At 62.9% G+C, this 56,562-nt stretch carries 50 protein-coding genes and 1 tRNA gene (1 of these 51 only partly in view); 29 read left to right on the plus strand and 22 right to left on the minus strand.

Annotated features, from left to right (window positions below):
* Positions 1-161: 161 nt before the first annotated feature.
* The 4 genes from NKI38_RS24845 to NKI38_RS24860 all read right to left on the minus strand — a co-directional run bounded on the left by NKI38_RS24845 (position 162) and on the right by NKI38_RS24860 (position 4,572).
* A complete protein-coding gene (locus NKI38_RS24845) occupies positions 162-1,103 on the minus strand; it encodes an ABC transporter substrate-binding protein (protein WP_352661968.1) in 942 nt (313 codons plus the stop codon).
* Positions 1,104-1,244: 141 nt separating this feature from the next.
* The gene (locus NKI38_RS24850; protein WP_352626798.1) at positions 1,245-1,859 is read right to left on the minus strand and encodes a cupin domain-containing protein; all 615 of its coding nucleotides are present in this window, start codon (positions 1,857-1,859) and stop codon (positions 1,245-1,247) included.
* A gap of 164 nt (positions 1,860-2,023) precedes the next feature.
* Positions 2,024-2,956, minus strand: a complete 933-nt coding sequence (locus tag NKI38_RS24855) for a dimethylarginine dimethylaminohydrolase family protein (protein WP_027035801.1) — start codon at positions 2,954-2,956, stop codon at positions 2,024-2,026.
* Positions 2,953-4,572, minus strand: coding sequence for a zinc-binding metallopeptidase family protein (locus NKI38_RS24860; RefSeq protein WP_352661972.1), 1,620 nt, complete (start codon positions 4,570-4,572; stop codon positions 2,953-2,955). The genes NKI38_RS24855 and NKI38_RS24860 overlap by 4 nt, the downstream gene beginning before the upstream one ends.
* 84 nt (positions 4,573-4,656) lie before the next feature.
* On the opposite strand from NKI38_RS24860, the gene NKI38_RS24865 reads away from it, so the two are divergent.
* The 5 genes from NKI38_RS24865 (at position 4,657) to NKI38_RS24885 (ending at position 9,633) form a co-directional block, all read left to right on the plus strand.
* On the plus strand, positions 4,657-5,583 hold the full coding sequence (locus tag NKI38_RS24865) for a LysR substrate-binding domain-containing protein (RefSeq protein ID WP_352626803.1): 927 nt from the start codon (positions 4,657-4,659) through the stop codon (positions 5,581-5,583).
* 90 nt (positions 5,584-5,673) lie between these two features.
* The gene (locus NKI38_RS24870) at positions 5,674-6,768 is read left to right on the plus strand and encodes an ABC transporter ATP-binding protein (protein ID WP_352661975.1); all 1,095 of its coding nucleotides are present in this window, start codon (positions 5,674-5,676) and stop codon (positions 6,766-6,768) included.
* 69 nt (positions 6,769-6,837) lie between these two features.
* A complete protein-coding gene (locus tag NKI38_RS24875; RefSeq protein WP_352661977.1) occupies positions 6,838-7,968 on the plus strand; it encodes an ABC transporter substrate-binding protein in 1,131 nt (376 codons plus the stop codon).
* A gap of 25 nt (positions 7,969-7,993) precedes the next feature.
* Positions 7,994-8,827 carry an ABC transporter permease gene (locus NKI38_RS24880; RefSeq protein WP_352661980.1) on the plus strand — a complete coding sequence of 278 codons (834 nt, stop codon included), beginning with the start codon at positions 7,994-7,996 and terminating at the stop codon, positions 8,825-8,827.
* A complete protein-coding gene (locus NKI38_RS24885) occupies positions 8,827-9,633 on the plus strand; it encodes an ABC transporter permease (protein WP_352661983.1) in 807 nt (268 codons plus the stop codon). The genes NKI38_RS24880 and NKI38_RS24885 overlap by 1 nt, the downstream gene beginning before the upstream one ends.
* Positions 9,634-9,722: 89 nt before the next feature.
* Here NKI38_RS24885 and NKI38_RS24890 read toward each other — a convergent pair whose 3' ends face one another.
* Positions 9,723-10,790 carry a glycosyltransferase family 2 protein gene (locus NKI38_RS24890; RefSeq protein WP_352661986.1) on the minus strand — a complete coding sequence of 356 codons (1,068 nt, stop codon included), beginning with the start codon at positions 10,788-10,790 and terminating at the stop codon, positions 9,723-9,725.
* A 586-nt stretch (positions 10,791-11,376) separates the two neighbouring features.
* Between NKI38_RS24890 and NKI38_RS24895 the strand changes: the two genes are divergently transcribed.
* The 14 genes from NKI38_RS24895 (at position 11,377) to NKI38_RS24960 (ending at position 27,065) form a co-directional block, all read left to right on the plus strand.
* A complete protein-coding gene (locus NKI38_RS24895) occupies positions 11,377-11,784 on the plus strand; it encodes a DUF3168 domain-containing protein (protein WP_352661989.1) in 408 nt (135 codons plus the stop codon).
* A gap of 172 nt (positions 11,785-11,956) precedes the next feature.
* Positions 11,957-12,256, plus strand: coding sequence for a hypothetical protein (locus NKI38_RS24900; RefSeq protein ID WP_352626816.1), 300 nt, complete (start codon positions 11,957-11,959; stop codon positions 12,254-12,256).
* Between the two features lie 91 nt (positions 12,257-12,347).
* A complete protein-coding gene (locus NKI38_RS24905) occupies positions 12,348-13,013 on the plus strand; it encodes a response regulator transcription factor (protein ID WP_352661991.1) in 666 nt (221 codons plus the stop codon).
* Positions 12,997-14,430, plus strand: a complete 1,434-nt coding sequence (locus NKI38_RS24910) for an ATP-binding protein (RefSeq protein ID WP_352661994.1) — start codon at positions 12,997-12,999, stop codon at positions 14,428-14,430. The genes NKI38_RS24905 and NKI38_RS24910 overlap by 17 nt, the downstream gene beginning before the upstream one ends.
* A gap of 184 nt (positions 14,431-14,614) precedes the next feature.
* On the plus strand, positions 14,615-15,052 hold the full coding sequence (locus NKI38_RS24915; protein ID WP_352661997.1) for an RT0821/Lpp0805 family surface protein: 438 nt from the start codon (positions 14,615-14,617) through the stop codon (positions 15,050-15,052).
* Positions 15,053-15,148: 96 nt separating this feature from the next.
* Entirely contained in the window at positions 15,149-16,282 is a 1,134-nt protein-coding gene (gene ccmI / locus NKI38_RS24920; protein WP_352662000.1) for a c-type cytochrome biogenesis protein CcmI, read from the plus strand.
* A gap of 8 nt (positions 16,283-16,290) precedes the next feature.
* Positions 16,291-16,734: a cytochrome c maturation protein CcmE gene (gene ccmE, locus NKI38_RS24925; protein ID WP_352662003.1), complete on the plus strand. Its 444-nt coding sequence runs from the start codon at positions 16,291-16,293 to the stop codon at positions 16,732-16,734.
* A gap of 38 nt (positions 16,735-16,772) precedes the next feature.
* Positions 16,773-18,764, plus strand: coding sequence for a heme lyase CcmF/NrfE family subunit (locus NKI38_RS24930; RefSeq protein ID WP_352662006.1), 1,992 nt, complete (start codon positions 16,773-16,775; stop codon positions 18,762-18,764).
* Complete coding sequence (locus NKI38_RS24935) at positions 18,761-19,228, plus strand: cytochrome c-type biogenesis protein (protein ID WP_352662009.1); 468 nt, start codon at positions 18,761-18,763, stop codon at positions 19,226-19,228. The genes NKI38_RS24930 and NKI38_RS24935 overlap by 4 nt, the downstream gene beginning before the upstream one ends.
* A 133-nt stretch (positions 19,229-19,361) precedes the next feature.
* Complete coding sequence (locus tag NKI38_RS24940) at positions 19,362-20,912, plus strand: Do family serine endopeptidase (RefSeq protein WP_352662012.1); 1,551 nt, start codon at positions 19,362-19,364, stop codon at positions 20,910-20,912.
* A 348-nt stretch (positions 20,913-21,260) separates the two neighbouring features.
* Positions 21,261-21,935, plus strand: a complete 675-nt coding sequence (locus tag NKI38_RS24945) for a response regulator transcription factor (protein ID WP_352662015.1) — start codon at positions 21,261-21,263, stop codon at positions 21,933-21,935.
* Positions 21,936-21,942: 7 nt separating this feature from the next.
* The gene (locus NKI38_RS24950) at positions 21,943-23,418 is read left to right on the plus strand and encodes a sensor histidine kinase (RefSeq protein WP_352662018.1); all 1,476 of its coding nucleotides are present in this window, start codon (positions 21,943-21,945) and stop codon (positions 23,416-23,418) included.
* A complete protein-coding gene (locus NKI38_RS24955; RefSeq protein WP_352662020.1) occupies positions 23,418-26,438 on the plus strand; it encodes a bifunctional [glutamine synthetase] adenylyltransferase/[glutamine synthetase]-adenylyl-L-tyrosine phosphorylase in 3,021 nt (1,006 codons plus the stop codon). The genes NKI38_RS24950 and NKI38_RS24955 overlap by 1 nt, the downstream gene beginning before the upstream one ends.
* A gap of 153 nt (positions 26,439-26,591) precedes the next feature.
* Positions 26,592-27,065 carry an EF-hand domain-containing protein gene (locus tag NKI38_RS24960; RefSeq protein WP_352662023.1) on the plus strand — a complete coding sequence of 158 codons (474 nt, stop codon included), beginning with the start codon at positions 26,592-26,594 and terminating at the stop codon, positions 27,063-27,065.
* A gap of 45 nt (positions 27,066-27,110) precedes the next feature.
* Here NKI38_RS24960 and NKI38_RS24965 read toward each other — a convergent pair whose 3' ends face one another.
* Positions 27,111-29,432, minus strand: a complete 2,322-nt coding sequence (locus NKI38_RS24965) for a PAS domain-containing sensor histidine kinase (protein WP_352662026.1) — start codon at positions 29,430-29,432, stop codon at positions 27,111-27,113.
* A 223-nt stretch (positions 29,433-29,655) separates the two neighbouring features.
* Between NKI38_RS24965 and NKI38_RS24970 the strand changes: the two genes are divergently transcribed.
* Together NKI38_RS24970 and NKI38_RS24975 are read left to right on the plus strand one after the other, a co-directional pair.
* Complete coding sequence (locus tag NKI38_RS24970; protein ID WP_109662591.1) at positions 29,656-29,952, plus strand: type II toxin-antitoxin system RelE/ParE family toxin; 297 nt, start codon at positions 29,656-29,658, stop codon at positions 29,950-29,952.
* A gap of 1 nt (position 29,953) precedes the next feature.
* The gene (locus tag NKI38_RS24975) at positions 29,954-30,259 is read left to right on the plus strand and encodes an addiction module antidote protein (protein WP_352662029.1); all 306 of its coding nucleotides are present in this window, start codon (positions 29,954-29,956) and stop codon (positions 30,257-30,259) included.
* Positions 30,260-30,282: 23 nt separating this feature from the next.
* Here NKI38_RS24975 and pepN read toward each other — a convergent pair whose 3' ends face one another.
* Positions 30,283-32,928 carry an aminopeptidase N gene (pepN, locus tag NKI38_RS24980; protein WP_352662032.1) on the minus strand — a complete coding sequence of 882 codons (2,646 nt, stop codon included), beginning with the start codon at positions 32,926-32,928 and terminating at the stop codon, positions 30,283-30,285.
* A 156-nt stretch (positions 32,929-33,084) separates the two neighbouring features.
* Between pepN and NKI38_RS24985 the strand changes: the two genes are divergently transcribed.
* Both NKI38_RS24985 and NKI38_RS24990 read left to right on the plus strand, forming a co-directional pair.
* A complete protein-coding gene (locus NKI38_RS24985; protein WP_352662034.1) occupies positions 33,085-35,391 on the plus strand; it encodes a xanthine dehydrogenase family protein molybdopterin-binding subunit in 2,307 nt (768 codons plus the stop codon).
* A 71-nt stretch (positions 35,392-35,462) separates the two neighbouring features.
* Complete coding sequence (locus NKI38_RS24990) at positions 35,463-36,365, plus strand: DMT family transporter (RefSeq protein WP_352662079.1); 903 nt, start codon at positions 35,463-35,465, stop codon at positions 36,363-36,365.
* Here NKI38_RS24990 and NKI38_RS24995 read toward each other — a convergent pair whose 3' ends face one another.
* The 3 genes from NKI38_RS24995 to NKI38_RS25005 all read right to left on the minus strand — a co-directional run bounded on the left by NKI38_RS24995 (position 36,366) and on the right by NKI38_RS25005 (position 38,874).
* Entirely contained in the window at positions 36,366-37,178 is an 813-nt protein-coding gene (locus NKI38_RS24995; protein ID WP_352662037.1) for a helix-turn-helix domain-containing protein, read from the minus strand.
* A 135-nt stretch (positions 37,179-37,313) separates the two neighbouring features.
* The gene (locus NKI38_RS25000; RefSeq protein WP_352662038.1) at positions 37,314-38,180 is read right to left on the minus strand and encodes a uracil-DNA glycosylase; all 867 of its coding nucleotides are present in this window, start codon (positions 38,178-38,180) and stop codon (positions 37,314-37,316) included.
* 49 nt (positions 38,181-38,229) lie between these two features.
* Positions 38,230-38,874, minus strand: a complete 645-nt coding sequence (locus NKI38_RS25005; RefSeq protein ID WP_352662041.1) for a hypothetical protein — start codon at positions 38,872-38,874, stop codon at positions 38,230-38,232.
* 219 nt (positions 38,875-39,093) lie between these two features.
* On the opposite strand from NKI38_RS25005, the gene NKI38_RS25010 reads away from it, so the two are divergent.
* Together NKI38_RS25010 and NKI38_RS25015 are read left to right on the plus strand one after the other, a co-directional pair.
* Positions 39,094-40,773 (plus strand): electron transfer flavoprotein-ubiquinone oxidoreductase, encoded by a 1,680-nt coding sequence (locus NKI38_RS25010; RefSeq protein ID WP_352662043.1) that lies wholly within the window; start codon positions 39,094-39,096, stop codon positions 40,771-40,773.
* Between the two features lie 140 nt (positions 40,774-40,913).
* Positions 40,914-41,513 carry a DUF922 domain-containing Zn-dependent protease gene (locus tag NKI38_RS25015; RefSeq protein ID WP_352662046.1) on the plus strand — a complete coding sequence of 200 codons (600 nt, stop codon included), beginning with the start codon at positions 40,914-40,916 and terminating at the stop codon, positions 41,511-41,513.
* Between the two features lie 4 nt (positions 41,514-41,517).
* Here the strand turns inward: NKI38_RS25015 and NKI38_RS25020 are convergent, their stop codons facing one another.
* The 5 genes from NKI38_RS25020 to NKI38_RS25040 all read right to left on the minus strand — a co-directional run bounded on the left by NKI38_RS25020 (position 41,518) and on the right by NKI38_RS25040 (position 45,185).
* Positions 41,518-42,552: an endonuclease/exonuclease/phosphatase family protein gene (locus NKI38_RS25020; RefSeq protein ID WP_352662049.1), complete on the minus strand. Its 1,035-nt coding sequence runs from the start codon at positions 42,550-42,552 to the stop codon at positions 41,518-41,520.
* Positions 42,553-42,654: 102 nt separating this feature from the next.
* Positions 42,655-44,118, minus strand: coding sequence for an AMP nucleosidase (locus tag NKI38_RS25025; protein ID WP_502899385.1), 1,464 nt, complete (start codon positions 44,116-44,118; stop codon positions 42,655-42,657).
* Positions 44,119-44,234: 116 nt separating this feature from the next.
* The gene (locus NKI38_RS25030) at positions 44,235-44,429 is read right to left on the minus strand and encodes a hypothetical protein (RefSeq protein WP_352662052.1); all 195 of its coding nucleotides are present in this window, start codon (positions 44,427-44,429) and stop codon (positions 44,235-44,237) included.
* A 39-nt stretch (positions 44,430-44,468) separates the two neighbouring features.
* Complete coding sequence (locus NKI38_RS25035) at positions 44,469-44,627, minus strand: hypothetical protein (protein ID WP_023812838.1); 159 nt, start codon at positions 44,625-44,627, stop codon at positions 44,469-44,471.
* A 216-nt stretch (positions 44,628-44,843) separates the two neighbouring features.
* The gene (locus NKI38_RS25040; protein ID WP_352626862.1) at positions 44,844-45,185 is read right to left on the minus strand and encodes a DUF2147 domain-containing protein; all 342 of its coding nucleotides are present in this window, start codon (positions 45,183-45,185) and stop codon (positions 44,844-44,846) included.
* A gap of 449 nt (positions 45,186-45,634) precedes the next feature.
* Between NKI38_RS25040 and NKI38_RS25045 the strand changes: the two genes are divergently transcribed.
* Positions 45,635-45,901: an SEL1-like repeat protein gene (locus NKI38_RS25045; protein ID WP_123167916.1), complete on the plus strand. Its 267-nt coding sequence runs from the start codon at positions 45,635-45,637 to the stop codon at positions 45,899-45,901.
* Positions 45,902-46,286: 385 nt separating this feature from the next.
* Positions 46,287-47,408, plus strand: a complete 1,122-nt coding sequence (locus tag NKI38_RS25050) for an ABC transporter substrate-binding protein (RefSeq protein WP_352626863.1) — start codon at positions 46,287-46,289, stop codon at positions 47,406-47,408.
* Positions 47,409-47,496: 88 nt separating this feature from the next.
* Here NKI38_RS25050 and NKI38_RS25055 read toward each other — a convergent pair whose 3' ends face one another.
* The 6 genes from NKI38_RS25055 to NKI38_RS25080 all read right to left on the minus strand — a co-directional run bounded on the left by NKI38_RS25055 (position 47,497) and on the right by NKI38_RS25080 (position 53,933).
* The gene (locus NKI38_RS25055; protein ID WP_352662055.1) at positions 47,497-49,479 is read right to left on the minus strand and encodes an acetyl/propionyl/methylcrotonyl-CoA carboxylase subunit alpha; all 1,983 of its coding nucleotides are present in this window, start codon (positions 49,477-49,479) and stop codon (positions 47,497-47,499) included.
* A 181-nt stretch (positions 49,480-49,660) separates the two neighbouring features.
* Positions 49,661-50,191 carry an O-acetyl-ADP-ribose deacetylase gene (locus tag NKI38_RS25060; protein ID WP_352662057.1) on the minus strand — a complete coding sequence of 177 codons (531 nt, stop codon included), beginning with the start codon at positions 50,189-50,191 and terminating at the stop codon, positions 49,661-49,663.
* Position 50,192: 1 nt separating this feature from the next.
* The gene (locus NKI38_RS25065; RefSeq protein ID WP_352662059.1) at positions 50,193-51,800 is read right to left on the minus strand and encodes a carboxyl transferase domain-containing protein; all 1,608 of its coding nucleotides are present in this window, start codon (positions 51,798-51,800) and stop codon (positions 50,193-50,195) included.
* Between the two features lies 1 nt (position 51,801).
* Positions 51,802-52,965 carry an isovaleryl-CoA dehydrogenase gene (locus tag NKI38_RS25070; RefSeq protein WP_352662062.1) on the minus strand — a complete coding sequence of 388 codons (1,164 nt, stop codon included), beginning with the start codon at positions 52,963-52,965 and terminating at the stop codon, positions 51,802-51,804.
* A complete protein-coding gene (locus NKI38_RS25075) occupies positions 52,934-53,575 on the minus strand; it encodes a TetR/AcrR family transcriptional regulator (protein ID WP_352662064.1) in 642 nt (213 codons plus the stop codon). The genes NKI38_RS25070 and NKI38_RS25075 overlap by 32 nt, the downstream gene beginning before the upstream one ends.
* Before the next feature lie 73 nt (positions 53,576-53,648).
* Positions 53,649-53,933 (minus strand): acylphosphatase, encoded by a 285-nt coding sequence (locus tag NKI38_RS25080; RefSeq protein WP_352662067.1) that lies wholly within the window; start codon positions 53,931-53,933, stop codon positions 53,649-53,651.
* 166 nt (positions 53,934-54,099) lie between these two features.
* Between NKI38_RS25080 and NKI38_RS25085 the strand changes: the two genes are divergently transcribed.
* Positions 54,100-55,092, plus strand: coding sequence for a bifunctional helix-turn-helix transcriptional regulator/GNAT family N-acetyltransferase (locus tag NKI38_RS25085; RefSeq protein WP_352662070.1), 993 nt, complete (start codon positions 54,100-54,102; stop codon positions 55,090-55,092).
* Positions 55,093-55,129: 37 nt separating this feature from the next.
* Here the strand turns inward: NKI38_RS25085 and NKI38_RS25090 are convergent, their stop codons facing one another.
* Positions 55,130-56,242, minus strand: a complete 1,113-nt coding sequence (locus tag NKI38_RS25090; RefSeq protein WP_352662073.1) for a pyridoxal phosphate-dependent aminotransferase — start codon at positions 56,240-56,242, stop codon at positions 55,130-55,132.
* 318 nt (positions 56,243-56,560) lie between these two features.
* Here NKI38_RS25090 and NKI38_RS25095 point away from each other — a divergent pair.
* Positions 56,561-56,562, plus strand: a tRNA-Ser gene (locus NKI38_RS25095); it runs 89 nt beyond the window's last position.

The following is a 56,562-nucleotide window of genomic DNA, read 5'->3' on the forward strand; positions in this document are numbered from 1 at the left end:
GCGCTCGAGGCGGGGGGTGGGGGTGACGGTCGGGGCGACGCCGCCGCCGGCAGGCCGCGCGGGCGGGTGGCAGGGGTCGGCGGTGGGGGGGGGGGGGGGGGGGGGGGCGGGCCGCCCCCCCCGCCCGGCCCCCCCCCCCCCCCCCCGGTCCGGGGAGGATACTACTTGAACATGCCCTTGAACTGGCCGACATTTTCCTTGGTCACGATGGTGATCGGAACATTGATGATCGGATCGATCTTCTCGCCCTTCTTGAGCTTGCCGAAGGCTTCAACCGCTGCCTTGCCTTCACCAGCCGGATCCTGCTGGACGACGGCGACCACCCAGCCCTCTTCGAGACCTTGCACCGCCGACTTGGTCAGGTCCCAGCCGAACACCTTGACATCGCCGGTACGGCCCTGGCTGGTGACGGCGGAAACCGCACCGAGCAGAGCCGGCTCGCCGGTTGCGTAAAGCGTCGTCATGTCGGGATTGGCGGTCATAAGGTTCTCGGCGGCGGACAGGGCTACGTCCTGCACGTTCTGGCCGTCGACCGTGTCGAGGAAGGTTACCTTCTGGCCGCTGTCGGTGACGGCCTTCTTGAAGCCGTCGAGCCGCTGGTTCTGGATGAACGAATTGAGCGCGCCGACAACGCCGATCTTGGCGGTTCCGTTCAGCTTGGTCTTGACGTATTCGGCGTAGAACTTGCCGATATCCTCGCCGGCCTTGGTGTTGTCGACGCCGACAAAGGCGACGTTGTCGCCATTCGGGATCTGCGCGTCGATGGCAATGACCGGAATGCCTGCAGCCTTGGCCGCGGTGATGGCCGGCTTTACACCGTTGACATCGATGGCGACGAGAATGATGCCGTCGACCTTCTGGGTGATGTAATTCTCGATCGCGTCGTTCTGCGCGCTTGGTACATTGTTGGCGTTGAAGATGACGAGGTCGACGCCGGCGGCCTTGGCAGCAGCCGTTGCACCGTCATTGATCTGGTTGAAGAACAAGGCCTGCTGGTTGATGGTCACCAGCGCATAGGTCTCGGCCATGGCGGAAGCAGAGCCGAGGGCGAGGGTCATGGCGATGGCTGCGGCGCAGCTTGAAAGGATCTTGGTAAGACGCATTCCGGTTCCCCTTGGTTTTACGAAAAGGCCCTTGATCGGGCTCACCTGGCGACTGAGCGCAAGGGCATAATTCAAGATACTTGATTTCTTGTCAAGTCACTTGAATTAGCGTCAACGAAAGGAATAAGGGGATGCGCCGGATCAGAACGTCGCTGGTGTGTTCACCCAGAAAATGCTGGCGCGTTCATCTCCGACATTGCGGTACCAATGCGGCAGTTCGGAGTTGAAGACGAAGGAATCGCCGGCGGACAGGCGAAACGTTTTTTCGCCGACCATCAATTCGATCGCACCTTCCAGGAGATAGCCGACTTCCTCGCCGGCATGCTGGATCGGGCCAGCGCTCTCACCGCCCGCTTCGATATGATGAATGTTGCACTGCAGGAGATGGCCGGGCGAATACGGAATGACACGCTCGAGCGAAATACCTTCGCCGCGCCGAAGCGGATCGAGCGCGATCAACGGCCGCGATCCAGCCCGAAAGACAATGCCTTCCTCGCCATCGGATTCCTCGAACATCCAGCCAATGTTCGTGCCGAGCACCTCGACGAGCCGGTGAAGCATGGGAAGCGAGGGCGAGACCTTGCCGTTCTCGACCTTGGAAAGCAGGCTTTCCGAGCAGTTCGCGGCGGCAGCGAGCGCCTTCAAGGTCAGTCCTCGCGTCTGCCGGGACAGCTTCAACCGCGTGCCGAGCCGCAAGAGGCTGGTGGCGGTCGAGCGCTCGTCGCGCTTGCTGTTCTGGGTATCGATCTTGTTCATCGGGGGGCGCGAACATCTCCACTGGTCGAGCCGACTCGTAAAACTGATCCTGTGCGATGTCCATCCTATGAAAAATGGAGGAATGCGCTGGATCGCAATCAGCGACCCGTCCATGGCAAGCGCCGCACCCGCCGTTTCAATGCTCGCGAATGGGCTCCGCCGCCTCAGGCCGGCTCGCGCTTCAGCGCCTGCGCCATGCAGTGGATGCCGCCGCCGGTCTTGGAGATCTCGCTCATGTCGACGGCCGCGACCTCGAAACCGCGGGCCTTGAGCTGGCCGATCAGCGCCTGGCTGGAGGTCGGTGCGATCACCCGGTCCTTGCCCAGCGACATGAAGTTGCAGCCGAGCGCCATCGTGTCCTGGAACGGCACGTCGATGATCTCATGGCCCTTGCCCTTCAGCCAGTCGACGATGCCGGGTTCGGTGCAGGCGAGGCAGACGGCGGTCAGTTTTTCGGCGATCGGCACCACCATCAGGTCGATATGGACATAGTACTCGTCGATGAAGGCGATGCGGGTCTCCCAGCCCTCCTTGTCGAACCAGGCCTGTACCTGGCGGGCACCTTCCTCCTGCGTGCGTGCGCCGCCGCAGCCGATCAGCACCACGCCATCCTCGATGACGTTGAAGTCGCCGCCTTCGAACGTGCCTGCCGTGACCATGTCGTAGATCGGGATGCCGAGTTTTTCGTAGGTTCGGATGGCGGCGTAGTTCTCGCCGCGCCGCCACCAGTTGGCCATCGCGGTGATGAAGGCCCCATAAGGCGTCATAACACTGGAATCACGGGAATAGACCTGCATCGGCAGCTCCGGCGTCGGCTCGTGCCAGTGTATGTTGACGCCGAAATGTTCGTAAGCGGCGACCAGGTCCTTGTGCTGCGCCTGCGCGATCTGGACATTGCAGGGCGCCTCGCGCAGATGCTTTCGCGACAGCGAACTGGTCGACAGATGACGCAGGAAATTGGGCGAGCCGAGCAAGACGTCGGTCAGGACGTCGGTCTCGTTGGCAAAACCCCAGGCGGTCAGCGGTTTGGTGCCGCCGGCCGGGTTGCGGCGCTGCAGCGAAAACGGCTCGGCGACAATGCGGTCATGAACGGTCATGGGGTGCTCCTCGTGACGTGGCTTGGGGTGTTTGATTTGCTCGGTATCCACCAGTCCCGTCCGCGCGGGGTGGTGACATATTCCGGCCAGCGAAATCCAATCGGCGGCTCGTAGTCGCAAAGCGGCGCGATCCAGTTCGAACCGCCGACGCCGCCGCCGGTTCGGGTGACGAACTCGTCCATCGCCGTATCGCGGGCGTTTTTGTCCTCCAGCAGGCGAAGGGCCGCCAGCGCAACCGTCTTCGCCGCACAGATGACCATCGGGTCGATTGTCGCCGCAATGCCGCCGAGCGCATTCATCACCCAGGCCGGATAGACGTGGCCATTTGCGGAGCGCAGCGCCGGACGGGCGACGTAGAAACGCGCCGTCGGCGTATGCCACGACATGTCGGTGTAGTCATCCGAGGTCGAATTGAGCTGCGACGGCGGCAGGTCGCGGCGCAGCAGCGCTTCGGCGTCTTGCGGCGCGATCAGTTGCTCCATCTCGGCAATGAACGGCTCCTCCGTCGCTACCCCGCCGGCATTGACCTGGATTTCGCGGGCGATTGCCTTGGCCGTTTCGTCCCAACGTGGCGGCCCGACGGTCGACAGCGCTTCATAGGCGATTTCGGCCATCGCGTGGTTGGCAAGCCCCGGCCGTGACTTCGACACCCAATGCCGTTCGTAGCGGCAGCCGCTCATGCTGGCAGCGGCGTGCGCATTGCGATCGAGCATGGCGGTGACCTGGTCGGCCATCGCCAGTGTCGGCACGCGGATCATGTACTGGATTTCAGCCAAGCCGGCCGGCAGATTGTCGGCGGTGGCCTGGCCGGCGGTGAGGATCGCCTCGCTGATCGACCAGCCGCCCTGATGCGGCAGCATGGAATCGCGCAACGCCTTGGACGTCATGTACATCATCATCAGTGCGTCGTTGGCGCCGGGTGCGCGCACCGCCGAGTGTGCTTGCGGGATCGGTGCGCTGTCGCCTGCGCGAACCCAATTTTCGGGTTCGTCGCACACAAAACGGTAGATCATCGCATAGGCCGCGCCGCAATGGGTGTCCCAGCGCGCCGTGTTGCAGAGCGGCAGCATATAGAAGGGATGGAAGGAGATCATGCCGGCAAGGCCGTCATAATAGCCCTTGGCGGCATGGATGGGCTTCGATCCACGCACCTTCTCGGCCGGCTCGCCGGTGAAGCGCAGCGTGCCTGATATGCCGTGGCGCTGCATCGCCGCCTTGGTCGCCAGCAGCCCGCCAAGGCTTGAGATACCGAGCCCGGAATGCGGGTCAGTATGGCCGCCGGCCTGCTCGCCTAGACCTGGGCGAGGGCGCTTGACCGTCGCCGCGTCCTGGCAATTGCCGGGCACGGCGTCATATTCGGCGTATAGGCCGATAGTCGGACCTGCGCCGTTCGTCCAGTGGGCGCAGAAGGCTGTGGGCATGCCGCCGGAACCTTCCTCGACGGAAAAGCCTTCGCGTTTCAGCAACTCCACATACCAGACTGCCGACTGATATTCGCGCCATGCAGTCTCGCCGAAGTCGAAAATGGTGCGCGTCCACGCCGACAGCAGCGGCTGGATGTCGTCAAGACAGGCAAGCGCGGTTGCTTGCGCGGGGGTGCTGACCGCTTTCTCCATGGCTTGAGAAGAAAGCAGTGAAGCGGCTTTGCAAAAAGTGATATGTTTTCCCGGCTCATACAAATTCGGTTCACCTGAGGCACCTTGCGAATACCATCGACACAAGCGCTGCGCGCTCTCGACAGCTTCGCCCGCCACGGCAGCGTCTGGCGCGCCGCCGACGAGTTGCACCTGACCCGCAGCGCCGTCAGCCACCAGCTTCGGCTGCTGGAGCGCGATCTCGGCTTCGATCTGCTCGAACGCATCGGCAAGGGCGTGGCGCTGACGCCGCGTGGCCAGCGCTACGCCAGCGACGTGCGCAAGGCGCTGACCGTGCTGGGCGACGCGGTGACGCGCCATGCCGGCACCGGCGTTGGCGGCTCGTTCAGTGTCAGCTGCACGCCGGGCTTTGCCTCGTTGTTTCTGTGCACCCATATCGGCGAATTCCGCCAGATGTACCCCGATGTCGCGCTGCGCATTCTGACGCCGCGACGGCTAGACGATGTCAGCAATGCCGAGGCCGATGCTTTCATAGCGTTTGGCGTCGGCAATTGGCCGAACCGGGCGGTCGAGCTTCTGTGCGAGATCTCCTTCACGCCGCTGTGCAGCCCGACGCTGCTCAACAAGGTTGGTGGATTTTCGAAGCCAGCCGACGTTTTGCGCGCCAATCTCCTACATCTCGGCGATACCGAGGACTGGGCGCGCTGGCTGGCCCTGTCCAAGGTGGAAAACCCGGACACAGAGGGCGGCATCTTCTTTTCCGACATGAATCTCGTCTTCTCGGCCGCGATTGCCGGCCAGGGCATGGCCATGGGCGACGAACTGACCAGCGGCAAGGCATTGGCCGAAGGCAGGCTCGTGCGTCCGTTCGACATCGCGATCAAATCGCCGCGCTCCTACTTCTTGGTCTCCGAACATGCCAAGGCGACGCATCCGGTGCTTGACGCATTTGCAGGATGGCTGCGATCGAAACTCGCGGAGAGCAATGCCAAGGGCATGGCCGACCACGGGCGTCATCGATTGGACAGATGAATGGAATTTGCCGGTCCGGCGAAAACTATTCGGTTGCGGTGAGGCCGCGCGCTGCCCTACGATTTCGACAAGCGTTAGGGAAAGGGCAGTATGCAGCAACCCGGCCGTGCCGCAGAGATCAAGGCAATCGGGATCGGCAAGAGCTTCGGCTCGTTCCGTGCGCTGGACAATCTGTCGCTCGATATCGGCCGTGGCGAGTTCCTGACCCTGCTCGGGCCGTCCGGTTCGGGTAAGACGACCTTCCTGATGATCCTCGCCGGCTTCGTGCAGCCGACCGAGGGCAAGCTGTTCAGCGACGGCGTCGACATCACCGACCGGCCGGCCGAGCAACGCGCCGCCGGCATGGTTTTCCAGGGCTACGCGCTGTTCCCGCATATGAGTGTCGAAGCCAACATCGCCTTCCCACTCAAGGTGCGCAAGAAAGCGGCGGCCGACATCAAGCGCCGTGTCGGCGAGATGATCGAACGCGTCGGCCTCAAGGGCCACGAGAAAAAACTGCCGGCGCAGCTTTCCGGCGGTCAGCAGCAGCGCGTGGCGCTGGCGCGCGCGCTGGTGTTCGAACCGGGCGTGCTGCTGCTCGATGAGCCTTTCTCGGCGCTCGACAAGGGCCTGCGCGGCCAGATGCAGGCCGAGATGAAGCGGCTACACCAGGAGACCGGCACCACCTTCGTCTTCGTCACCCACGACCAAAGCGAGGCCTTGGCGCTGTCGTCGCGCGTCGCCATCTTCAACCACGGCAAACTGCTGCAGGTCGGGGCGCCCGACGAAGTCTACGACCGTCCGGACAACCGCTTCGTCGCCGAGTTCCTCGGCGAAATCAACATGCTGCCGCTGAAGGGCGTGCGCCCCTCCGACAATGGCTCGACCGGCCTGTGCGAAGACCGCACGATCAATATGCGCTGCAAGGCCGAGGCGGTGCATGGCGATGCAATCCTGGCGATCCGGCCCGAATACATGTCGATATCAGGCGAGGCGGCAGCCGGCGAGAACGGCATTGCCGCGACAGCGACCAACTCCACCTATCTCGGTGCTGCAACGCGGCTTGACCTGACGACGCGGCAAGGCGCCAAGGTCACGGTCTCGGTGCCGAACGAGGTGGCCGCCGCCGCCCTCAGCAAGGGCAATTCCGTCTGGCTCACCTGGCCGGCGGAAAAGGGTTTCCTCCTTCCGCATGGAGGACAATGACGAACGGTGTGGCGAGATATCAGCACCACCGCTTTCCGGTACTATCAACGACAAAAAAGGGGAACTGACATGACAAGCAATTCAAAGACTGGCGACACCAAGAAGCAAGCCATCGAAAGTCTATCCGCCAGGGCAGGTCGCGGCGAAATCTCGCGCCGGCAATTCGCACAGCTGGCGGGACTCGTGCTGGCCGGCACGCCGATGCTGCTGCGCTCGACCGGCGCTTTCGCGCAAGCCAAGGAGCTGGTGCTGGTCAACTGGGGCGGTGACGCCATCACCGCCTATGACGCCGCCTATGGCCAGGCCTTTACCAAGGAAACCGGCATCACCGTCAAGATGGACGGCTCGGGTCCGACCGAAGGTGCCATCGCAGCGCAGTTCAAGAGCGGCGCACCGACCTGGGATCTCGTCGACGTCGACCCATTCTCGGCCATCACGCTCGGCGCCCAAGGGGCTCTCGAGCCGATCGATTACAACATCGTCGACAAGAAGAAGATGCGGCCCGGCTTTGGTTGGGAATACGCCGCCTCGACCTATTTCTTCTCCTATGTCATCGCCTATGATTCCGAGAAGTACGGCAAGGACGCGCCGACCGGCATGGCCGATTTCTTTGACGTGAAGAAATTCCCCGGCAAGCGCTCGCTCTACAAATGGGGCGTATCGAGTTGGGAAGCGGCGCTGCTGGCCGACGGCATCGCGCCGGCGTCGCTTTACCCGCTCGACCTCAAGCGCGCGCATGACAAGATCGCCGCCTTCAAGGAAAACGTCGTTGCCTATTGGGGCGGCGGTGCCGAAAGCCAGAGCGTGCTGCTCAATGGCGAGGCCTCCATGGCGATCGTCTGGTCGACGCGCGCGTCACTGATCGAGCAGGACTCGGGCGGCAAGATCAAGTTCATCTGGGACCAGGGCCTGATCTCGCCCGGTGCGCTCGCCGTGCTCAAGGGCAATCCTGGCGGCAAGGAAGCGGCCATGAAGTTCATCGCCAGCACCCAGGACCCGCAAAAGGAGCTGGTCATGTTCGACAAGCTCGGCCAGGGCCCTGCAAATCCGGCTGCCGACGCGCTGATCCCCGCCGACAAGAAGCGCATCAACCCGGTCGATCCCGAGAACATGAAGAAGCAGATCGCGCTCGACATGGATTGGTACGCCAAGAATTACGGGCCGGCGCTCGACGAATACACCAAGATCATCTCGGCCTGACCAGGGCCGGGGTAATCGGGTCGAAATGAGGTCCTATCTCTCCGACAGGATGGGCGCGGCGCTGTTGATGGCGCCGCTGCTCCTGTTTCTTGTCCTCGCCTATGCCTGGCCTTTCCTCGGCGTCGTCAAATGGAGCTTTACGCTGCCGACGCCCGGGCTTGGCCAGTATGACGCGCTGCTCACCGACGATCTGGTGCAGTCGGTGTTCATCCGCACGCTGCGCATCGCGGCGATCGTCACCGTGGTTTCGGTGGCCGCTGCCTACGCCATCACCGTCGTCTGGGTCCGCGGAACCCCGGCACAGCGGCTGATCGCCGAGTTCTGCATTCTCGTACCCTTCTGGATTTCCGTGCTGACCCGTGCCTTCGGCTGGGTGGCGCTGCTGTCCAATCGCGGCCTGATCAACACCTGGCTGCAGGCGATCGGCTTCATCTCCGAACCGCTGGCGCTGGTGCGCAACGAGTTCGGCGTCATCGTCGGCATGACGCACTTCCTCATTCCTTTCGCCGTTTTCCCCTTGGCATCTTCCATGCGCAGCCTCGACGACCGCGTGCTGCTGGCAGCGCGCGGGCTCGGCTCCAGCCGCATGCGCACCTTCTGGACGGTGTTCGTGCCGATGACGCGCTCCGGCATCATCGGCGCGGCGATGATCGTGTTCGTCTTCTCGCTCGGCTTCTTCGTCACGCCGGCGATCCTCGGCGGCGGCCGCAGCGTGATGATTGCCGAACTGATCTATCTCCGCATCTTCCAGAGCCCGGACTGGGGCCTGGGCGCGGCCATCAGCGTCGTGCTGGTGCTGTTCGTCGGCGCGCTGATGGCGCTGCTGTTCCGCTATGTCAGACCGAAGCAGCTGATCTGATGCCAACCTACCGCCCCGGTCCCGTCTCGCTGATCATCGCCGCCTTCGTCGCGCTGTTCCTGCTGATGCCGCTGCTCGCCGTCATCCCGGTGTCGCTGACGCCGAGCCGCATGCTGGCGATGCCGTCGGGCGAACTGTCGCTGCGCCACTACCGGTCGCTGGTCGAGGATCCGCGCTGGCTCCAATCGATCCTGCTCAGCATCCGCATCGGTGTCGTCAGCAGCGCCTTTTCCACCGTGTTGGCACTATGCTTCAGCCTCGGCGTGTGGATGTTCCAACCGCGCTTCACCGCGGCACTCGTCGGCTTCGTGCTGCTGCCGATGGTGGTGCCGCCCGTGGTCTCCGCCATCACGCTCTACTTCCTGCTGACCTCGATTTCGAGCTTCAGCTCGTTCTTCGGCTATGACACCTGGCTTGGTGTCGCCATGGCCCATTCGGTGATGACGGTGCCTTTCGCCACCGTGTTGATGCTGGTCTCGCTCAGCCAGCTCGACCGGCGCATCGACCTTGCCGCGCGGGGTCTCGGCGCCTCGGTGTGGGAACGCGCCACCCGCATCATCATGCCCAACATCAAATTCGGCATCGTCACCGCGGCGCTCTTGTCGTTAGTGCTGTCCTGGGAGGAGATCGGCGTCACGCTGTTCATCACCTCGGTCAACGCCATCACCCTGCCCAGGCTGATGTGGATGGGCCTGCGTGACAACATCGATCCTGCGATTGCTGCACTCTCGGTGATCCTCATCATCATCACCGTGCTGGTGCTGGCGGTGCGCAGTTTCGTGAACCGGACGAGCGCGGGGCAGTGAGAAGGCAAAGCGCGGGGCAGGCCGCTTAAGACCTTCGGGCAAAGCGCTCCTCCCATCCTGCCGGACATCTCGCCCACAAGGGCTTCGGGCTACCCCATCGCGCGGCGGATTGTCCTGGACAGGCGGGCAAGGAATGTTGGTCGGGATGATGCGTCGAGCTTCCACGACAGCACCGCCATGGCCATTTGCCGCGGCAGCATGCCGACCGACAGGAACCAGGCGGCAAGCACGGCGCGGCGGCGCAGGGACGCCGTCATTTCGAGGCTGGCGACAGCACCCGCCGCCGCGAGCGCCAGCCGGGAATCATCGGCCACGGGGTGCCGGTGCCTGTCCACGCAGAGCGACGCCAGCCGTTCTTCCAGGTGGACCGGATCATGGCGAACAATTTCTGCCGGCACGACCGTCAGGCCGGCCTGCGATGCCTGGTCCGACAGCGCCTCCATGCGGTGGAAATCGTGCTCTACCCGCCAGCGTGCCCGCTCGGCGAGCTTTTCACCGAAAACCGAATGGTTGGCGCCGTGGATTCGGTAAGCGCCGACACATTCATCGATGGACTGGACTTGGCCATAGAGCGGCGCCAGCGTCGCAAGATAGCCGTCGGCACCCTGGCGGAAATCCGGTTCCGGAATCGGCATGATCGATTCCAGGGTCGTCCGGTCAAAGGCCAGCCCGCTGGTCACGGTCGTCTGGTAGCGCCCCTTGCGCAGCAGTTTCGGCACGACATCGCCGCTGTCGAAGGGCAGTTCCGGCGGCGGAAAGACGTCCTTGATGCGTTGCCGGTCATCGACAATGTGCAGTCTGGATTGCACCTGGGCGGTTGCCTCGTCCCAGGTGTCGACGATCCTGGAGACGGCTTCCGGATAAAGATAATCGTCGGCGTCGAGGAAGAGGACGATTCTGCCCGAGCTTGCAGCAAAGCCGGTGTTGAAGGCGGCCGCATGCCCACCATTTTTTCGTCGCGGACAAGCGAGTATCCTGTCGCCGTAGGATTTCATGATGGTCGTGGAATTGTCCTGCGATGCATCGTCGACGACGATGACTTCGACGTCGTCGTGGTCCTGCTCCAGGGCGCTGTCGATGCTACGTTCAAGGAAACGTGCGTAATTGTAGTTCGGAATAATGATGGAAACCGGGGTTTTGTGGTGGGTAGACTGCATCGCATTCGACCTCGCATCTTGCTTTGGTTTCGGCAAACCCCGCTCGTGGGCTGCCTCCCAAGGAAAAGCCCCGCCTTTTTGTCTGGAGACTGGTCACGTCTCTCTTTCGCGACTTCATGCAAAGCCGCCATCGCCTTCGAGGATCGCGGTGGCTGACTGGGGTAAAGGGGTGTCGCCTGCCAGCAAAGCTCCGACGCTCCAGGCCATCGACCAGGCTCGACGGAATGGCGTCACGTTCGGTCACAGTGGGACCGCAGCGGACACCTTGAAGGCACGTCCGATACTGGCCTTCAAATGCGGCTGGAACAAGCCCGCTATCCGAAAACTCGCGTCCGGACGCGTGGTCAGATGGTGTCAGGCGAACTAGATAAACCTCACCGAGACGCGGCCAAACCTGCCTAGATCGCAACGCCGCGCTGCGCCCCCTGACGACGTTGTTGGCAAAGTCGTATCAGCATTCATCAGTCCGATGACGAATCGCCATCGCCTCTGCGCGGCGAATGACTATATCTGACAAAGTATGCAGAACACGGACAGGCTTCCGAGAGGTAACGGTCGGAAGCACAACGGTTAGGGGAAAAGGACGATGACCGCGCCCGGCGATTTGCAGCAGGCACTGTTTCTGAGGCTGAAAAGCGATGCCTCGCTGTCGAAATTGTTGGGCGGTGCCGGATTGCTCGAACGGGCAACCGACAATGCCGCTTTTCCATACGTGACCTGCGGCCAGACTTCCGCCTTTGACGGGGACACGGGCGCCGAGAACAACGATGATCAGTTGATCACGCTGCACGTTTGGTCGAAAGCCCAGGGGGAAGTCGAAACGCTTGCCATCATGGACGCCATCAAGGTGCGGCTCGCCAATGCGGTGCTGGAGATTGGCCCCCACGGCCAGACACGACTCTCGCTCGAATTCACCGAGGTCCGCCATGACGAGGACCTGCTCGTGTACCACGGGCTGCTGCGTTTTCGCGCGCTGACGCAGGAAAATGCCTGACGCGCTTTCAATCTGGTCGAAACGGAGTCTAGATTGGGCTTTCGCGGGATTTACCGGGTGGGGCGGTAAAATCCCAGTTGACTGTCTCGCATTGCAGGGGTGTGGCGAGGATGTTTTCAGCGGCGTTCACTGTTCATTTCACGTTCAGCACCGATGCGTTACAACGCCGACCATGAAAACGCTTCGCTCCCACTTCCGAACCGCGACACTGGCGCTCTGTGCAGCCGGGCTGTTTGCGTCGCAGGCGACAGCGATGCCGGCCATCGCGCCCGATCAGGCCAGCCCGATCGTACTGGCCGCGTCCGATTGCTATGCGATCGGCCAGCAGGTGGCCGAACAGAATGGCGGAACGCTGGCCAAGGCCTCGCAATCGACACGCGGCGGCCAGCCTGTCTGCGTCATCGTCGTGCTCGTTCCGGGCAAGGATGGGCAACGTCCGCGCCGTTCCGAAATCGTCGTTCCACTGAACTGACCCACTCTTCCATTTTACAGACCTTCGTTTCCCAGGCCGCCGGAATCGGCCTATATCTGACCCTAGCTCTTCAACAGGTATCGAACTCCGCATGCGCGTACTCGTCGTCGAAGATGACAAGGATCTCAACCGGCAGATATCGGATGCGCTGGTCGATGCCGGCTACGTCGTCGACCGCGCCTTCGACGGCGAGGAAGGCCATTTCCTCGGCGACACCGAGCCCTATGACGCCGTCGTGCTCGACATCGGCCTGCCGCAGATGGACGGTATCAGCGTGGTCGAGCGCTGGCGGCGGGGCGGCCGCAAGATGCCGGTGCTGATCCTGACCGCGCGCGATCGCTGGAGCGACAAGGTCTCCGGCATCGATGCCGGCGCCGACGACTATGTCACCAAGCCGTTCCACATCGAGGAGGTGCTGGCGAGGCTAAGGGCTCTGATCCGGCGGGCTGCCGGCCATGCCTCGTCCGAACTGACCTGCGGACCGCTGCGCCTCGACACCAAGGTGTCAAAGGCCGATGTCGACGGCGTGCCGCTGAAACTGACGTCGCACGAATTCCGCCTGCTTGCCTATCTGATGCACCATATGGGCGAGGTCGTCTCGCGCACCGAACTGGTCGAGCATCTCTATGACCAGGATTTCGACCGCGATTCCAACACTATCGAGGTGTTTGTCGGGCGGCTGCGCAAGAAGATGGGCATCGACATGATCGAAACCGTACGTGGCATGGGCTACCGCATGCGTGAGCCGGAGGCGTAACTCGGAACCGCTCAAACCAACCGCAAGGACGCCGCTTTCGCTGCGTTTGTGGCCGCGTTCGCTGACGTTCCGTGTCATCGCCTTTTCCACGGTCTGGGCGATCGTGACGCTCGTTGTCATCTTCACCCTGATCACCACGCTCTACCGCCAGGCCAGCGAGCGCGGCTTCGACAGCCTGCTTTCGGCGCATCTGTTCAACCTGATCGGCTCCATCGGTATTTCCGACAACGGTGCGCTGACCGGCGCGCCCGACCTCGGCGACCTCCGGTTCTCGGAACCGAATTCCGGCTGGTATTGGTCGGTCGAGCCCGCCTCGGAAGGGGTGCATGGCGATCTTCATTCGTCGTCGATGTTGAAAAACATCCCGTCGCCGAGCGTTGCCGATGTGCCGTTCAACGCCAGCTTCCAGCGCAGCTATCCGACCGAAGGCATCGATGGCGAGCAGCTCGAAGTGTTCGAGAGCGAATTCGTTCTCGATTCCAAGAACCGCGCCGCGCGTTTCCGCGTTATGGGCAACCAGAGCGAACTCGAACAGGAAATCGCCACTTTCCAGCGCCGGTTGCTGACCTATCTCAGCCTATTCGGCGTCGGCATGATCGCCATCAACGCGATCGCCATCTTGCTCGGCCTGCAGCCGCTGCGCCGGGTCAGGAATGCGCTTGCCATGGTGCGCGAGGGTACCGCGCAAAGGCTCGACGGCCAGTTCCCTGCCGAGATCGAACCACTTGCCAACGAAACCAATGCGTTGATCGAAAACAACAGGCGCATCGTCGAGCGGTCGCGAACCCAGGTCGGCAACCTCGCCCATTCGCTGAAGACGCCCCTCGCGGTGCTGCTCAACGAGGGCAGGGCGCTTGGCGGCGCCAAGGGACAGCTGATCGCCGAGCAGGCCGCTTCCATGCAGAAGCAGGTCGAGCACTATCTGCAGCGCGCCCGGGTCGCGGCGCAACGCGACAGCGTCGTCTACCGCACACCGGTGACGCCGCTGGTGCAGCGCATGGTGCGGGTTTTGCAGAAGCTCAATCCGCAGACAAAGCTGTCGCTGTCGGTGCCGGCGACCGAAATCGTCTTTGCCGGTGAGCGCGAGGATCTTGAGGAATTGCTCGGCAATCTGCTCGAAAACGCGATGAAATGGGCTAAGAGCGCGGTTCTGGTCTCGGTCGTGCCTTTGACCGGCAAGGACGATCCGGCCGGCCTGTTTGAGATCGGCATAGAGGATGATGGCCCAGGCATTCCCGAGGACAAGGCGCGCGAGGTGCTGAAGCGCGGACGGCGTCTGGACGAGACGAAGCCGGGAACAGGTCTGGGGCTGGCCATTGTCGCCGACCTCGTCAACGAGTATGGAGGCGTCCTGGCGCTCGAACGGTCCGGCATGGGTGGATTGAAGGCGGTGGTACGATTGCGGAGCCTTCAGTGATGTTCACTAGGGCCAATCGACATAGAGGGACGGGAGATGTTATTGGCGGCAGTCGATTGGTCCCGCAGCGACCAGCGGCCAAATTTCCGACAAATATCAATACTATGGGCACGCCGACTTCTCCGATGACGCGGCCCCCGGCTCATCCGTAACAGGCTCCAACTCAAGAAAACCGGTTGTTGGCATGAAGATTCGCGTCGCGCTTGTTTCCGCATTGCTGGCCGTTTCCGGCTGCACCACCTTGAGTGGCAAGGAGCCAACCATAGCAGTGACACCGGCCTCGACGCCTCCTTCCAGCGGCAAGGTGACCACGACGATCATTTCGGCGATGGGCGGCGGTCTCATCGGTGGGTCGATCGGCGCCGGCCTCAGCGAGGCTGAAAAGCGCAGTGCGCTCGAGGCTGAATACAAGGCGCTTGAATATACCGCCAGTGGCCAGAAGGTGGCATGGAAGGGCGCCCAGGCTTCGCGCTATGGCGAGGTGGTTCCGGCACAGCCCTATCGCGTCGGTTCGCAGGACTGCCGCCAGTACACGCAGACGGTGTTCACCGGCGGGGCCGGGGTCACGGCACGTGGAACCGCTTGCCGCAACACCGACGGCAGCTGGACGCCGCTGACCTGACCGTCTGCCGGCGGTCGGCGCCTGGTGCCGATTCCGTCAAAGCGTCGCAGGATGCATCTGTTGGCAGGGCAGGGCTCTGCCTTTATTGGAAGAACCATGCTGTTCTGGGTCATAGCCGCAATTCTCACGCTGGGTGCGAGCCTGGCGGTGCTGCTGCCGCTGGCCGCCAGCTCGAAGGGCGCGTCGTCGAGCGGCGATCACGATCTCGAAGTCTATCGCGACCAGTTGTCCGAGCTCGACCGCGACGCAGCGCGTGGCTTGATCCAGCCGGCGGAAGCGACTGAGGCCCGCGCCGAGATCGCCCGCCGCATCCTTCGCATCGATAGTTCGGCCGGCACGGCATCCGTTGGCCGAGCGGCGGTCGCGGCAAGGCTGGTGGCAACCGCGGCCGTGCTGGTGGTGCCGCTGGTCAGCTGGGGCCTTTACAGTCAGCTCGGCTCACCCGATTTGCCGTCGCAACCGCTCAGCGAGCGGTTGGCCAAAAATCCGGCCGACAGTTCGGTCGACGAACTGGTGGCGCGCGCTGAAGCCCATCTTGCCGCCAATCCTTCCGATGGCAGGGGCTGGGATGTACTCGCGCCCGTCTATCTGCGCATGCAGCGCTTTTCCGACGCGGCGGCGGCCTATCGCAACGCCATCCGCCTTGATGGCGACAGCGCCGCTCGCCAGGCTGGTCTTGGCGAGGCGATCGCCGGTGCGGCCGGCGGCATTGTCTCGGCCGATGCCCAGGATGCCTTCGAGGCGGCCTTGAAGCTCGACCCGGCCAATGCGAAGGCCAGCTTCTACCTGGCCATGGCGCTGGCGCAGGAGGGCCGCGCCAAGGAGGCGGCCATGGCCTGGCAGGCAATGCTGGGCAAGCTGCCGGCGGATTCGCCATGGCGCGGTGCAGTCGAGCAGGCATTGGCCAAGTCCGGCAGCCCCGAAGTTGCCTCAGGCGGGACCACGAATGGTCCCGATGCCGGCGATATCGACGCCGCATCCTCGATGTCGCCGCAGGATCGGGAAGCGATGATCAACACGATGGTCGCCGGTCTCGACGAAAAACTACGACAAAATCCGCATGATCCGGAAGGATGGATGCGGCTCGTTCGTTCCTACGTCGTGCTGGGCAAGGCCGATCAAGCGCGCGAGGCGCTGGGCCGCGCCATTGCAGTCTTTGGAGCCGACAGTGACGAGGCGAAAAAAATCACCGCCTTTGCCGCCTCGCTTGGCCTGACGGCGACGGAGTAGAGTAAGATATGACGCGCAAGCAGAAACGATTATCGGTGATCGCGGGCGGACTGGCTTTCCTCGGTGCCGCCACCGGGCTGACCTTCTATGCGCTTGGCCAGAAGGCGTCCTATTTCTACATGCCGGCCGACCTGACCACCGCCAGCGTTCAGCCTGGCCAGCGCATCAGGCTGGGCGGATTGGTCGAAAAAGGCACGATCCAGCGCGGGCAAGGCGCAACGGTCGGCTTTTCGGTCACCGACACGCACAAATCGGTCAAGGTTACCTATACGGGGATTCTGCCCGACCTTTTCCGCGAAGAGCAGGGCGTGATCACCGAGGGCACTTTCGGCCCGGACGGGATCTTCGTTGCCGACAGCGTGCTCGCCAAGCATGATGAGCGCTATATGCCCAAGGAAGTGGCCGACGGCCTGAAGGCCAAGGGCGTCTGGCAGGAGAGCAAGAGTGAGTAACTCTGGCGGAAGAGCAAGAGTGAACTACGAGCGCAACCATGGTTGAAACCGGTCATTTTGCCCTGGTTCTGGCGTTTGCGCTGTCGCTGGTACAGACGATCGTGCCGCTGTTTGGCGCACGCCTGAACAACCAGCGCCTGATGGCCGTCGGCGGACCGGTCGCCGTAACCGGATTTGCCCTGACGGCGCTGTCTTTCGCAGCACTTGCGAGCGCCTATGCCAGTTCCGATTTCTCGGTGGCGAGTGTCTGGGAAAACTCGCATTCCCTGCAGCCGCTGATCTACAAGATCACCGGAACCTGGGGCAATCACGAAGGCTCGATGCTGCTTTGGGTGCTGATCCTGACCTTCTTCGGTGCCCTCGTCGCCGCTTTCGGCTCCAACCTGCCGGCAAAGCTGCGCGCCAACGTGCTTGCCGTGCAGGGCGCCATCGGCGCCGCCTTCTTCCTGTTCATCCTGGCGACGTCCAATCCGTTCATCCGGCTCAATCCGGCGCCGATCGAAGGCCGCGATCTCAACCCGATCCTGCAGGACCTCGGCCTCGCCATTCATCCGCCCTTCCTCTATCTCGGCTATGTCGGCTTCTCGATCTGTTTTTCCTTCTCGGTCGCCGCCCTCATCGAGGGACGCATCGACGCGTCCTGGGCTCGCTGGGTGCGGCCGTGGACGCTGGTCGCCTGGATGTTCCTGACCGGCGGCATCGCCATGGGATCCTACTGGGCCTATTACGAACTCGGCTGGGGCGGGTTCTGGTTCTGGGATCCGGTCGAAAACGCCTCCTTCATGCCGTGGCTGGCAGGCACCGCACTACTCCATTCGGCCATCGTCATGGAAAAGCGCTCGGCGCTGAAAATCTGGACGCTACTGCTCGCCATCCTGACCTTTTCGCTGTCGCTGCTCGGCACCTTCCTGGTGCGCTCGGGCGTCTTGACCTCGGTGCATGCCTTCGCCACCGATCCGACGCGCGGCGTCTTCATCCTGTGCATCCTGACGCTGTTCATCGGTGGCTCGCTGGCGCTGTTTGCGCTGCGCGCCTCCCGGCTGACGGCCGGCGGCCTGTTCCATCCGATTTCGCGCGAAGGGGCGCTTGTCCTCAATAATTTGTTCCTGACCACGGCGACCGCGACCGTGCTCGTCGGCACGCTCTATCCGCTCGCGGTCGAGGCCTTTTCAGCGGACAAGATCTCGGTCGGCGCGCCGTTCTTCAATCTCACCTTCGGACCGTTGATGGTGCCGCTGTTGCTGGTGGTTCCGTTCGGGCCGCTGCTGGCCTGGAAGCGCGGCGATGTCTTCGCCGTCGCCCAGCGCCTGATGGTGGCGTTTGCCGCAGCCCTTCTGGCAACGCTGGTCACAGCTTTGTTCATCGACGGCGCCTCGGTGTTTGCAGCGCTGGGCGTCGGCCTTGCCGTCTGGCTGATCCTTGGCGCGCTCACCGACCTTGCCGTCAAATCCGGCTTTGGCAATGTTGCCGCGGGGATCATGGTCAGGCGCTTGCTCGGCTTGCCGCGCTCGGTCTTCGGCACCGCCTTCGCTCATCTTGGTCTTGGCCTGACCACGCTCGGCATCGTCGGCACGCTTTGCTTCGGCACCGAGAAGATCCTGTCGATGCATGCCGGCGAGACCGTCGAACTCTCCGGCCATGCGGTGCGTTTCGTCGGGCTTTATCCAGCCCAGGGGCCGAACTACAGCGAGGATCGCGGCCGCTTCGAACTGATCGGCGTCAGCGGCAGTCCTGTCGGCGAAATCAGCTCCGCCAAGCGGTTTTATCCCGTGCGGCAGATGACGACGACGGAATCCGGCATCAGGACGATCGGCCTCTCCCAGCTCTATATCTCGCTCGGCGACGAGGGCAATGACGGTTCCGTCGTGGTGCGTCTGTGGTGGAAGCCGCTGGTGACGTTGATCTGGGGCGGCGGCCTGGTGATGATGGCTGGCGCGGCCATGTCGCTGATGGACCGGCGCCTGCGCGTCGGCGCGCCGTCGCGCCGCCGCAAGCAGGCGAGCGCTGTGCCGTCCGCGGGCCTGCCATGAGCACACGGCTCTCGCTGACCTCCATTGTCCTGCTGTTGGCGCTGTTTTTTGCCGGCACGGCACTGGCGGTGAAGCCTGACGAGATGCTGCCCGATCCGGCGCTCGAGGCGCGGGCGCGGGCGCTGTCGGAAGGCTTGCGCTGCATGGTCTGCCAGAACCAGTCGATCGACGAATCCGATGCCGACCTTGCCCGCGACCTGCGCATCCTTGTGCGCCAGCGCCTCGTCGCCGGCGATACCGACCGGCAGGTGATGGATTACGTCGTCTCCCGCTATGGCGAGTTCGTGCTGCTGAAGCCGCGCTTCGACCTGCGCAATGCGTTGCTTTGGGGCACGCCTATCCTGCTGTTGCTGGTGGGAGGCGTCTTCATCGTGCTGACCGCGCGATCGCGCCGCACGCTGGCAACAAAATCCCTGTCCGCCGAGGAGCAGGCATCGCTGGACGCCATCTTACGCCGCGACTGACGACCGCCGTCTATCCCCAAACATTACCAAAGTTTCATGTGTCGGAAATGGCGCTGTAATGTGCGCCTCTCTAATTCTCTTGTCCCGAGGATGCCGATTACGCAGCGTCCATTTGAAAGAGGATACGAGAACCATGAATATTGCCCCCAATTCATATTCCGTCACCCGTAAGCGTCTGCTGGCTGCCGTCGCGTCTATCGCCGTGGCCGGTGCGATCGGCGTCGGCGCGCTGACCAGTGGAACCAGCCCTGTTCTGGCCGACGCCGTGCGCGTCGAGGCGCCGCAGGTGCCAGGCTTCGCCGATGTCGTCGAGCGCGTTTCTCCCGCCGTCGTCAGCGTCAAGGTCAAAGCAAAGATCAGCCCGGCGGCCGATGACGGCTCCGACCAGTCCGACGATCCGGATGGCATGAACAACATGCCCGACAACCCGCAGCTGCGCCGCTTCTTCAAGGAATTCCGCGGCTTTGGCGATCAGGATGGCCAAGGCGACAACAGGCGCTTCAGCCACCGTGATCACAACAATGACCAGCCGCGGCCGGTTGCGCAGGGGTCCGGCTTCTTCATCTCCGATGACGGCTATCTCGTCACCAACAACCACGTCGTTTCGGAAGGCTCAGCCTTCACCGTGGTGATGAATGACGGCAAAGAACTCGACGCCAAGCTGATCGGCACCGATCCGCGCACCGATCTCGCCGTGCTCAAGGTCGACGGTGTCGGCAAGTTCACCTATGTCGACTTCGCCGACGATTCCAAGGTTCGTGTCGGCGACTGGGTGGTGGCCGTCGGCAATCCGTTCGGCCTCGGCGGCACAGTCACCGCCGGCATCGTCTCGGCCCGCGGCCGCGACATCGGCGCCGGCCCCTATGACGACTTCATCCAGATCGACGCCTCGGTCAACCGCGGCAATTCGGGTGGCCCGACCTTCAACCTCAACGGCCAGGTCGTCGGCATCAACACCGCGATCTTCTCGCCGTCCGGCGGCAGCGTCGGCATCGCTTTCGACATTCCCGCCTCGACCGCCAAGCAGGTCGTTCAGGACCTTATGAAGAGTGGTTCGGTGCAGCGTGGCTGGCTCGGTGTCGAAATCCAGCCGGTTACGCCCGACATCGCTGAGTCGCTCGGCTTGAAGTCCAACAACGGCGCGCTTGTTTCCAGTGCCCAGGACAATGGCCCCGGCAAGAAGGCAGGCATCACGGCCGGTGACGTGATCACCCAGGTCGACGGCAAGGACGTTGCTTCGCCGAAGGAACTGGCACGCCTGATCGGCGCCTTTTCGCCCGGCAAATCTGTCGACGTCACGGTGTGGCGCGACGGCAAGAGCCAGGCGGTCAAGGTCGATCTCGGCACGCTGCCCACCAGCGACAAGCAGGCATCTGCCGAGCAGCCGCAGCCGCCTGCTCCGGCCAAGCCCGACACGCTGGCCGATCTCGGCCTGACCGTCACCAAGTCCGAAAACGGCAAGGGACTGGTGGTCACCGACGTCGATCCCGACAGCGATGCCGCAGATCGCGGCATCCAGCCGGGCGACGTCATCACATCAGTCAATTCGACCGAAGTGAACGGCACCGACGACGTCACCAAGGCGATGACCGACGCGGTCAAATCCGGCCGCAAGGCGGTGCTGATGCAGATTACCCGCGACGACACCAATCGTTTCGTCGCGCTGCCCGTCGCCAAGGGCTGAAGCTGCTCAACTTTTCCAGTGCGGCCGTTTCAAACACCCCCGAGCCGCCGCACGGGAAAGCATGGAGGAGTGTGCGTTAGTCAGTCATCGTGCTCTCCCCCGGCGGCAGCGGGCCTCCCATCGCCCGCTGCCGCACTATCCCTGGATTTCGTCAGAAAGGTCCGGCATTTCGTCAGAAAGCCTGGGGTGTCGTCTGAAAGCTTTCAGCGGTCTTCGCGCAACGACATCGGAGACAAGGACTTTATCGCGCACGGCTTCGGATCATCTTGATCGCGATGCGCTTTGGCAAAGGCCACAATGCAGATGTCTGCCACTCAAAGTTCCAGCGAAATCGCGTATAACAGTCCTATGAAGATTCTCGTCGTAGAAGACGATCGCGAGGCCGCGGATTACTTGCAGAAAGCCTTTACCGAGGCCGGTCACACCGCGCATGTCGCCGGTGATGGCGAAACCGGCTTTGCGCTCGCCGACGCCGGCGACTACGACGTGATGGTCATCGACAGGATGATGCCGCGCCGCGACGGCCTGTCGGTCATTGCCGGTCTGAGATCCAGGGGCAACACCACCCCGGTGCTGATCCTCTCGGCACTGGGCGAGGTTGATGACCGGGTCACCGGCCTGCGCGCCGGCGGCGACGATTACCTGACCAAGCCCTATGCCTTTTCCGAGCTTCTGGCCCGCGTCGAGGTGCTGAACCGCCGCGCCAGCGCCAAGGAAGCCGAAACCGTCTACCGCGTCGGCGATCTCGAACTCGACAGGCTGTCGCATTCGGTCCGCCGCGCGGCGCGCGAGATCACGCTGCAGCCACGTGAATTCCGCCTGCTCGAATATCTGATGCGGCATGCCGGGCAGGTGGTGACGCGCACCATGCTGCTCGAAAATGTCTGGGACTACCATTTCGATCCGCAGACCAATGTCATCGACGTCCATGTCTCGCGGCTGCGCGGCAAGATCGAGAAGGGCTTCGACAAGCCCATCCTGCATACGGTTCGCGGCGCCGGCTACATGCTGAAGAGCAGCTAGCGGCAGCATGGCTCTTTCCGTGCCAGCCATCATGAAGACGACGGCAGCGCGGCTTTCGGCGCTCTACCTCCTGCTCTTCGCGCTCTGCGCGGTGGCGCTCGTCTTCTACATGACCTCCCTTTCGGCGCGCATGCTGACGGCGCAGACCCAGGACACCATCAATGACGAGGTGCTCGGTCTGGCTCGCGCCTATCAACGTGGCGGCCTGCCGGTGTTGGTCCGTGTGGTCGAGGCGCGCTCGCGCCAGCCCGGCGCAAACCTCTATCTGATCGCCGACGCCAACGGCCAGATTCTGACCGGCAATGTGCAGAGCCTTGAACCGGGCGTTCTCGAAACCGAAGGTTGGACCAGCAGCCCGTTCTCCTACCAGCGCTTTGGCGAAGGAGAGCTCGAGCGTCTGCGCAATCTGCCCGCCGAGCAGGGTACCAACCAAACCGAGCAGAACGACCCGCAGGCCCAGGGCGAAACGGGCCACAATGCCATTGCGCTGGTGCTGCGGCTGCCAAACCAGATGATCATGCTGGTTGGCCGTGACCTGGGTGAGCCGGAGCGGTTTCGCGCCGTCATCCGTCGCGCCCTGATGCTGGCACTCGGCATGATGGGGCTTGGCGGGTTGCTGATCTGGTTCTTCGTCGGCCGCGCGGCGCTGAAGCGCATCGACAGTGTGTCGGAGGCCAGCCGCCGCATCATGGGTGGCGACCTGTCCGGCCGGCTGCCGGTGACCGGGACCGGCGACGAGTTCGATCGGCTTTCCGAAAACCTCAATGTGATGCTGGCCAGGATTGCCACGCTCAACGAAGGCTTGAAGCAGGTTTCCGACAACATCGCGCATGATCTGAAGACGCCGCTGACGCGGCTGCGCAACCGGGCAGAAGCGGCGCTTTCGGGCAAGCACAAGACTGCCGACTACCGCCAGGCGCTGGAAGGCACCATTGCCGAATCCGACCAGCTGATAAAAACCTTCAATGCCATCCTGATGATCTCTAGGCTGGAGGCAGGCTACTCCTCGGAAAACACCAACCGAGTCGATCTGGCGGAAGCCGTGCGCGATGTCGTCGAACTCTATGAGCCGGTGGCGGACGAGGCAGGCGTGTCGCTGGAGGCCGACGTGCGGGAGGCGACCTTCGTCAACGGCAACCGCGAACTGATCGGCCAGGCGTTGTCGAACATCGTCGACAACGCCATCAAATATTCGACCGACGCCGCTGCTCAGCCGTCCGTGCGCGTAGCCCTTGAGCGAACCGGCACGGATGTTCGGCTGTCGGTCGTCGACAATGGCCACGGCATCCCCGACGATAGCGACCGCGCCCGCGCGACGGAACGTTTCGTGCGGCTGGAAAAGAGCCGTTCGCAGCCGGGTTCCGGCCTTGGCCTCAGTCTCGCCAAGGCCGTCATGACATTCCACAATGGCCGGCTTGATCTCTTGCCTGGCAATCCCGGACTATCCGTGGTCATGAGTTTCCCGGCACGGGAGGATCACTGATGAGCACGGCTGCGAGGGCGGCGGATTGGCTGCTGAAGCCGGCGACCAGCCTGGCTCCGCTGGACGAGGACCGTTCGCGGCGGGAACTGGCCGAGATCGCTTCCGCTGCACGCGAAGACGGGCTGACGCGGCTGGCCAAGTTCCTGGCCGGCAAAGGGGAGGGCCAGGATTTCCTCGCAGCTGTCTTCGATCTGTCGCCCTTCCTGCGCGACACGGCGCGTCGCCGGCCGCAGATCCTCGACGGGCTGTTCGAGCAGGCGGTCGAGGATCGGCTGAAGGCGATCGGTGCTGCCATCGACCAGGCGCATTTGGCCGAGGCGGTCTCGGAATCCGGCCTGATGATGGAATTGCGTCAATGGAAGGCCGAGGCGCATTTCCTGATCGCGCTGGCCGATCTTGCCGGTGAAGCCGAAACGGCGCTGACGGTGCGGCGGCTGAGCGACCTTGCCGATGCTTGCACCTGTGCGGCCGTCGACTTCCTGCTGCGCGACGCGCATGGCCAGGGCAAGCTCAAGCTGCCGGATCTGAACAACCCGTCAAAGCAATCGGGCTGGATTCTGCTCGGCATGGGCAAGCTCGGTGCACACGAGCTGAATTTCTCGTCCGACATCGATCTCGTGGTTTTCTTCGATCCGGAAGCACCCGCCGTCGTCGATCCGCTCGACGCCACCGAACTGTTTTCGCGACTGACGCGCCGCCTGGTGCGTATCCTGCAGGATCGCACCGAGCACGGTTATGTCTTCCGCACGGATCTGAGGCTTCGTCCCGATCCCGGTTCGACACCGCTGGCGATCCCGGTCGAAGCGGCACTCCGCTACTACGAGGCGCGTGGCCAGAACTGGGAGCGCGCCGCCATGATAAAGGCGCGTCCGGTGGCCGGCGACCTGGCCGCCGGTGCGGCCTTCCTCAAGGAGCTGCAGCCCTATATCTGGCGCAAATACATGGACTATGCGGCGATCGCCGACGTCCATTCGATCAAGCGCCAGATTCACGCCCACAAGGGCCATGGCGAGATCGCGGTGAAGGGCCACAACGTCAAGCTCGGGCGCGGCGGCATCCGCGAGATCGAGTTCTTCGTTCAGACCCAGCAGCTCATCGCTGGCGGGCGCTTCCCGGAATTGCGTGGCCGCGAGACCGTGCCGATGCTCGGCCAGCTTGCAGCGCGCGGCTGGATCACCGCCGATGCGCGCGAGGCGCTGGCTCTTCAATACTGGTTCCTGCGCCGCGTCGAACATGCCGTGCAGATGGTTGCCGACGAGCAGACCCACACGCTGCCGGAAGACGATGAGGGGCTGGAGCGCATCGCCCGTATGCTCGGCTTTGCCGATGCTTCTGCCTTCTCCCTGGCATTCCGCTCCTCGCTGCAGCAGGTCGAACGCCACTACGCAGCACTTTTCGAAACCGCGCCGGAGCTTTCGACCGGCATCGGCAATCTGGTCTTCACCGGCGATGTCGACGATCCCGATACGCTACAGACCTTGCATGGCCTCGGCTTTCACAGGCCGAGCGATATCTGCCGCGTCATTCGCGGCTGGCATTTCGGCCGCTATCGCGTCACCCAGTCGGCGGAGGCCCGCGAGCGGCTGACGGAACTGACGCCGGCGCTGCTGCGCTCCTTCGGCCAGACGCGCCGGGCGGACGAAGCCCTGATGCGCTTCGACGAGTTTCTCGCCGGCCTGCCGGCCGGCATCCAGCTGTTTTCCTTGCTCCAGTCCAATCCGGCCCTGCTGAAGCTTCTGGCGACGATCATGGGTGCCGCGCCCCGGCTGGCGGCGATCATCACGCGCCGGCCGCATGTTTTCGATGGCCTGCTCGACCCGGCCTTGCTGACCGAATTGCCGGACCGCGCCTATCTGTCGGCGCGGCTTTCCGCCTTTGTCGAGGGCGACCGGCTGTATGAGGACGTGCTCGACCGGCTGCGTATCTTTGCCTCCGAGCAGAAATTCCTGATCGGCGTCCGGCTGCTGGCCGGCTCGATCGATCCGGCCCGGGCCGGCCGCGCCTTTTCCGATCTGGCGGATCTCACCATCGAGGCGGCGTTGCAGGCGGTGACGGCCGAATTCGCCGCCCGTCACGGTACGATTGCCGGCGGCGTGGTTTCGCTGCTCGGCATGGGCAAGCTCGGCAGCCGCGAGCTGACCGCCGGATCGGATGTCGACCTGATCCTGCTCTATGATCACGATCCGGATGCGGAAGAGTCCGATGGCGACAAGCCGCTGGCGCCTTCGCATTACTATACTCGCATGACGCAGCGGCTGATCGCGGCCGTGTCCGCGCCGACGGCGGAGGGGGTGCTCTACGAACTCGACCTGCGCTTGCGGCCATCCGGCAACAAGGGTCCGGTGGCCACCCATATCGATGCCTTCAAGAAATACCAGCGCCAGGAAGCCTGGACGTGGGAGCACATGGCGCTGTCGCGGGCGCGTGCCATAGCCGGTGACGCCAACCTGTGCAGCGAGGTTGAAGCGGAAGTGGCGGCGGTGCTCGGCCAACCGCGCGATGCGGCAAAGGTGATGGCCGAGGCCTCGGACATGCGCGCCATGATCGAAAAGGAAAAGCCATCGCGCGATCTCTGGGACATCAAGCTGATTCCCGGTGGCCTGATCGATCTCGAATTCATCGCTCAGGTGGCTGTCATCACCGGTCAGGTCGAGGCCGGGCCACGTGCCCCGGCCGTGTCAATTGCACGTGCCCCGGCCGCGCCAATTGCATGTGCCCCGGCCGTGCCAATTGCACGTGCCACCGGTACGGCCGAGATCCTGTCGCGCCTGGCGCCGGGCTTTGCCGATGCAGGGACAAGGCAGGAGCTTGGCGATGCTTATGCGCTTTATCTGGCACTGACCCAGATGACGCGGCTGTGCCTCACAGGAGCCTTTGAGCGCGACGATGTTCCGCCGGGGCTTTCGGATCTGCTTCTGGCGGTGACCGACCTGCCGGATTTCGGTGTGCTGGAAGCGCACCTCAAAGAGACGTCGCAAAAGGTCAGGAAAGACTTCGACCTTCTGCTTCGTACGGGATGACCGCGACGAGCGGCTATCCCGGCTAGAGCATCGGACCCAAAAGTGGAAACCGGTTTTGGGAAAATCCGATGCTCAAACAAAGAGACAGAGCGGCAACAGGATCGAAGATCCGCCGCTCTGGCATCGGGGGTGACGATGCAACAGGAGAAGACCATGAGAAAGTCAACCAAACTTGCCCTTGCCTTCGTAGCCTTGGCCGGCGCCGTCGGCACCACGGCCTATGCCGAAAACAATGCCAGCGCAAAAATACGTGAGGGCACGATGGTGCGCCTCAACAAGGCGATGAAGGATTCGAACGGCACCATCACCTTCGACCAGTTCTCCGACGCCATGAACGCACGGCTGAAGAAGCTCGTCGCCGACAATGGCGGCAAGCTGACTGTCGCCCAGCTTGCCGACGCGCTGGAGAAGGCGCGCTTCGAGCAGATGGCCAGACGCATTATCGCCCGCTACGACACCAAGGGCGACGGCACGCTGACGTCAGACGACATCACCAGTCGAGAGAAGAAAGTCTTTGCCATGCTCGACAGGAACAATGACGGCAAGGTCGAGAAGAGCGAACTGCCCAAAGGCGGCCACTTTGGTCGCCACCGTCAATGGGACAATGACGGCAACGACATGCAGTGAGAGTGTCCGAAGCAGGCTCCGGCGACGTCAGCCGGAGCCTGTTCGCTAGGCCGCGACCTTGATGGCCAGCGCGGCCTTCTTCACCGGAATGCGCACCGATACGATCGTGCCGACACCTTCGGTCGAACGGATTTTCAGCGCGCCACCCTGGAGCTCGGCCAGCGAGCGCGAGATGGCGAGGCCCAGGCCAGATCCGGCATGGCTCTTGGAGAACTGGTTCTGCACCTGTTCGAAAGGCCGGCCGAGCTTTCCGAGCGCCTCCTTGGGGATGCCGCAGCCATTGTCCTCGATCGTCAGCACCAGCGCGGCGGATGTGTTGCGGGCTCTGACCGATATGCGGCCACCCTGGCCGGTGAATTTCACCGCATTGGACAAAAGGTTGATGACGATCTGCTTGATCGCACGGCGGTCGGCGACCAGCGTCAACGCGTCGGCGATTCGTGTTTCCACGGTGATCGCCTTTTGCGCCGCCTGCAGAGAGACCACGCGAACCGTCTCGCTGATCAGCGGGCCGAGGTCGATCTCTTCCCGGTCCAGCGAGAACTGGCCGGCCTCGATCTTCGACATGTCGAGAATGTCGTTGATGACCCCCAGCAGATATTTGCCGCTGCTGTTGATGTCGGTGGCGTACTCCTCGTAGCGCTCCGACCCAAGCGGGCCGAACAGCCCCTGTTCCATCAGTTCGGAGAAGCCGATGATGGCGTTCAGCGGCGTGCGCAACTCATGCGACATGTTGGCCAGAAATTCGGATTTGGCCCGGTTCGCCGCTTCGGCGCGCTCGGTTTCCTTCATGTATTTGCGGTTGAGGTCGACCAGTTCGCGCGAGCGCTCCTCTTCGGCCCGGCGGGCAAGACTGAGATCATGGATCGTCGCCATCAGCCGGCGTTCGCTGTCGACCAGCTTCTCCTGGTGCAGCTTGATCTGGGTAATGTCGGATCCAACCGAAACGATGCCGCCGTCCCGGGTCGTCAGTTCGTTGACCTGCAGCCATCGGCCATCGGCCAGCTGTCGCTCGAAGGTGGCGCCGCCCTGCAGTCCGCTGGTGTTGGCAAGCCGCCGCTCGGAAGCAAAGGCCTGCATGCGTTCTTCCAATGCCGCACGCGAGGTGCCCGGCATCACGTCGCGGTCCGAAAGCCCATTGTCCTGCTGGTACTTGGAATTGCACATGATCAGGCGCTGCGCCGCGTCCCACAGCACGAAGGATTCGTTGATGTTCTCGATCGCGGTCCTGAGGCGAAGGTCGGCCGCCTCGGAACGCAGCGCCAGATGACGCTGTTCGGTGACGTCGACGGCGATGCCGATCAGCTGGATCTCCGGCGCTTCCGGATCGATGACCTGCGCCCGTGCGCGCATCCAGACCCATTGGCCGTCGGCATGCCGCATCCGGAACACCTGATCGATGTGGTCGATCTCGCGTGCGACGATTCTGTTAGCAAGCTCGAACAGGTCGCCGTCCTCGGGATGGATGATCTGATCGACCTCGCCGAAGGACAGCATCGTGTCGCAGGGCTTGTAGCCGAGCATATCGTACATCGAGCGCGACCAGTACATCTTGCCGCGCACCATGTCCCAGTCCCACAGGCCGCAGCGGCCGCGAACCAGTGCCATGTCGATGCGCTGATGCGCTTCGAGGTAGATGCGGTCAGCCGCCTGTGCGCGCGCTGCCTGGCCGAAATAGGCGTAGAGGATGATAATCAGCACGCCGGCCGTCAGCACGAACAGGGTGACGTTCAGCGAAACAGTCTTGCGCCAGGCATCGAAAACCGCGTCCTGCGGCACCAGCGCCGCCGATGCGCCCTTTCCACCATTCGCCAGGCTGACCGCCGCATACCAGTCCCGTCCGTCGATGTTGACTTCCATGACGCCGGCGCGATCGCCGAACATGAACAAGGGCTGGCCACCCTCGACGAGGCCGTCGAGCGAATGGCCCTGCCATGGCATCGAGCGCGGTGTTACCGCGACTATTCTGAAAGCACTGTCGGTGATGACGAGCACATGGCTGCGGCCCATCGCGCCCTGACGGCTGGTGGTCTCCAGCAGATCCTGGATGGCGCCGGGCACCGTGTCCGAGGTGGTGGCGAGCGAACTGGCCAGCTGGCCCGCCGCCAGCGTCAGGATGGCCTTGGCATTGCGCTCGACATCGTCGCGCTCGTTCATCAGCGACAGCACGCGCAGCGCCGCGATGACGATCAGGAAGGTGATGATGAGGACGGGTATCGATCGGCGCAGCAGCGGCTCGGCGGCCAGAAGCCGTCGGTAGGCCGGTTCGGCGATGAGCCGCGTATTCCCGGCAAGGCCGTCGCCGCGCGTCTCGCGATGCGCAAAAGCCGTCCCTTCGGGCGCGCCCCACGCGTCCGCCTTCGCCATAAATGGCACTCCCCGAATTTGCCTATGCTGCTTGGTGATCCGGCAAACGCCGCACATCCGAATCGTCAGTAAAGAATCAAAGGTGATTCGCCTTGTCCAGTGGTCCGGCGAAAAAAGATTAAAAATCGACTAAAATAATGCCGAAACGGCCGAATGCCCTTCTGGTGCGCAACCGTCTATCTGGGGTGCTTGACAAGTTGTAGTTTATAAACTACATTTCCCTATGATCGATCTGAAGCAGACCGAAACGTTCCGAAAGTGGTGGACGCGACTGAGGGATGAGCGGGCCCGAGGTGCGATCTTTGCTCGGCTTGACCGTCTTGCCTATGGGCACCCGGGAGATGTCGAGCCGGTGGGGGAGGGGATAAGCGAGTTGCGTATCCACTACGGCCCCGGCTACCGCGTCTATTTTCAGAAGCGGGGGAGCACGATCATCGTCCTCCTGTGCGGCGGCGACAAAGGCACCCAGAAGAAGGACATCACGACGGCGAAACGTCTGGCAAAAGAATGGAGTGAATGACATGGCTGAAAAACTGACAACCTTTGATCCGGCTGAAGGCCTGACCTCTGATGAGGCAATTGCGGCATTCATGGCGGAAGCATTTGCTTCCGAAGATGCGGGCTATATCGCGCATGCGCTGGGGGTCGTAGCCCGCGCCAAAGGCATGGCCCAGATAGCGAGCCAGACGGGACTTTCGCGTGAACAGCTTTATCGCTCGTTCAGTGAGAACGGCAATCCGACCCTGAAAACGACGATTGCAGTGATGAAGGCGCTTGGGATCGAGTTAACTGCAAAGCCCCAGTCCCAACAGCCGGGACTGGTTTAACGGGCGCTTGAAGATCGCTCTCCCTACGCCAGCGTGCGCTCGACGATATCCCTCAAATCCGCCGACAGGTTCTTTCCATTGGCGATCGAAAGCAGCGCCTCCCGGGCTTTGGCCTGCCGCAGAGGTTCGAGCGAACGCCACGATCTGAGCGCCGTCGCCAGCCTTGCCGCCACCTGCGGGTTGCGCTTTTCGACCTCGAGCACCGTTCGCGAAAAGAACCGGTAGCCTTCGCCGTCGGCCCGGTGGAAGCCGGTCTGGTTGGCGCTGGAGAAGGTGCCGATCAGCGAGCGTACGCGGTTCGGGTTGCCCATCGAGAAGGCAGGGTGGTTGGTCAGGGCCATCACTGTGTCGACGGTTTGCGGCCCCGGAACGCTGGCCTGGATCTGGAACCATTTGTCCATGACCAGCGGGTCGGAGCCATAGGTCTTCTCGAAAGCCGCCAGCGCCTCGGTCGCCTCGGGCGAACCGTGGTGACGATGCGCGAGCACGGCAAGCGCTGCCGCACGGTCGGTCATGTTGGTCGCGGACTGGAAATGCCCGGCGGCGAGTGCTGCTCCGCCCGGCTGCAGCGACAGATAATCCAGCAGGGTGTTGCGCAAGGCGCGTCGTCCGGCGCTCGCCGCGTCAGGGCTGAACGCTGCCTTGTCGGCAAGGCTAAGGTAGAGGCTCGAAAAAGCGCCGCGGTTTGCGGTGCCGATCGCCAACGCCAGCGCCTCGCGGGCCGCATAGATGGCGTCGGGGTCGATATTCCTGCCGATGTCGCGGGCGATGTCGGCTTCGCCCGGCAATGCCAGCGCCAATGCACGATAGGCAGGCTCCAGCGTCTCGTCGCCGGCGATGCTGCCGGCGAGTTCGGTCAGCCGCGCCGCGAAGTCAGGCTGCTTGCCGCCGAGGATCTCGCGGAAGGCTGATATCAGCGCATCGGTCAGCAATGTGTTGAACGCCTGCCAGCGCGAGAAGGCGTCGCTGTCATGACGGGCGAGGAAGAACTGGTCATCGGCCTTCTGCTCGACCGACAGCGTCACCGGCGCCGAAAAGCCTCGGTTGAGCGACACGGCCGGGCGTTCGGCGACGCCTGAAAATCGCACCATGTGGCGGCGCTTTCGGACATGGATGACGCCGTCCTCGACGCTGGCGCCCTCGACGCCGCTATATTCCACGGCCTTGCCGCCGGCGCCGATCAGGCCGAAGGCGAGCGGGATGTGCATCAGCCGCTTGCGGCTTTCGGAGGGTGTCGGCGGCACCGACTGCTCGATTTCGAGCGTGAATTCTTGCGCGGCCGGATTGTGCGTCGAACTGATCGTCAAATTGGGCGTTCCTGCCTGATGATACCAGAGCGCGAACTGCGACAGGTCGCGGCCGGACGCATCCTCGAACACCTTGATGAAATCCTCGATCGTCGCCGCGTCACCGTCGTGCCGCTCGAAATAGAGGTCCATGCCGGCGCGAAAGACGTCGTGCCCGAGAATCGTGCGGATCATGCGCACCACCTCGGAGCCTTTCTCGTAGACCGTCGCCGTGTAGAAATTGTTGATCTCGCGGTAGCGGCGCGGCCGTACCGGATGCGCCAGCGGACCCTGGTCCTCGGGAAACTGGTGGGCGCGCAAGGTGCGCACTTCGGCGATGCGCTTGACCGCCCGCGAGCGCTGGTCGGCGGAGAATTCGTGGTCGCGGAAGACCGTCAGGCCTTCCTTCAGGCAAAGCTGGAACCAGTCGCGGCAAGTGATTCTGTTGCCTGTCCAATTGTGGAAATACTCATGCGCGATGATCGCCTCGATATTGGCGAAATCAGCGTCCGTCGCGGTCTCGTGATCGGCCAGCACATATTTGTCGTTGAAGATGTTGAGGCCCTTGTTCTCCATCGCGCCCATGTTGAAGTCGGACACGGCGACGATGTTGAAGACGTCGAGATCGTATTCCCGGCCGAACGCCTCCTCGTCCCATTTCATCGACCGCTTCAGGGCGTTCATCGCGTAGCCGGCCAGCTTCTCCTTGCCGGGTTCGACATAGATACCAAGCTCGACCGTGCGGCCGGACAGGGTAACGAAACTGTCGGCGAGCTGGCCGAGATCGCCGGCCACCAGCGCGAACAGGTAGGACGGCTTGGGGAAGGGGTCGTGCCATCTGGCATAGTGCCAGCCGTCGCCCAGATCGCCTCTGTCGAGCGGGTTGCCGTTGGACAGAAGCAGCGGCGCCTCGTCACGCAGCGCTTCGATCCGCACCGTGTAGACGGACAGGATGTCGGGCCGATCGAGGAAATAGGTGATGCGGCGAAAGCCTTCGGCCTCGCACTGCGTGCAGTAGACATTGCTCGAGCGGTAGAGGCCCATCAGGGCTTCGTTGCCGGCCGGCGCCAGCTCGGTCTCAATCAGCAACTGGAAGCGATGCGCGGCCGGCGGCTTGAGGATGGTCAGCTGGTCTGGACTCGCCAGCAGATCCGCCGGTTTCACCTTCTTGCCGTCGATCTCGATGCGCTTGAGCGCCAGGCCGTCACCGTCGAGCACCAACGGAGCCGACGCGGAGACGCCGTCACGTCGCTCGACGGTAAGCAAGGCGGTGACGCGCGTTGCGTCTGGCGAAAGGCGGAAGGTGAGGTTGGTTTGCGGAATGAGGTAGTCGTTGGGGCGATAGTCTTCGAGCTTGAAGACCTGGCCGGTGTCCGTGCGCATTCCGAGGGTTTTCCTGTCGATTGCGTTGGTGGCGGATTGTGTCCGCTGGTCCAAGAAATTTGAAGTCCGCGCTCTTTACACGAAACGGCCCCTCGACAAAACTGAGGCAATGCCTATTTCAGGCGCTCCTTCTCCCGGCATCATCACGAGGCATCCATGACCGTCGTCACACCGAAATTCGGCATGGGCGCATCCGTGTTGCGGCGCGAGGATGCTGCGTTCATCCAGGGGCAGGGCCGCTATACCGACGACATCCAGCCGGCTGGCGTGCTGCACGGCTATGTCCTGCGCTCGCCGGTCGCCAAGGCCAGCTTCACCATCGGTTCGACCGAGGCGGCGAAGGCGGTACCAGGCGTCCACCTAGTGCTGACTGGTAAGGACCTTGCCCATCTCGGCGATCTCAAATCCGGCGTCATGCAGGAACAGCCGGACGGCACCAAGGCGCCGACACGCGACATCCCGATCCTGTGCCGCGACCGGGTCCACTATGTCGGCGATGCCGTTGCCTTCGTCGTCGCCGACAGCCGTGCCTTGGCGCAGGATGCCGCTGAACTGATCGACGTCGACTATGACAGCGAAGATGCGGCCTCCGGGACGGCAATGGCACTTGCAGAAAGCACGCCGCTGGTCTGGCCGGAGCTTGGTTCCAACCGGGCCTTCAGCTACCACATGGGCGACAAGAAAAAGACTGAAGCTGCTTTTGCCAAGGCCGCCCATGTCACCCGCATCGAATTCGTCAACAACCGGCTGGTCTGCAACTACATGGAGCCGCGCTCCGCGATCGGCGAATGGAACGTCGAGGAGAAGCGCTTCGTGCTGACCACCGGGTCGCAAGGCGTGCACTCCATGCAGTACATCCTGGCCGGCCTGTTCAAGATCAAGAAGAATCAGCTGCGCGTCATCACGCCGGATGTCGGCGGCGGTTTCGGGCCGAAGACCTTCGTCTACCGCGAATATCCGCTGGTGCTGGAGGCGGCAAAGCGGCTTGGCCGCCCGGTCAAATGGGCCGGCGACCGCACCGAACACTTCCTGACCGATGCGCAAGGGCGCGACAATGTCGTGACGGCCGAGATGGCGCTGGACAAGGACGGCCGCTTCCTTGGCATGAAGGTGGACCTGCTCGCCAACATCGGCGCCTATATCTCGCAATACGGCCCGTTCATTCCCTATATCGGCGTCACCATGTCGACCGGCGTCTATGATATCCAGGCGCTCGACGTCTCGGTCACCGGCCTCTACACCAACACCTGCCCGGTCGATGCCTATCGCGGTGCGGGCCGACCGGAAGCAGCGTTCCTGCTGGAAAAGCTGGTCGATGCCTGCGCCCACGACCTCGGCCTGCCCGTCGAAGAGATCCGCCGCCGCAATTTCATTCGGCCGGAACAGTTTCCCTACCGCACCCAAACCGGTCGCCTCTACGACACCGGTGAATTCGAAGGCCATATGGAGCGTGCCATCGAACGGTCTGAATGGAAAACGTTCCCGGCGCGGCTGGCGCAGTCGAAAGCCGGCGGCAAGATCCGCGGCCTCGGCATGGCGACCTATATCGAGGCTTGCGCTTTTCCCGGGTCGGAACCGGCCTTTGTCGAGCTTAACGGCGACGGCACGGTGACGCTGAAAATCGGCACGCAGACCAACGGGCAGGGGCACGCCACCGCCTATGCGCAGTTCCTGTCGGAAAAGCTCAAACTCGACATCGACAAGATCCATGTCCGCCAGGGTGACACCGACGAGCTGAAGGCTGGCGGCGGCACCGGCGGCTCGCGCTCCGTTCCGCTCGGCGGCGTGTCGGCATCGCGGGCCGGCGAAGACCTGGCCAACAAGATCAAGCGCATCGCCGCCGATGAGCTGGAGGCCTCGGCCGGCGACATCGAGCTGTCCGATGGTGTTGCCCGCATCGTAGGCACCGATCGCTCGATCGATTTTTCCACCATCGCCAAGGCCGCCAAGACGCCGGATGATCTCAAAGGCTTCGGCGAGTTCGTGCAGGACGAATGCACTTATCCGAACGGCACCCATATCTGCGAGGTCGAAATTGACCCCGACACCGGCGCGACCGAGATCGTCCGCTACACCATCGTCGACGATTTCGGCGTTACCGTGAATCCGATCCTGCTTGCCGGCCAGGTACATGGCGGTGTCGTGCAAGGCATCGGCCAGGCACTGATCGAAGACACCATCTACAGCGAGGACGGACAGCTTTTGACGGCGAGCTTCATGGACTACGCCATGCCGCGCGCCGACAATTTCCCGTTCTTCCATTTCGAGACCCGCAACGTGCCGTCGACCACCAATGCGCTCGGCATCAAGGGGGCAGGCGAGGCCGGCACCATCGGCTCGACCCCGGCCGCGCTCAATGCGGTGACCGACGCACTCTGGCGTGCCTATGGCGTCAGGCACATCGACATGCCGGCGACGCCTGCGCGCATCTGGGCAACGATCCGGGAAGCTATGGGAGCGTGACTGCCAGCCCCGGCAACCCACCATCCACAGCCAGCGATCATGCTGGCGGGCACAATACGCTCACCGGCATCATGCTCAAGATCGTGTCAGTGGCGGTCTTCGTCGGCATGCAGACCTGCATCAAAGCCGCGGGCACCGTGCCGGCGGGTCAAATCGTCTTCTTCCGTTCGTTCTTCGCCATCTTCCCGATCATCGCCTTTCTGGCTTTCAGGCGAGAACTTGGCACTGCGTTCACCACCAAGCGTCCGCTCAATCACATCGCCCGCGGCCTTGTCGGTGTCTGCGCCATGGGGCTTGGCTTTTTCGCGTTGACCCGGCTGCCGCTGCCGGAAGCGATCACGCTAAACTATGCGCAGCCGCTGCTGGTGGTGGTGTTCAGCTCGATCTTTCTCGGCGAGGCCATCCGTGTCTATCGCTGGAGCGCGGTCGCGGTCGGTCTGATCGGCGTGCTGATCATCTCCTGGCCGGAACTGACGCTGCTGAGTTCCGACGAGGCGCTCGACGACCAGGAGGTGCTTGGCGTCATTGCCGCCCTTGTCGCCGCGGCGATCTCGGCCGTCGCCATGCTTTTGGTGCGCAATCTCGTGCAAAGCGAACGCACCGCCACCATCGTGCTGTGGTTTTCGGGAACGGCAAGCGTCATGTCGCTATTGTCGCTGCCGTTCGGCTGGCTGGCGCTGACGCCGCTCCAGGCGGCCCTTCTGGTTGCCGCCGGCTTCTGCGGTGGCCTCGGCCAGATCCTGATGACGGCGGCCTATCGCCATGCCGAGGCCTCGGTGGTGGCGCCGTTCGAATACACCTCGATGATCCTCGGCCTTGTCGTCGGTTATCTCGTCTTCGGCGACGTCGCCACGCTGAACATGCTCGTCGGCGGCCTGATCGTCGTTGCGGCCGGGATCTTCATCATCTGGCGCGAGCGCCAGCTTGGCCTGGAGCGCACCCGCACCCGCAAGGCATCATTGCCTGAAGGGTGATTACGACAGCTCGGCCCGCTCTTTCGCCAATAGCACCAGCACCGTCCTCGTCTGCTCGTCGGCCGGGAAAAACGATTCGATCGCCAGTTCCGACAGCGTCACATCGAGCGGCGTGCCGAACACGGTGATGGTGCTGATGAACGACAGCACTTGATCGCCATGCGCCAGCCTGAGCGGGTGCACGATGGCATTCGGGTCGACCGGCGCTGGCCGGCTGCCTTTCAAGCCGGACGGATAAGTCCTCAACTCACGCTCCAGTTCGATCAGCACCGGGTCACCGCTCGCGTCGTTCTGGTGTTTCAGACGCTCAAGCAGATGCGTGCGCCATTCCTGGAGATTGACGATGCGTGGTGCGATGCCGCCGGGATGCAGGCTGAGGCGAAGCACGTTGACCGGCTGCTTGAGTAGCGACTCCTCGCCGACATCGGCAAGGAAGGGAGCGATGGCGGCGTTGGCCGAAACCAGGTTCCAGTGGCGGTCGACAGCCAGTGCCGGGAACGGTTCATGCCCCTTGAGCACGATATCGACCGCCGCCATCGCCGGCGCCAGTGTCGCGTCGCCAAGCGAGCGCTCGCCGAAGCTGGGGGCAAAGCCGGCGGCGAGCAGCAACTGATTGCGCTGCCTGAGCGGGATCGACAGCTGCTCAGCCAGATGCAGCACCATGTCACGCGAAGGCGCGGCGCGGCCGCTCTCGACGAAGCTTAGATGTCGCTGCGATATCTCGGCCTCCATGGCGAGATCGAGTTGTGACATGCGGCGGCGCGTGCGCCATTCGCGAATGAGGCTGCCGGCGGAGGTTTGGGATGTGGTCATGGGGAATGACTAGGCCGACGCTGGGCGTATTTCAATTACCTCTGAGGTTATAGTTTCTTGCCTGGGCTCGCCTATCAACATTGGCGAAAGCCAAGGTGACGTCCGATCTCCCCCTCGAGGGGGGAGATTGGCCAATCACCCAAGCGCCTTCAATTTCGCCTTCACCTCAAGAAAATCCCGCCATGCCAGCTTCTTGTGCGACGGGGTTCGCAGGAGATACGCGGGATGCAGCGTCGGCATGGCGGGAATGGAGATGCCGGATGCCGTCGTGTGGACGCGCCAGTTGCCGCGCAGCCGCAAGATGCCTTCCGAGGTGTTGAGCAAGGTCTTTGCCGACGGGCCGCCAAGGTTGATCAGTACCCTCGGATTGACCAGTTCGATTTGCCGCTCGATGAATGGCCGGCAGATCTCGGTTTCGTGCGGCGTCGGCGTGCGATTGCCCGGCGGCCGCCAGGGAATAACATTGGCGATGTAGACCGATGTCCGGTCGAGCCCGATCGCCGCCAGCATGCGGTCGAGCAGCCGGCCCGAGCGGCCGACGAAGGGCAGGCCCTCGATATCCTCGTCGCGGCCCGGCGCCTCGCCGACCAGCATCACGGCTGCTTCGGGATTGCCGTCGGCGAATACCAGGTTCTTGGCCGTGGCTTTGAGATTGCAGCCGTCGAACGACGCCATATGTTGGCGAAGCTCGTCCAGGGTCGTTGCCGTCGTTGCCAGCTGGCGGGCAAGTGCTGCTTGCGCTTCGTCGGGAACCGCGGCCGACGGTGAGCGCACAACGGGCGCATTCGGTCTGTCGCCCGCTTCGGGACGATTCGTCGAACGCTGCGGTGCGGCGATGTCGCCCGAAGGCGCCGCGGTCGGCGTGCGTTCCATTGGCTTTGGCGCAACTTCGGCGAACCGGTTCACCGGGCGGTCTTCAAGCGCCTCGTCAACGCCCACGCTGGCATAAAAGGCCAGCAGGTCGGCGATGTCAGGTCTGTTGTTGGGGGAAGCGGCAGTCATGCCGGCACATTCGTCCGCGTGGCGGCAATTTGCAAGGCTAGCCGCTTCTCTACCCCGTTGGTATGCGCGGATCCTGCACCAGATAGAAGGTCCATCTGGGCGTGTAGTCGGTCATCAGGAATTCGAACCTGGCTGTTTTCAACGGGTCGACCTTGCCGTTCCTGAACAGCAATCGGTCATAGGGTTCGAAATCGCGATCGAAATCGGCGAAATTGCTCGACCAGATATTGTCGGGTGTCTTGTTGCGCTGGTCGAACGAAAGCCCGTCCCCGAACACGCTCGGCCGGTTCAGGATTTCCTGCAGCTCGAACTGGAATTCGATCCAGGCCTGGCCGCTGTTGTTGAGCACGTCGATGCGCATATACATGATGCCGTTGGCGAATTCGCCGGCCGGACCGTAAGCCTGGATCGGCTTTGTCGTGCGGATGGTCAGCGTCACCGGCGTCGACGAATTCAGCTCTTCGGTGATGACCAGCGGATCGTCCTTCGTTCCGATGCCCGAAGCGCCGGTGATGTGGAAGCCGCCAAGCTCGTCGGAGAAGGAGTAGGCCCCTGCCGCCCATACCTTCACTTCGTCCGCGAAAGCGTGACCCGGTGCCAGCACCAGAAGGGCCAAAAGGAGCGCCCGGCAGACCCGGCCGGACGTGAAAAGAAAGCGCGTGGATGAAAAGCCGGCTGGCCCAGGAATGCGCATGGCGTGAAGTATGGCCGATAAGCAAGCCGTCGAACAATTAAAAACGTCAGCGCCGAGGGCCATGCCGGACGAAAACAGCCGCCCAGCCTCGCAATGCGCGACTTTTTGGCCAAAACGGCATTGTCACGTATGCGCCGGTTTCCTGTCGCCGATTGATGCGCTATGCAGCGCAGGAGCCAGCTAGATACCCGAATGGGATAAGCCAGTGCGGAGGGGTTGATGAGCGACATCGAACGCGAAAGCATGGAATTCGACGTGGTTATCGTCGGCGCCGGCCCGGCCGGCCTCGCCGCCGCCATCCGCCTCAAGCAGGTCAATCCCGAGCTTTCGGTCGTCGTCCTGGAAAAGGGCGGCGAGGTTGGCGCCCATATCCTCTCCGGCGCCGTCGTCGATCCGATCGGTATCGACCGGCTCTTGCCGGGATGGCGCGACGAGGAGGGCCATCCTTTCAAGACGCCGGTCACCGCGGACCATTTCCTCGTCCTTGGACCTGCCGGCTCGTTCCGTCTGCCCAACATCCTGATGCCGCCGCTGATGAACAATCACGGCAATTACATCGTCTCGCTCGGCAATGTCTGCCGCTGGCTGGCGACCAAGGCCGAGGCGCTCGGCGTCGAGATCTATCCCGGCTTTGCCGCAGTCGGCCTGCTCTACAATGAAGAAGGTGCCGTCACCGGTGTCGTCACCGGCGACATGGGCGTCGAGAAGGATGGCTCGCATGGCCCGGGTTTCGCACCCGGCATGGCGCTGATGGCCAAATATGTGCTGATCGGCGAGGGCGCGCGCGGCTCGCTCGCCAAGCAGCTGATCGCCAAATACAAGCTTTCCGATGGCCGCGAGCCCGGCAAATACGGCATCGGCCTCAAGGAACTCTGGCAGGTCAAGCCGGAGAACCACAAGCCTGGCCTGGTCCAGCATTCCTTTGGCTGGCCGCTTGACATGAAGACCGGCGGCGGCTCCTTCCTCTATCATCTCGAGGACAATCAGGTGGCGGTCGGTTTCGTCCTCCACCTCAATTACAAGAACCCTTGGCTGTCGCCGTTCGACGAATTCCAACGCTTCAAAACCCATCCGGCAATCAGCGGCACCTTCGAGGGCGCCAAGCGCCTGGGCTATGGCGCGCGCGCCATCAGCGAGGGCGGTTGGCAGTCGGTGCCGAAACTCTCCTTCCCCGGTGGCGCGCTGATGGGCTGCGCGGCCGGCTTCGTCAACGTGCCGCGCATCAAGGGCTCGCACAATGCCGTGCTGTCCGGCATGCTGGCGGCCGAGCATGTCGCCGAGGCGATCGGTGCCGGGCGCGCCAATGACGAGCTTTCCTCCTATGAGGCGGCTTGGCGGGCGACCGACATCGGCAAGGACCTGAAGAGGGTGCGCAACGTCAAGCCGCTGTGGTCGCGCTTCGGCACCATCGTCGGTGTCGGCCTCGGCGGCCTCGACATGTGGCTGAATACGCTGTTCGGGATCTCGCCCTTCGGCACGCTGAAGCATGGCAAAGCCGACTATGCAACGCTCGAGCCTGCAGCCCAGCACAAGAAGATCGTCTATCCGAAGCCCGATGGCGTTTTGACCTTCGATCGGCTGTCCTCGGTGTTCCTGTCCAACACCAATCATGAGGAAAACGAACCGGTCCATCTGCTTGTCGGCGACATGGATCTGCAGAAACGGTCCGAACACGATGTCTTTGCCGGACCCTCGACACGCTATTGTCCGGCCAGTGTCTACGAGTGGGTCGACAAGGACGGCAACGCGGCCGCCGATCCCGCGGCCAAGGACGTGCGCTTCGTCATCAACGCGCAGAACTGCGTCCACTGCAAGACATGCGACATCAAGGACCCGAACCAGAACATCAACTGGGTGCCGCCACAAGGCGGCGAAGGCCCGGTCTACCAAGGTATGTAAGCCACGCGTTGGCCGGACCGTCTCGGCCGCCGCAAGCAAAATGTCGGCGAAGGCGCGGTCCACCGGGGCATGTGAAATATTAGAACTGTTGAAACTGCCACGCGCTTATGGTTCCATTGCCTGACGAAGGGAGATGGCCAATGCGCGTGGCGGTTCTGGCATGCCTTATGGCGATCGGCGCGGTGTGCGGTTCCGCTCCGGCGGCGTCCGCCGGCACCAAGGTGCTGGTCAAGACGCGGACCTATGACATCACCGGGACCACGGGTCTGGCGCTGATGAAGGCGATGGACCGCAAGGGGCCGAAGCACGGCTTCATGACGCACGCTATCGCGCAGACCGGCTACACCGTGGATTGGGACCTTGATGCCGGTCAGGACAATGGCTTCTGCCGCCTGCGGCGCGCCAACGGCACGCTCAATCTCTTTTACACGTTTCCGCATGCCGCCTCGGCCACCACGCCGGCGCTCCAGAAGCGTTGGACACGGTTCTTCGCCGGCGTCCGCGCCCACGAAGAAACCCATGGCCGTCTCGCCAGGGAGATGATGCGCGCCACTGAAAGATCGATCTCCGGCCTCAGGACTGCCGACGACCGGTCCTGCTACAAGACACGCCACGAGGCGCAGCGGCGTATCAGAGCCACCTATGCCGCGTATGAGGCGAAGCAGATCGCTTTCGACGCCCGCGAGCATCGCGACGGTGGCCATGTCGAACATCTCGTCACCGCTCTGATCAAGCCTTGATCCTTTAGCCTGGCGTCTTGCCGGTTTGGACTATCGCCGCCGTCGCGGTTTCATGCTCATCGACCGGCTTCTGTTGTGCCAGCCTGAGCGAGAATTCCACCATGACCGGCAGGTGGTCCGAGCCGGTGTCCTCCAGCCGTGTCGCGGAATGAATGGTCACGCCGCCCTTGCTGAAAACTTGGTCGATCGGCAGGCCGGCGAAGCGCCGCAGAACATCCGGCAGCTTGATGTGGATCCAGGTTGGCCCGGCGGACGGCATGACGATCAGCCCGCCGAGCGAGGCGACGCGCCGTACGGCGGCACTCCACGGCACGGCGTTGCAGTCGCCCGCCATGATGGCCGTCTCGCCAAGCGCGGAGAGCTGCTCGGTGAGTTCACCGATCTGCCAGTACTGCTCGCGTGGCCACGGCCAGCTGAGATGGATCGCGGCGACATCGATGTCGATGCCGCCGAAGTCGACGGTCGCTGTCGCCATGGCGCCGCGCCGTTCGCAATGCGCCTCGGTGCCGGCGGCAAAGGGCCGCCGCGAGAGCAGCGCGACACCGAATATGCCGTTGGGATAAGGGCAGAGGATCCGGTAGGGATACGCGGTGCTGATATAGCCAAGCTCGGTCGTCCACATCGCCGACACCTCGTCGAGGGTGATCACGTCGGGATTGGTCCGGCCGATCAACGACAGCACCTTCTTCGGCGTCGGATTGTCGTAGCGCAGGTTCATCTGCAGCAGCTTGTAGATCGCCCGATCTTCGTTCTTGGCTTCATAGGCAGCCTGAACCGGCCATGGACTGGGCAAAGCGTTCAAGGTCGTGGCAAAGGCCGCCACGGCAAAAAGCAGTGCCACGGCCGCTTGCAGGCGAAATGTCGTGGCCAGCAGCGGCAGCGCGCAAAGCGCCATCAGCACGGCAACGTGGACGCGGAAATGCGAGAAGGAATCGAAGGCCGGATGCAGCGTTCCGAAAAACCCGGCCACCAGCGCAACCGAGAACATCATCATCGCGATAAATGCCAGTGAAGCCGCCATGTCTTGACTACGTCTCATCGGGTCAGGTCCGCGCGGGTTGCCGGAGAATACTGGCCCGTTTATCGGCAGAAATGGGGCCCAATCAAGATGACGAAATGCTCGGGCAGCGCGCAGATCGTCCTACTGGAACGCCGTCTCCGAAAAACTTCTGAGCTTGCGCGAATGCAGCCGCTCCATCGGCATTTCCGCAAGCTTCTCCATAGCCCTGATGCCGATGGTCAGATGCTGCGCCACCTGGCGCTTGTAGAATTCGGTTGCCATGCCGGGCAGCTTCAGTTCGCCATGCAGTGGTTTGTCCGAAACGCACAGCAGCGTGCCGTAAGGAACGCGGAAGCGGAAGCCATTGGCGGCGATGGTCGCCGATTCCATGTCGAGCGCGATCGCACGCGACTGCGACAGCCGCTGTACCGGGCCGCGCTGGTCGCGCAGTTCCCAGTTGCGGTTGTCGATGGTGGCGACGGTGCCGGTGCGCATGATGCGCTTCAAGTCATAGCCGGACAGACCGGTGACCTCGGCGACGGCTTCCTGCAATGCCACCTGGATCTCGGCCAGCGGCGGGATCGGCACCCAGACCGGAAGATCGTCGTCGAGGACGTGATCCTCGCGCACATAGGCATGCGCCAGCACGTAGTCGCCTAGCGCCTGGGTATTGCGCAGTCCGGCGCAGTGGCCAAGCATCACCCAGGCATGCGGCCTCAGCACGGCGATGTGGTCGGTGATCGTTTTGGCGTTGGAGGGCCCGACGCCGATATTGACCATGGTGATGCCGCCATGGTTCGGCTTTTTCAGGTGATAGGCCGGCATCTGCGGCAGGCGCGGCGGTGCGACGCCTTCGCTGGGTGCGCTTTGCCCGACCCAGGTGATGACATTGCCTGGCTCGACGAACTCGGTGTATCCGTCGCCGCCATTGGCCATCAGGTCGCGGGCGCGGGCAACGAATTCGTCGATGTAAAACTGGTAATTGGTGAACAGCACGAAGTTCTGGAAATGCTGCGGCGTGGTCGCCGTATAGTGCGACAGGCGATGCAGCGAATAGTCGATGCGCTGCGCCGTGAAGGGCGCCAACGGTCTCGGCTCGCCGAAGGCCACTTCAAAAGTGCCGTTGGCGATCTGGTCGTCGGTGCCGTCGAGATCCGGCACGTCGAACAGGTCGCGGATCGGCCGCTTGATGCGCTCGGCCGCCGCGCCGTCGACATGGGTGCCTTCGAGAAAGGCGAAATGCAGCGGGATCGGCGTGGTCGATTCCGACACCGTGACCGCAACCCCATGATTGCGCATGATCAGGCGCAATTGCTCGACAAGGTAGCTTTCAAACAGGCTCGGCTGGGTGATGGTGGTCGAAAAATGCCCGGGCGTCGGCATATGGCCATAGGCCTGGCGCGAGTCGATCTGGGTGAACGAGTTGGTGGTGACGCCGATCTCCGGGTAGAAGGCCCGGTAGCGCTTGCCATTGTCGCCGCCCGCCGCCGCCAGCTCCGCAAAGGAGTCGCGCAGGAACTTGGTGTTGCGGTCGTAAAGCGCCTGCAGTGCCGCGACGGCCTTTTCGGCGCTATCAAAGCTTTGCCGGCCAAAAGGCTCCGGCATGACGACAGATTCGATAGCTTGAGGGTAGATTCGCTTTTCCATGGCTTAATATAGAGACTTGGATCGGCACTTGGGAGGGGTGTCGCGACCGAAGGCAGCCAAAGCGTCGTTTTTCTTCAATCGCGCTGCAGGCTGACCAGGAGCACGAAGCCGACGCCGGACTTCTTCAGAGCCGGTGCGTCGATCGTCGAGCCGGCATCGGCGCGCATCATCGGCACGGCCAGAACCGGAGCGGCCAGAACCGCCAGGATAAGCGCCGCCCGCGGCAGAAGCCGAAGGGTCTTGAGAGCGTTGGCGGCGATGCGGTTCATGGGTTTCAGCTTTTCTTTTCGAGGTCTTGGTTTCTTTGTTCAGTTGCGAAGATGGGTGGGGCAGGCGAGGCGGCAGGTTCTTGAACTGGCTTCGTCCCAGGCACGGGCCGGACGGCCCGCTTCGGCGACGAGGATGGCGAAGAACATTCCAAACAGGCTCACCAGCAGGCAGACGATGGTGAAGCGGCGAGCAAGCATTGGGTCGGGTCTCCTTCAACACGCCGGAGAATGCCCTGATGCAACTGAACCGGCTCTGATGCCAGCGTTCATCTGCGGTTCAAGATGATTGACGGGATTTTGGCGGCGCCGGCGTCGGTTTCGACAGGGCGCCGGCGAGACCAGGGCATTGCGCCGCGACAAAACGAAGACGGGGCCCGGCGGGGCCCCGTCTTCATGTCACAAGGATAGGGTCGATCAGAGCTTGTGCCAGGTCTGGCTCTTGCAGATCAGTCCGCCAAGCACGCAGCCGCTCATCTTGAGCGAGCTGCCCGAAAGGGTCGCCTTGCCCGAATAGGTCTTGTCGTTTGCCGGATCGGTGATGTTGCCGGCATATTTGTTGTCGCCGGCCGCCTTGAGCGAGCCGATGGTCTTGCCGGCATATTTGCCGGTCTTGAGCGTGATGGAAAACGAGCCGCCGCCAGCGATGGCCGCGGTGTCGCCGGCCTGCGTCTTCCAATTGCCTTCGATCGGATCGGCCCAGGCTGCACCCGCCATGATCAATGTGGCCGCAAGGGCCAGGCTCACTTTTCGAAACATGTCTTCCTCCCTTTGGATGTCCGGCCGGATGCTCCGCCTCGTCGGCCTGCCGCTTACGCAAACGTAAGCTAATCCACCTCCCAGCAAAACAAAAGCGGTGCCGCAGCGGAAGACTTTCGGATTTTGAAGGCGCCTGAATGCGTCCCGTCGGCGAGGAAATGAAACGATCGGCGCATCGCCTTTGGTTTCCGTGGTTAGCGGAGTCTTGATTTCTCAGTTTGAAATTTTCGTCAAATTTGACGCAAGCGGGCTGAATTGCTGACTTCGTATCCTTAACAAATTTCCGCGTTTACCTCTTGTTTTAGCTTTGTTTTCCTCAAATTAAGCACGCCATTTAACGACGGATTCAAGCCTGCACGGCATTCTCGAAAGCATCGGAAGAGCAGCCAGCAAGGACGAACGAAGGCAGCTCTCGGGAGCCTGACAGGGGCCGGAAACAGGGGATTGAAATGGCACGTTTTGAAATGCTTGAAGCAGGTTTCGGCGCCATGGGGGCAACTGCCCAGGCCGACATCCTTTTCGAACTGGGCATGATGTATGCGACCGGCCGCGATTGCGAAACCGATGTCGTTGCCGCCCACAAATGGTTCAACATCGCCGCGATCAAGGGCTCGGCCCGCGCCGCGGAACTGCGCTCCGAACTGTCGGCGGCAATGTCGAAAGTCGAGATTGCCAAGGCGCTTCGCGAAGCCCGCGAATGGATGACCATCCACTAAGATCTGCCTACAGACCTATCGAAGACAGGGAAGCTCCGGGATCAAGACCGCACAGACGGCCAGACCCGGCGGAATAAAAGGCCGCGCAAGACGGTCACGATGTTAAGAAAGAGAACGCGGCAGGCCGCAGGGCCTAGTCGTGCGCGACACAGGGAAGGTGAGCGGGATTTTTAGGCGCGGGGGCGCCTGGAGATTGCTCGACGGGCAAAAAGCCACGACCGGCCGGAACAAGGCTGGCGTGGCTTTTTGCGTGGATGACGTCTTGCAGGCCCAATCGAGCGGCGCCAATGCGCCTAGACAGGCCCAAGGAAGGGTGAAATTGTCCGGCCTCTCTGGAAGAAGCGCGGCCGGGGCGGCCGCGCGTGAGTGGAGGAGTTCTACCATCATGAAAAAATTGAGTATTTTGAGCGCGGCCATATTCGGCCTGATGATGAGCACGCCGGTCGCATTCGCGGACGAGCTCACCTTTGCGGTGGTCGGCCCGATGACCGGACAGCTCGCCACCATCGGTGATCAGTTCAAGCAGGGCGCACAGGCCGCTGCCGACGCGATCAACGCCGCGGGCGGCGTCAATGGATCGATGATCAAGCTGAGCATCCAGGACGACCAGTGCGATCCCAAGCAGGCTGTGTCGGTCGCCAACCGCATCGTCGCCGATGGCGTCAAGTTCATCGACGGCCATGCCTGCTCGGGTTCGAGCATTCCGGCCTCAGCCGTCTATGCCGAAGCCGGCGCTCTGATGATGAGCCCGGCGTCTTCCAACCCGGTGCTGACCGACGCGGCGGCCAAGGCCGGCTGGCCGACGATCATGCGGCTTTATACGCGTGACGATGCGCAGGGCGCCTTCATCGGCCCATGGATCGCCAAGAAGTTTGCCGGCAAGAACGTCGTCGTCCTGCACGACAAGAGCGCCTACGGACAAGGCGTGGCTGACGCCGTCAGGGCAACGATGAATGCCGGGGGCCTCAAGGAGGTCTATTATGACGGCATCAACGCCGGCGAGAAGGACTATTCGGCTCTCGTCACCAAGCTCAAGGACTTGAAGGCCGACGTCGTCTATTTCGGCGGCTATCATCCTGAGGCTGGTCTGATCCTGCGTCAGTCGGCGGAACAGAACCTGAAGTTCCAGCTGATCATGCCGGACTCCATCGCCTCGCCCGAATTCTGGCAGGTTGCCGGCCCGGCAGGCGAGGGCACCATGTTCGTCTTCCCGTCGGATCCGCAGGCAAAGCCGGAAGCCAAGGCAGCCGTCGAGAAGATCAAGGCGGGCGGCTTCGTGCCGGAGGGCTTCACGCTGTTCTCCTATGCCGTGATCCAGGCCTTCGCCGAGGGCGTCAAGCGCGCCGGCAGCGACGATCCGGCGAAGGTTGCCGAAGCGTTGAAGAACGGTACGCCGATCAGCACTGTTGTCGGCGACGTCACCTTCGACGAGAAGGGCGATCTCAAGAATGCCAGCTACGACATCAACCAGTGGCATGACGGCAAATACGCGCCGATCGCGCAGTAATCGCTGCCCTGGCGACTGAATAGCATAGGGAAATGGCCGGGTTCGTCCCGGCCATTTTCTCGTTTGCCCCGTCGACAGCTTGCGTCTGTCAGCTCGCTACTGCGCTCGGGGCGTTGTGCTCCTCGACGAACCGCACCAGCACCGTCCCGTCGGTGACCTGCGCGCCCTCCGTGGCGATCTCGGCGATCACGCCATCATGCGGCGCGGCGATGGTGTGCTCCATCTTCATCGCCTCGAGGATCAGCAGTGGTTGGCCCTTGATCACTGCATCGCCTCCTGTCACGCGCACCAGCTTGACCAGCCCCGGCATCGGCGCGCGCAAGCTGCCTACACCTGCGGCTGCCTCATCGGCGCGCGCCAGCGGGTCCGGCACGGCGAAGGTGTAGCCAACAGCGCCTTCGAACACGGTGATGTGGCCTGGCCAGCGGGCGAGACGCGGTGAAGCGCGAAAGTCATGCGAATTTGTGCCGTCATAGGGCGCATCGAGCGCCACCTGGAACCGTCCATCCGGCCGCAGCGAAACCTTTGCCACTATATCGTCCTCGCCGAACTTCAGCCATGTGCGCCGCGCCACGTTGTGGAAATGCGCATAGCCGGCAAGGGACGACCAGGGATCGTCGGATGGCGGCGATACCCCGGCGCCCGAGGCCGCAACAGCGGCGGCGGCAATGGTTTCGCCGGTCGGCGGCGGGACGATCGTCAATGTCTCCTGGTGCCGGCCGATCAGGCTGGTGTCGACGTCGCCCGAGAAAAAATCCGGATCGGCGGCCAGAGCGGCGAGAAAGGCGGTGTTGACGGTGGAGCCGGCGATCTCGGTTCGCGACAGCGCTGCGCCGAGCGCTTGCAGTGCCGCCTGCCTGTCCTCGGCGTGGACGACCAGCTTGGCGATCATCGGGTCGTAGTAGGGCGAGATCGCGTCGCCGGCCCGCACGCCGGTCTCGATACGTATCGCGGCGCCTTCGGGCGCTGCATCCGGAAATTTCAGATGATGCAGCGTGCCCGTTGCCGGAAGAAACCCCTTTGCCGCGTCCTCGGCATAGATACGCGCCTCGAAGGCATGGCCGGCAAGTGCGATCTCGCTTTGTGTCTTCGGCAGTTTTTCGCCCGATGCGACCCGCAACTGCCACTCGACCAGGTCGGTGCCCGTGACCATTTCGGTGACCGGGTGCTCGACCTGCAGGCGGGTGTTCATTTCCATGAACCAGAAGCGGTCGGCCTTCAGGCCTTGCGAGGCGTCGACGATGAACTCGATGGTGCCGGCGCCGGAATAATTGATCGCCTTGGCGGCTTTCACCGCCGCCTCCGTCATCGCCTTGCGCAAAGCCGGTGTCATGCCGGGGGCGGGCGCCTCCTCGATTACCTTCTGGTGGCGGCGCTGCGCCGAGCAGTCGCGCTCATAAAGGTGCACCGCGTTGCCGAAATTATCGCCGAACACCTGCACCTCGATGTGGCGCGGCTTGTCGACATATTTCTCGACCAGTACGCGGTCGTCGCCGAAGGCGGCTTTCGCCTCGCGCCGCGCGCTGGACAGCGCTTCGGAAAACTCATCGGGATGCTCGACGCGGCGCATGCCCTTGCCGCCGCCGCCGGCGCGCGCCTTGATCAGCACGGGATAGCCGATCTCGCGTGCCTTGGACGCAAGCAGCACGATTTCCTGCGCCTCGCCATGGTAGCCCGGCACCACTGGCACGCCGGCCTTTTCCATCAGCCGCTTGGCGGCGTCCTTCAGCCCCATGGCACGGATCGAGGCCGCCGACGGGCCGATGAAGATGAGCCCCGCCGCAGCCACCTGGTCAACGAAATCGGGGTTTTCCGACAGGAAGCCGTAACCGGGATGAATGGCTTCAGCACCCGTCGCCAGCGCCGCCGCGATGATCTTGTCGCCGCGCAGATAGCTTTCGCCGACGGGCGAGGCGCCGATATGCACCGCTTCGTCGGCCATCTCGACATGCAGGGATTTCGCGTCGGCATCCGAATAGACGGCGACAGTGCGCACGCCCATCTTGCGTGCCGTGCGGATAACGCGGCAAGCGATCTCGCCCCGATTGGCGATCAGGATCTTGGCGAACATGGAGCCTCCACGGGCAGAGTTTGCTTGAAGCGACGCAGGCGCTCCGTCGCGCCCCCCTCTGTCCTGCCGGACATCTCCCCCACGAGGGGGGAGATTGGCAGCTTCGACCTCGCCGCCTTGCCGTTGACGTAGGCAGAGATTCCAGTCTGCCTATGCTGATAAATTGGTTGGTCCATACAGTTCAGCCTTCTCGAAGAGCAGCAACGGCATGCCGGTATAATTCAGCTGTTTGCTCGTCGAAGCAGCAGAAAATGACGATTTCCGGCCTGCTTGTCACGTCGAGGAACGCGTTGACCGTGCTGACGGCGATCCGCGTCGCCTCGTCTTTCGGGTAGCGGTAGACACCGGTCGAGATCGCCGGGAAGGCCACTGTGCGGCAGTCATTGGCGGCGGCGAGTTCGAGCGATCTGATATAGCAGGAGGCCAGCAACTCGGCTTCGCCCTTGTCGCCGCCCTGCCAGACGGGGCCGACTGTATGGATGATGTGTCGAGCCGGCAGTTTGTAACCCCTGGTGATCTTCGCGTCGCCGACCTTGCATCCGTTCAGCATCCGGCATTCGAACTCAAGCTCGCGACCTGCGGCGCGGTGGATGGCGCCATCGACCCCGCCACCGCCGAGAAGCGATGTGTTGGCGGCATTGACGATGGCGTCGACATCCAGTTTCGTGATGTCGCCGGTGTGAACACGAATCCTGTCCAGTGCCTTGCTCATCTCACATCCTGAACACGCCGAAGCGCGTCTCCTCGATTTCGGCGTTGAGCGTGGCGGACAGGCTGAGCGCCAGCACGTCGCGCGTCTTCGCCGGGTCGATGATGCCGTCGTCCCAGAGGCGTGCGGACGAATAGAGCGGATGGCCCTCATGCTCGTATTTCATCAGGATCGGCTTCTTGAATTTCGCCTCTTCCTCGGCGCTCCATTCCCCGCCCTTGCGCTCGATGCCTTCGCGCTTGACCATGGCGAGCACCGTCGCCGCCTGTTCGCCGCCCATCACCGAGATGCGCGCATTCGGCCACATCCACAGGAAGCGTGGTGAGTAGGCGCGGCCGCACATGCCGTAATTGCCGGCGCCGAACGAACCGCCGATGATGACGGTCACCTTCGGCACGCGGGCGGTGGCGACAGCCATCACCAGCTTGGCGCCGTCCTTGGCGATGCCGCCCGCTTCGTATTTCCTGCCGACCATGAAGCCAGTGATGTTCTGCAGGAAGACCAGCGGTATCTTGCGCTGGCAACAGAGTTCGATGAAATGCGCGCCCTTCAACGCGCTTTCGGAAAACAGCACGCCGTTGTTGGCGATGATGCCGACCGGCATGCCATGAAGGTGGGCAAAGCCGGTGATCAGCGTGGTGCCGTAGTTCTGCTTGAACTCATCGAACTCGGAACCGTCGACGATGCGCGCGATCACCTCATGCACATCATAGGGCTGGCGCAGGTCGGTCGGCACGATGCCGTAGAGTTCATCCGCCGGATGAAGCGGCGGAATCGACTTCTGTAAGTTCAGGCTTACAGTCTTGTTCCGATTCAGGTTTTTGACGATGCGCCGGCAGATGGCGAGCGCATGGTCGTCGTCCAGCGCATAGTGATCGGCGACACCGGAGAGCCTTGTGTGCACATCGGCACCACCAAGATCCTCGGCACTGACATCCTCGCCGGTGGCCGCTTTCACCAGCGGCGGGCCGCCGAGGAAGATGGTCGCCTGGTTGCGCACCATGATCGTTTCGTCCGACATCGCCGGCACATAGGCGCCACCCGCCGTGCAGGAACCCATGACGCAGGCGATCTGCGGGATGCCTGCCGCCGACATATTGGCCTGGTTGTAGAAGATGCGGCCGAAATGCTCGCGATCGGGAAACACCTCGTCCTGGTTGGGCAGATTGGCGCCGCCGCTGTCGACCAGATAGATGCATGGCAGATTGTTCTGCAGCGCGATTTCCTGCGCGCGCAAATGCTTCTTCACCGTCAGCGGATAATAGGTGCCGCCCTTCACCGTGGCGTCGTTGACGACGACCATCACCTCGGCGCCCTCGACGCGGCCGATGCCTGCGATGATGCCGGCTGAAGAAATCTCCTCGCCATACATCGACCATGCCGCGAACTGGCCGATCTCGAGGAACGGCGAGCCGGTGTCGAGCAACTGGGCGAGGCGCTCGCGCGGCAACAGCTTGCCGCGCGAAACGTGGCGCTCACGCGCTTCCTCCGAGCCGCCACGCTCGACGGTAGCGGCTTTTTCCGCGATGTCGGCGACCAAGGCTCGCATGCGCTCGGCATTGGCGCGGAAGGTCTCGGAGGAGGGGGAGATTTGCGTTTGAAATGCTGCCATATTAGACCCCCTCCGCCATGATCTCGCGCCCAATCAGCCAGCGACGGATCTCGCTGGTGCCGGCGCCGATTTCATAGAGCTTGGCGTCGCGCAACAGCCGGCCAGTCGGATAGTCGTTGATGTAGCCATTGCCGCCAAGCAGTTGAATGGCGTCCAGCGCCATCAGCGTCGCCTTCTCGGCGGCAAACAGCACACAGCCGGCGGCATCCTTGCGCGTCGTCTGGCCGCGATCGCAAGCGGCGGCGACGGCGTAGACGTAAGCGCGCGCGGCGTTCATCGTGGTGTACATGTCGGCCAGCTTGCCCTGCACCAGCTGGAACTCGCCGATCGCCTGGCCGAACTGCTTGCGCTCATGCACATAGGGGATCGCCACGTCCAGGCACGCCGCCATCAGGCCGATCGGGCCGCCGGCAAGCACGGTACGCTCATAGTCGAGGCCAGACATCAGCACCTCGACACCGCGGCCTTCCTCATGCAGCACGTTGTCGAACGGCACCTCGACATCCTCGAACACCAGTTCGCCTGTGTTGGAGCCGCGCATGCCGAGCTTGTCGAGCTTTTGCGCCACGGAAAACCCTGCCATCGCCTTTTCGACGATGAAGGCGGTGATGCCGCGCGAGTTTTGCTCCGGATCGGTCTTGGCATAGACGACCAGCGTCTCGGCATCCGGCCCGTTGGTGATCCACATCTTGGTGCCGTTCAGCACATAGCGATCATTGCGCTTTTCGGCGCGCAGCTTGAGCGAGACGACATCCGAACCGGCGCCGGATTCCGACATTGCCAGCGCGCCGACGCGTTCGCCCGAACACAGCGGCGGCAGGAATTTTTCCTTCTGCGCCGTCGTCGCCCAGCGGTTGATCTGGTTGACGCACAGGTTGGAATGGGCGCCATAGGAGAGGCCGACCGAGGCCGAAGCGCGCGAAATCTCTTCGACGGCGATCACATGCGCAAGATAACCCATGCCGCTGCCGCCGAAATCGGGGTCGGCGGTGATGCCAAGCAGCCCGAGCGCGCCGAGTTCGCCCCACAGATGCGCCGGGAATTCGTTCGAACGATCGATGTCGGCGGCGATCGGCGCGATGCGATCCTGGGCGAAGCGCCGCACCATGTCGCGCAGCGCCTCGATCTCCTCGTCATGCCCGAAGCTGAGCGTGTTCGTGTACATGTCGTTCCTCCCCGGCTGATGTCACGCCAACCAAACGCATTGTCATTGAAAGATATGTTGCCGTCACTTCACCGATCGACAGCCGCTCGCCCGGCCGAAACCAGACGATGACGCCGGTCATCATCTGGATCAGCGCCATCGCCGTCAGCCCGGTGTCGTCGACGCTGAACACATCCGCCTCGACGCCGTCGCGCAGGATGGCGCGCAGTTCCTTTTCGTAAGCTGTACGCATGCGCAGGATCTGCGTCAGCCGTTCGGGCGACAAGCTGCGCAATTCCATGTTCGACACATGCGTGGCGTGCCGACGCTCGATATGAAAGGTGATGTGGTTTTCGACATAGGCTGAAAGCCGCCGTATCGGGCCTGCATCGGCCGGCTTGGCTGCTTCCCACGCTTCGGTCAGGCCTTCCATGTGTTCGCGCATCAGCGTGAACAGAAGCTCTTCCTTGGTTGGAAAATAGCGGTAGAGCGCGGCAGCCTGCACGCCGACTTCGGCGGCAAGCTGGCGCATCGACATCGCCTCGTAGCCGAAACGCGCAATCAGATTGACGGCCGCCTCGCGGATGGCTGCCTCGGTCTTTTCACCATCGGATCCAGTCGTGCGTGCCATTGTCGGCCTCGTTTGCGAGGCAATAATAAAACGAACGTTCAATTAATTCAAGGGCACTGAATCAAACCCGCCATTATGCAACAATCCTGAACCCAACAAGAGCGTTTCCGTTTGTCAATTCCTCGACGTCGACCCTGGAAACCGAAGCACCGGACGGCCCTTTCCAAAGTCGCTCGATCATTGTCGAGACCGCTTCATCAAGGCCTGCGATCTGGGTCGTTACAGACGCGTCCGCTTCATTGCGGACCCAGCCCGCAAGACCGAGGCTTGTGGCCTCGTCTCGAACCCAGAGTCTGAAGCCGACGCCTTGCACATTGCCGTAAATGCGCGCCCGCACATTCCTGCGATGACCAGCCATGAATCTCTCCAAGCCTGTCTCCTTGAAATCTGGGGCATGGCGCAGGGAAAGCAACCTGAGAATTGCGGGCACGACGCGAAAGCTGGGCTCCTGGCCTTTTGAAATTTATTTGACTCAGTCCACTAATTTTGGAAAATGGAACTGCCTTATTAGGATCTGGACCCAGATGTTGGATGAACGAAAAGCATTGGTGGCCGATATCAGGCGCTTCAATCGCTTCTACACGCGCACCGTTGGCCTTCTCGACGAGACGCTGACACAAAGCGCATTCACTCTGACCGAGGCGCGCGTGCTTTTCGAACTCGGCCGCCTTGATCGTCCGGCGGCTCCTGAAACTGCTGGGGAACGCGGTTTTCTCGCCAAGGCTTTTCATCTGGAGATCGGCCCCACTGCTTCCGACATCGCCAGGCAATTGCGTGTCGATGCCGCTTATCTGACACGAATTCTACGCAAGTTCGCCGGCGAGGGTCTGACCGAGACCCGGACCGATCCGGCCGACAAACGCCGGCGGATTCTGTCGCTCACGGCAAGAGGCGAGGCAGCCCTTTCAGGGCTACAGGCGGCGGCGGATCGCGATACGGCACGGCTCATCGAGAATTTGCCCGACGACAGATTGCATGAGCTCGGCAGCGCTTTGCGCAAGGCGGGGGAATTGCTGGGCGATCCTGCCCGCGAGAACAGCGAGGTGACGCTGCGGCCACACCGCGTCGGCGACGTCGGCTGGGTCGTGCAGCGGCAGGCCCAGCTCTACGCCGAGGAATATGGCTGGAATATCGAATTCGAAGCCCTGGTTGCTGAGATCGGCGCCGATTTCATCCGCAATTTCAAGCCCGGCCGCGATTTCTGCTGGATCGCCGAACGCGCAGGCCAGCCGCTTGGTGCGGTGTTTCTGGTTCACGTGGACGATGGGGTCGCGAAGCTGCGCTTGCTGCATGTCGAAGCGTCGGCCCGAGGCGCGGGTATCGGCAAACGCCTTGTCGCCGAATGTATTCGCCAGGCCCGCGCTTGCGGCTATGTCAGGCTTGTGCTGTGGACCAACGACATTCTCGTCGCGGCGCGCACGATCTACGAGCACGCCGGCTTCAAGCTGGTCTCCGAGGAGCGCCATCACAGTTTCGGCAAGGAATTGACCGGCCAGACCTGGGAACTGGATTTGTAAGCGCACCTTGTGATCCCGGTTCGCCTGCTGGCGGATGCTAGTTTCCGCGCGCTGCGGCGAGTGCGCCCGGCAGTTCCTCGGCGAAGATGTCGAGCTCATGATCGAGGCCGACGCTGACGCGGATGCAGCGGTCGAGTACCGGCACCATCGGCTTGCGGATGAACACGTCGCGCGACAGCAGGCCCTGCAGGACTTTCAGCGCGAAAGCGCCATCGCCACCACAATCGATGGTGACGAAGTTTGTGGCCGACGCCAGTGGCTTCAGCCCGTTCGCCTCGGCTATCCCTGCGATGCGTCGGCGGCCGGCAGCCACCCGCGCCACCACGCTCCTGAGATAGTCCTTATCTGCAAGCGCCTCGACGCCGGCGACCTGCGCCATGCGGCTGACGCCGTAGTGGTTGCGGATCTTCTCGAAGTCGCGGATCACCTGAGCCTCGGCGATCGCATAGCCGCAGCGTATGCCGGCGAGCCCATACGCCTTCGAGAAAGTGCGCATTCGGATGACGTTTGGCCGCGAGATATCGATCGGCGGAAGCGCCGAGACCGGTCCGAGTTCGCCATAGGCCTCGTCGAGCACCAGCATGGTGGTTTCCGGCAGCGCCTCGATGAAGCGGATGAGCTCGTTCGCCTCCCACCAGCTGCCCATCGGATTGTCCGGGTTGGAGAGATAGACCAGCGGCGCCTTGTCTTTGCGCACCGCCGCCAGCAGGCCGTCCAGGCTTTCCCTGTCGTTGTCATAGGGGACCGTGACCAGGCGCCCGCCGACACCGGCAATGTGAAAGTTGAAGGTCGGATAGGCGCCGAGCGACGTGATCACGGCATCGCCGGGCGCCACATACATGCGTGCCACCAGGGCGAGCAGGCCGTCTATGCCCTCGCCGACAACGACGTTCTCGGCCTTCACCCCATGATGCGCCGCGACCGCCACCTTCAGATCGTGATTGTCGGGATCGCAATACATCCACATGTCGCGGGCAATTCCAGCCATCCGGTCGATGACGCGCGGAGACGGCCCAAAGCTGCTCTCATTGGCGCCGATGCGAGCCCGAAAGGCGCGGCCACGCTCGCGCTCCTGCGCTTCGGGGCCGACAAAGGGCACGGTCGACGGAAGGGCGTCGACGAGAGGCGTGAGGGGAGGGCGCTGGCGCATAGCAAAAAGCTCAGTTGAAAAGGGCCTTCTTGCTAGCGCGCCCGCCGGGCTGGTGCAAGTTGCCGAGCGAACTGCGTTTCGATGCAAAAACCCGGCGGTTGCCCGCCGGGTTTTCGATTTCGACAGGTCGAAATCGTTAGACGCCGAATCCGGCGATCAGCCAACGGAATCATGGCCAGGTCCCGAGTTGCCAGCCAGGGAATTGCCGCAGAACCGCCGCATCGCGGAAAGCCGCGGTTCGGCGTCTTCGTTATTTTTCCATATAATGACGCGGCCTTGTTGATTGTGCCGGCGCTTTTCTTTATCCAGCGGCGCAACGG

It is taken from the genome of Mesorhizobium sp. M0621, from assembly GCF_040320745.1.
In the GTDB taxonomy this organism is placed as follows: Bacteria; Pseudomonadota; Alphaproteobacteria; order Rhizobiales; family Rhizobiaceae; genus Mesorhizobium.

Bases quoted from the DNA above. Each gene is read 5' to 3' on its own strand.
- NKI38_RS24860 (WP_352661972.1), bottom strand. From the start codon at position 4,572: ATGGAGAAAGCGGTCAGCACCCCCGCGCAAGCAACCGCGCTTGCCTGT.
- NKI38_RS25035 (WP_023812838.1), bottom strand. From the start codon at position 44,627: ATGCTTGCTCGCCGCTTCACCATCGTCTGCCTGCTGGTGAGCCTGTTT.
- NKI38_RS24930 (WP_352662006.1), top strand. From the start codon at position 16,773: ATGGTTGAAACCGGTCATTTTGCCCTGGTTCTGGCGTTTGCGCTGTCG.
- NKI38_RS24990 (WP_352662079.1), top strand. From the start codon at position 35,463: ATGCTCAAGATCGTGTCAGTGGCGGTCTTCGTCGGCATGCAGACCTGC.
- NKI38_RS24985 (WP_352662034.1), top strand. From the start codon at position 33,085: ATGACCGTCGTCACACCGAAATTCGGCATGGGCGCATCCGTGTTGCGG.
- NKI38_RS25005 (WP_352662041.1), bottom strand. From the start codon at position 38,874: ATGCGCATTCCTGGGCCAGCCGGCTTTTCATCCACGCGCTTTCTTTTC.
- NKI38_RS24950 (WP_352662018.1), top strand. From the start codon at position 21,943: ATGGCTCTTTCCGTGCCAGCCATCATGAAGACGACGGCAGCGCGGCTT.
- NKI38_RS24905 (WP_352661991.1), top strand. From the start codon at position 12,348: ATGCGCGTACTCGTCGTCGAAGATGACAAGGATCTCAACCGGCAGATA.
- pepN (WP_352662032.1), bottom strand. From the start codon at position 32,928: ATGCGCACGGACACCGGCCAGGTCTTCAAGCTCGAAGACTATCGCCCC.
- NKI38_RS24970 (WP_109662591.1), top strand. From the start codon at position 29,656: ATGATCGATCTGAAGCAGACCGAAACGTTCCGAAAGTGGTGGACGCGA.
- NKI38_RS24875 (WP_352661977.1), top strand. From the start codon at position 6,838: ATGACAAGCAATTCAAAGACTGGCGACACCAAGAAGCAAGCCATCGAA.
- NKI38_RS24885 (WP_352661983.1), top strand. From the start codon at position 8,827: ATGCCAACCTACCGCCCCGGTCCCGTCTCGCTGATCATCGCCGCCTTC.
- NKI38_RS24880 (WP_352661980.1), top strand. From the start codon at position 7,994: ATGAGGTCCTATCTCTCCGACAGGATGGGCGCGGCGCTGTTGATGGCG.
- NKI38_RS24915 (WP_352661997.1), top strand. From the start codon at position 14,615: ATGAAGATTCGCGTCGCGCTTGTTTCCGCATTGCTGGCCGTTTCCGGC.
- NKI38_RS25070 (WP_352662062.1), bottom strand. From the start codon at position 52,965: ATGTACACGAACACGCTCAGCTTCGGGCATGACGAGGAGATCGAGGCG.
- NKI38_RS24895 (WP_352661989.1), top strand. From the start codon at position 11,377: ATGACCGCGCCCGGCGATTTGCAGCAGGCACTGTTTCTGAGGCTGAAA.
- NKI38_RS25030 (WP_352662052.1), bottom strand. From the start codon at position 44,429: ATGAACCGCATCGCCGCCAACGCTCTCAAGACCCTTCGGCTTCTGCCG.
- NKI38_RS25080 (WP_352662067.1), bottom strand. From the start codon at position 53,933: ATGGCTGGTCATCGCAGGAATGTGCGGGCGCGCATTTACGGCAATGTG.
- NKI38_RS24850 (WP_352626798.1), bottom strand. From the start codon at position 1,859: ATGAACAAGATCGATACCCAGAACAGCAAGCGCGACGAGCGCTCGACC.
- NKI38_RS25015 (WP_352662046.1), top strand. From the start codon at position 40,914: ATGCGCGTGGCGGTTCTGGCATGCCTTATGGCGATCGGCGCGGTGTGC.
- NKI38_RS24855 (WP_027035801.1), bottom strand. From the start codon at position 2,956: ATGACCGTTCATGACCGCATTGTCGCCGAGCCGTTTTCGCTGCAGCGC.
- NKI38_RS24870 (WP_352661975.1), top strand. From the start codon at position 5,674: ATGCAGCAACCCGGCCGTGCCGCAGAGATCAAGGCAATCGGGATCGGC.
- NKI38_RS24975 (WP_352662029.1), top strand. From the start codon at position 29,954: ATGGCTGAAAAACTGACAACCTTTGATCCGGCTGAAGGCCTGACCTCT.
- NKI38_RS24945 (WP_352662015.1), top strand. From the start codon at position 21,261: ATGAAGATTCTCGTCGTAGAAGACGATCGCGAGGCCGCGGATTACTTG.
- ccmE (WP_352662003.1), top strand. From the start codon at position 16,291: ATGACGCGCAAGCAGAAACGATTATCGGTGATCGCGGGCGGACTGGCT.
- NKI38_RS25000 (WP_352662038.1), bottom strand. From the start codon at position 38,180: ATGACTGCCGCTTCCCCCAACAACAGACCTGACATCGCCGACCTGCTG.
- NKI38_RS24965 (WP_352662026.1), bottom strand. From the start codon at position 29,432: ATGGCGAAGGCGGACGCGTGGGGCGCGCCCGAAGGGACGGCTTTTGCG.
- NKI38_RS25040 (WP_352626862.1), bottom strand. From the start codon at position 45,185: ATGTTTCGAAAAGTGAGCCTGGCCCTTGCGGCCACATTGATCATGGCG.
- NKI38_RS25060 (WP_352662057.1), bottom strand. From the start codon at position 50,191: ATGAGCAAGGCACTGGACAGGATTCGTGTTCACACCGGCGACATCACG.
- NKI38_RS24960 (WP_352662023.1), top strand. From the start codon at position 26,592: ATGAGAAAGTCAACCAAACTTGCCCTTGCCTTCGTAGCCTTGGCCGGC.
- ccmI (WP_352662000.1), top strand. From the start codon at position 15,149: ATGCTGTTCTGGGTCATAGCCGCAATTCTCACGCTGGGTGCGAGCCTG.
- NKI38_RS24890 (WP_352661986.1), bottom strand. From the start codon at position 10,790: ATGCAGTCTACCCACCACAAAACCCCGGTTTCCATCATTATTCCGAAC.
- NKI38_RS24940 (WP_352662012.1), top strand. From the start codon at position 19,362: ATGAATATTGCCCCCAATTCATATTCCGTCACCCGTAAGCGTCTGCTG.
- NKI38_RS24955 (WP_352662020.1), top strand. From the start codon at position 23,418: ATGAGCACGGCTGCGAGGGCGGCGGATTGGCTGCTGAAGCCGGCGACC.
- NKI38_RS24900 (WP_352626816.1), top strand. From the start codon at position 11,957: ATGAAAACGCTTCGCTCCCACTTCCGAACCGCGACACTGGCGCTCTGT.
- NKI38_RS24935 (WP_352662009.1), top strand. From the start codon at position 18,761: ATGAGCACACGGCTCTCGCTGACCTCCATTGTCCTGCTGTTGGCGCTG.
- NKI38_RS24995 (WP_352662037.1), bottom strand. From the start codon at position 37,178: ATGACCACATCCCAAACCTCCGCCGGCAGCCTCATTCGCGAATGGCGC.
- NKI38_RS25045 (WP_123167916.1), top strand. From the start codon at position 45,635: ATGGCACGTTTTGAAATGCTTGAAGCAGGTTTCGGCGCCATGGGGGCA.
- NKI38_RS24845 (WP_352661968.1), bottom strand. From the start codon at position 1,103: ATGCGTCTTACCAAGATCCTTTCAAGCTGCGCCGCAGCCATCGCCATG.
- NKI38_RS25065 (WP_352662059.1), bottom strand. From the start codon at position 51,800: ATGGCAGCATTTCAAACGCAAATCTCCCCCTCCTCCGAGACCTTCCGC.
- NKI38_RS25055 (WP_352662055.1), bottom strand. From the start codon at position 49,479: ATGTTCGCCAAGATCCTGATCGCCAATCGGGGCGAGATCGCTTGCCGC.
- NKI38_RS25050 (WP_352626863.1), top strand. From the start codon at position 46,287: ATGAAAAAATTGAGTATTTTGAGCGCGGCCATATTCGGCCTGATGATG.
- NKI38_RS25085 (WP_352662070.1), top strand. From the start codon at position 54,100: ATGTTGGATGAACGAAAAGCATTGGTGGCCGATATCAGGCGCTTCAAT.
- NKI38_RS25020 (WP_352662049.1), bottom strand. From the start codon at position 42,552: ATGAGACGTAGTCAAGACATGGCGGCTTCACTGGCATTTATCGCGATG.
- NKI38_RS25090 (WP_352662073.1), bottom strand. From the start codon at position 56,242: ATGCGCCAGCGCCCTCCCCTCACGCCTCTCGTCGACGCCCTTCCGTCG.
- NKI38_RS25025 (WP_502899385.1), bottom strand. From the start codon at position 44,118: ATGCCGGAGCCTTTTGGCCGGCAAAGCTTTGATAGCGCCGAAAAGGCC.
- NKI38_RS25010 (WP_352662043.1), top strand. From the start codon at position 39,094: ATGAGCGACATCGAACGCGAAAGCATGGAATTCGACGTGGTTATCGTC.
- NKI38_RS25075 (WP_352662064.1), bottom strand. From the start codon at position 53,575: ATGGCACGCACGACTGGATCCGATGGTGAAAAGACCGAGGCAGCCATC.